Here is a 52,885-nt window from a genome sequence, read left to right on the forward strand (position 1 = left end):
CATTTTGAGCTATATTTGAAAGAATGCGAATGGCGTTTTAATCACAGTGACTTAAAATCTCAAATATTCCTTTTAAAACAATTGGTTAAAGGGGGTTTAGGTTAGTTATCTAGGACAGCCCCAAACCAAATAACAAGCGGTCAAAATCGGTTAAAAATTTGTCCATTATCCCCTAAATTAAGGAAATATGACCGCTTGTTTTTATTTAGCCCTACCGTAATTCAGTTCTAATTTTCTCAAAAGCAGAGTCTAAATCGCTACTAAAATGAATTTGTTGAATTTCATTTACTGTTTTTTGTGAGCGAACCAACATTCGCATCGGTTGAAATTGTACGTTGCAAAGATGCAGATTTTGATGTGGCAACATATGTTGTACAAAACGGGTTAAGGCGTGAATGCCCCCTGTATCCAATACTGTTACTGCATCACATTGTAAAATAATATGCTTGATTTCGTGATCAGTATGAACCGTTTTCTCGTGTAAATCGGCAAATAGATTATCTGCCGCAGCAAAGAACAGAGGGCCGCTAATACGATAAACTAATACATCATCTAAATCACTTGGGTGAGCCATTTCAAAAGATTTTGTCATTTCCGCAATAGTTCGAATAAAAAGTAGGCTTGCCAGTAATACGCCCACAGTGATGGCAATGACCATATCAAATAATATGGTTAAGGTAATGCAAGTGAGTAATACGGCAATCTCATTTTTACCTGAACGGCGAGTTAATTGAATGATTTGCAGCAGATCTGCCATATTCCAAGCAACAACAAGCAATAACGCTGCCATTGAAGAAAGAGGTAAATAAGAGAGTGCTTTGGCAAAAAAGAGTAATGCAAAAAGCACGAGTAATGCGTGAACGACACTAGAAATAGGGGAAACAGCACCCGAACGTACATTCGCTGCTGAACGAGCAATCGCAGCTGTTGCGGTAATCCCTCCTAAAAATGGTGAGGCAATATTACCTAAGCCTTGGGCTAATAGTTCGTTGTTAGAGTGGTGCTTGGTATCTGTCATATTATCGCACACTACCGCACATAATAACGATTCGATAGCCCCGAGCATTGCCATTGAAAAGGCGGCCGGTAATAAGGCTTGAATGGTGGTTAAGTTCCAATCTATCCGATTCCCCTCTGCATTCGGGAGATTCCAAGGTAACACAAATTCAGGTAATACGCTTGGAATACCATACCCTATGGTGCCGTCAGAGAGTGTGTAGTGGAATGCTGAGCCGATGGTAGCAACGTTTTGTCCGAAATGAATCAGAAATAATGATAACAGCGTGCCGATAAAGACAGCGGGTAAATGCCCGGGAATGGGTAGTCGTAGCTTATGCCAACGGGTTAAAACCAACAATGTTACGATACCCACTAAGGTGTCTGCCCAACTTATAGTAGTAGGCAGTGCTGAGAAAATAGCTTCTAGCTTGCCAAGATAGTGTTCGGGCATTTTTTCAATGCTTAAACCCAGAAAATCTTTGATTTGCAAGGTGGCAATCACGATGCCGATACCACAGGTAAAACCCAGTGTGACAGGTAGTGGAATATACTCAATTAACCGCCCTAATCGGAGTAACGCCATCAATACTAAGATTACCCCGGAAAGCACTGTTGCGATTATTAATCCGCTTAATCCAAATTGCTGCGTGACGGGGTATAAAATCACCACAAAGGCGGCTGTTGGGCCTGAAATGTTAAATCTTGAACCGCCTGTAAGGGCAATCACAATCCCGGCAACAATCGCCGTATATAAACCGTGTTGTGGCGGCACACCGCTGGCAATCGCCAATGCCATAGATAACGGAATAGCGATAACCCCAACTGTTAAGCCTGAAATGATATCCCTGATTAAATGTTGTTTGCCATAACCTGCATTAAATGCATCTTTTAATGCACTAAAAGGTTTGACCGCAAGGAAAGCATTTTTAGTTAAAAACCATTTATTTAACATAGTATGTTTGAGAGAAGAAAGTTTTTCGCTTATTTTACTGCAATGAATAAAATTAAATTTGAGCTAACGCAATAAAAAGCAGGAAAGGGTAAATATATTAGATACAAGCGGTTGTTTTAGGTGAAAAATTTGCAAATGTAAATAATTAGCTGATTTTATCTTTAAAATAGCGTAAAATGCCACTTTAATTTGTACTACTATAGTAGTGCATTTGTTGTGATTTCATTAACTATACTAAACAAATGGACAGTCTTATTCATTTTTTAAGTTCCTTTTTAACCAATATCACTTGGATTGGGGCATTAGAGCTAGGTTTAATTTATGCCCTTGTCGCACTTGGTGTATTAATTTCTTACAAAATTCTAGATTTCCCTGATTTAACGGCAGACGGTAGCTTTCCACTCGGTGGGGCAGTTTGTGTGATTAGCATTTTAAATCAAGTTGATCCTTGGCTGGCAACTTTATATGGCACGCTTGCCGGAGCGGTAGCCGGTATGGTTACAGCAAGCCTGCATATCGGTTTCAAAATTGAGAAATTACTGGCAAGTATCTTAATGATGATCGCCCTCTATTCCATTAATTTACGTATTATGGGAATGCCGAACATTGCAATTCTAGGCGAAACGACAATTTATGATGTAATGCCTATCGAAAGTGATCTGCAATTAGCCTTAGTTCGCCTTGTAATGGCATTGCTGGTGGTTGTGATTGTGAAGTGCTTATTTGATCTGTTTTTTGCAACCGAAACAGGCTTAGCCATTCGAGCAACAGGCACAAATAGCCGTATGGCGAAAGCACAAGGTATCGCAATTAATAAAATGACTATTTTAGGTATGGCGATTTCTAACGCTCTTATTGCGTTAGGTGGTGCATTGTATGTGCAAAGTAACGGTGGGGTGGATATTTCCATCGGCGTGGGAACGATAGTGATCGGCTTGGCAGCGGTGATTATTGGTGAGGCTATTTTCTCAGTTAAACGCATTATTTGGCTGACTTTTGCGGTGATTATTGGCTCGGTGCTTTACCGTTTCTTCATTGCCCTTGCATTGAATAACGACACATTAAACGGCATTGGCTTTGGGCCGCAAGATCTGAATTTAATTACCGCCTTATTGGTTGTGATTGTGTTAGCTGTACCAAGAATTAAGCAAAAATTGGCAGGTAAAAGAGGTTAAGATGATTGAATTAAATAACTTATTCATTACCTTCAATAAAGGCACGGCGATTGAAAACCCGGTGTTACGAGGCTTATCGCTTAAAGTAGAGCAAGGCGAATTTGTGTCTGTGATTGGCAGTAACGGAGCAGGGAAGTCCACAATGCTTAATGCGATTAGTGGAGATTGCTTGGTTGATAGTGGTGAGATTATCATTCAAGGTAATAAAGTTAATAACACTACAACGTGGCAGCGAGCTAACCAAGTGGCTCGTGTATTCCAAGACCCAATGGCAGGCACTTGTGAAAGTTTAACCATTGAAGAAAATATGGCGTTGGCTTATCAACGTGGCGGTAAACGTGGTTTAGGCTTTGCGATTAAACGCCAAATGCGAGAGTTATTCAAAGAAAAGCTATCTCTTTTAGGACTGGGTTTAGAAAATCGTTTAACCGACCAAATGGGGCGATTATCGGGCGGACAACGCCAAGCCGTTAGCCTTTTAATGGCATCGCTTAAGCCATCTAACATTTTATTACTCGATGAACATACCGCAGCCCTTGATCCGAAAACTACCGATTTTGTAATGGAACTCACAAATAAAATTGTTCGAGAGCAAAAATTAACTACGCTAATGGTCACGCACTCAATGCGACAAGCCCTAGATTATGGCGATAGAACCGTAATGCTTCATCAAGGGCAAGTAGCGTTTGATGTTTCGGGCGAGCAACGGCAAAAAATGGACGTGCCAGATTTACTGCGACTGTTCCAACAAAATCGCCACGAACAACTAAGCGATGATGGACTACTATTAGGCAATTAATTTTTCGACACAGATCGAAAAAATGAAATTCTCTTTTTGTGAAATAGATTGAAATCTTCAATAATATTCTCAAAAGGAGCATTTTTATGCTAAGTATATTTAAAACCCCAGTGGAAAAAGAAACTTTAGATGATTGGACGAAGATCTCGATTGATGTGGCTAAAGTTGTGATTTTGGCAATTCCTGTTATACTCTTTGGAAAAGAACCGACGTTAGCTAAGTTAATTAATTCTACATTATTAGTATTAAGCATTTACGTTTTTCTAACGCTCGGCAGAAAGTTACGACAACTAAAGGAGATTTTGTGATGGAATTAGGCTGGAATTTAACGATAGGCTTACTAATCTTAAATCTATTTGCATTTAGTTGGCTCTATGTAATTAATAAAATATCGAAAGAACAATTATCTAAAAAGCCCTAATTTTTTACTTTTACAAGCGGTTGAATTTACAAAAAAATTTGCAAATTCAACCGCTTACTCATTTCTAAATGACAAAATACGACGATAAAATTATCCACGCTTTTAGCGATGATGGTTTACTCAGCCAAAATATCAACGGCTTTCGCCCACGCAAAGCTCAGCTTGAAATGGCACAAGCGATCGGAAAAGCGGTAAAATTTGCAACCCCTGTAGTGGTGGAGGCGGGAACGGGAACGGGTAAAACCTTTGCCTATTTAGTGCCTGCATTGCTTTCAGGTAAGAAAACCATTGTTTCTACTGGCTCGAAAAATCTGCAAGATCAGCTCTTTAATCGAGATCTTCCCACCATTCAAAAAGCCCTTAAATACAAAGGCAAAATTGCCTTACTTAAAGGCAGGGCAAACTATCTCTGTTTAGATAGATTAGATCAAGTTACCGCAATGGGCGTATTGGGCGATAAATCGGTGTTGGCGGATTTGAAAAAAATCAGCAAATGGCAAAATTCCACTAAAACAGGGGATTTAAGCGAATGTATTACCATCGCTGAAGATAGCCCGATTTTACCGCAGCTGGTGAGTACCACCGAAAGTTGTTTAGGTTCAGATTGTCCACATTTCAAAGATTGCTATGTGGTACAGGCTCGCCGTAAAGCGATGGAAGCGGATCTGGTGGTGGTTAATCATCACTTATTTTGTGCCGATATGGCAGTAAAAGAAACGGGTTTTGGGGAGCTGATCCCAGAGGCAGAATTGGTGATCTTCGATGAGGCACATCAACTCCCCGATACTGCCAGCCAATACTTCGGGCAATCGCTCTCTTCTCGTCAATTATTCGATATCTGTAAAGATACCAACATCGTTTACCGTACTGAATTAAAAGATGTAGCTCAATTAGGCAAAGCCTCTGATCATCTAATGAAAGTGGTGCAAGATTTTCGCTTATTAATGGGCGGAGAAGGGCAGATTCGAGGCAATTTGCGAGATCTATTTCGGGATAAAAAAGTGGTTGATGGCTTGGTAAAAGTGGCTGAAAATATCGACTTTTTAAGTGAAGTAGTGAAAAAATCGCTGGGTCGGTCTGAAACCTTAGACAAAATTTTTGAGCGATTGGCAGAAGTGAAAGTTCGCCTTAAAAAGTTGATGGATACCACCGTAACAGGTTATTGCTATTGGTATGAAGCGAATGGGCGATCTTTTGGGTTGCATATTACGCCTCTCACTGTCGCCGATAAATTTGGCGAGCAGTTGAAAAATCAGCAAATTGGCTGGGTGTTTACCTCTGCCACCCTTGAAGTGGGCGGCACTTTTGACCATTTTTGCCAGCGGCTAGGCATTGAAAATGCCGAGCAATTGGTGTTGCAAAGCCCTTTTGATTACCAAAACCAATCGTTACTTTGTGTGCCTCGCTATTTGCCTGATACCAATAAAGCTCACACGCTTACCGCATTAGGGCAGCTATTAAAACCTGTGATTGAAGCAAACAAAGGACGTTGTTTTTTACTTTGCACTTCCTATTATATGATGCGGGGCTTGGCTGATTTTTTACGGGAACATAGCTCGCTTAATGTGTTATTACAAGGCGAAACCAGCAAAGGCCGTTTGTTGGAAAAATTTGTAAAAGAAGAAAATTCCGTGCTGGTGGCAACCCAAAGTTTCTGGGAGGGAATAGATGTACGAGGCGATGATCTTTCCCTTGTGATTATTGATAAACTGCCCTTTACCTCGCCTGATGAACCGCTGCTCAAAGCCCGAATGGAAGATTGTCGATTGCAAGGAGGTGATCCGTTTAATGATATTCAGATCCCCGAAGCGGTGATTACCTTAAAACAAGGTGCTGGGCGTTTAATTCGAGATGTAACAGACAGAGGGGTAGTGATTATCTGCGATTCCCGTTTGGTAATGAGGAATTATGGACAAACCTTCTTGAAAAGTTTACCGCCCTCGAAGCGAACCAGAGATTTGAACGCTGTTATTCAATTTTTAAACGCATAGTTAGAGATACAAGCGGTCATATTTTCCTATAATTTTGCAAATTATAGATAAAAAAGAACCGCTTGTTTGGAGCAATATGTTTATACAGATCTTTCGTATGCTAGCCTCTTTTGCCTTACTTTTTGTAATGTTCTATTTAGGCAAGCTAATTACTTCATTTTTCCCAATCGGCATTCCCGATAGCATTTTAGGGATGTTGCTTTTATTTGGTTGCTTGGTGCTTGGTATTATCAAAATAGAATGGGTTACACCCAGTGCTAAGTCTTTAACCCGTTATATGACGCTCTTTTTTCTACCGATTTGTGCAGGCTTAATGGAGCATTTTGATTTACTCCATCAAAACTTGAATACCTTTGTGCTGGCAACGGCATTAAGCACCTTAGTTTCCATTATACTGATTGGTATTTTTGCTCAATGGCTTTTCCATCGCAAAAGGGGGTAAAGTGATCTATTTATATTCTATTTTGACCGTATTGATGTTCTTTTTAGGGCTAAAAATCAGCCAAAAGCTGAATATTAGTTTGCTAAATCCTTTCCTCATTGCACTCTCTTTAATCATTGGGGTGCTAGTCGTTTTTGATATTCCTTACCAAGACTATTATCAAGGTAATGCGGTATTGAATAATTTGTTAGGTGTATCGGTTGTGGCATTGGCTTATCCGTTTTACGAGCAACTGCCTTATATCCGCAAAAAATGGCGTCAGATCTCGGTAGTTCTGCTCTTTAGTACAATAGTAACAATGCTAACAGGTATTGGTTTTGGGCTATTGTTTGGCGCAAACCAAGAGATGTTAGCAGCAGCCCTGCCTAAATCAGTTTCAATGCCGATGGCAATTATTATTACCAATGAAATTAACGGCAATGTCGCAATAGCTGCCGTGGGGGTGATGATTGCAGGTGTGGTCGGATCTATTTTAGGATTTATGCTACTGCGATTTGCCAGAGTAAGAAATATTATGGCGATAGGATTAAGTATGGGAGCGGCTTCACACGCATTAGGTACAGGTCGGTGCTTAGAACATAGTATGAAAGCAGGGAGTTATAGCTCTATTGCCTTAGTTGCCTGCGGTGTACTTTCTTCAATATTTGCACCGCTCGTATTTAAAGTTGTAGTGGTGTTATGCTACTAGTGTTGATTAAATGTTAATCAGAAATCAAACCAATTTGGTTAGACCTAAAAATCAAGGTACAATAGCGCGATTTTTCAATAAAAAGAACGAATTATGAAAGAACAAATTAATTCAGAAAAAGATCTTTCAACGATAAAGACTTTTAAACGGTTATGGCCAACGATTAGCCCTTTTAAAGCAGGCTTGATTGCAGGGGCTATTGCGTTGGTACTCAATGCGTTGGTTGATTCCGGCCTTATTTATTTACTTAAACCCCTGTTAGATGAAGGCTTTGGGCAAGCTAATCACGATTTTCTTAAGCTAATGGCTGTGCTTGTTGTGGTCTTTATTTTAGTGCGTGGCATAACTAACTATATTGCGAGCTATTGCCTAGCGTGGGTATCAGGCAAGGTGGTAATGAACTTACGCCGTCAAATTTTCCAACATTTAATGTATATGCCTGTCAGTTATTTTGATAATAACCCGACAGGGCGTTTGCTTTCTCGTGTTACCTATGACACAGAAATGGTGGCAAGTTCCGCTTCACATTCATTAGTGACTATTGTGCGTGAAGGGGCGTATTTGATCTCCTTATTCGTTGTGATGATCTATACCAGCTGGCAACTTTCGATTGTGCTATTTATTATGGCACCGATTATCGGTATGCTGATTGGCTTTGTTTCCAAATATTTCCGCAAATTAAGCCGTAATATTCAAAACTCAATGGGAGAGCTGACCATTACCACCGAGCAAATGCTCAAAGGGCATAAAGAGGTACTTTCCTTTGGTGGGCATAAAGTAGAGAAAGATCGCTTTGAACGTGTGAGTAATGATATGCGTCGCAAAGGAATGAAAGTAGTTTCGGCTGATGGTATTTCTGATGGCGTGGTGCAGCTTATTGCTTCCTTTGCTCTTTCAGCCGTGCTTTATGTGGCAACTTTCCCAGAGGTAATGAGCGAAAATCTTACTGCAGGTTCATTTACCGTTGTATTTTCTTCTATGATGGCAATGTTACGTCCGTTAAAATCTTTAACGAATGTGAACTCACAGTTCCAACGTGGTATGGCAGCGTGCCAAACATTATTTGAATTTTTAGATTTAAAAACCGAGAAAGATAACGGCTCGGTGCGAGTGGAAAAAGCTGAAGGTAATGTTGAATTTAAAAATGTCAGTTTTACTTATGTGAGCAAAGAGGAAAAAGCCTTGAACAATATTTCGTTTGAGATCCCTAAAGGTAAAACAGTTGCTTTAGTTGGGCGTTCAGGTTCGGGCAAATCAACCATTGCGAATTTATTAACTCGTTTTTATGATGTTGATGATGGTGAGATCTTACTGGATGGCATCAATATTCAAGATTACACCTTGAAGAATTTGCGTGAACAATGTTCGGTGGTTTCACAACAAGTTCACTTATTTAACGATACGATTGCCAATAACATTGCTTATGCCGCAACGGATAAATACAGCCGAGAAGAAATCATTGCTTCTGCAAAAGCAGCTCACGCAATGGAGTTTATTGAAAAACTGGATAATGGACTAGATACCGTGATTGGCGAAAATGGAGCGAGTTTATCGGGCGGGCAACGCCAGCGTTTAGCGATTGCTCGTGCCTTGTTACGAAACTCGCCTGTCTTAGTGCTTGATGAAGCCACTTCAGCACTAGATACGGAATCAGAAAGAGCTATTCAGTCAGCACTTGAAGTATTGCAAAAAGATCGCACCGTGCTGGTTATTGCTCATCGCTTATCCACGATTGAAAAAGCTGATGAAATTTTGGTGGTCGATCACGGAAATATCATTGAACGAGGGAGTCATACAGAACTTCTGGCTCAAGGTGGGGCTTATAAACAGCTGCATAGTTTACAATTTGGAGCGTAACAAGCGGTTGATTTTGGCTGAAAATTTGCAAAATCATTTCCATATTATTTGTGGGGCGGAAAATTTTCGTTCCATAACAATTTAAGAGTATTATGAAAAAACTGACAAAACTTTTATCACTTGGGGCGTTAATCGTCCTAACTGGTTGTAACTCGGTGTTAAATGCACCAACCGAAGTGCAAAAGCCAACGGTAGAAATTCCACATAACGATCCGCAATGGCAGCAGCATTTGGCTCAATTAGCTAAAATTCAGGGCTATAAAGCAACAGGGCAATTTGGTTATATTTCACCAGAAGAGCGTTTTTCTTCTCATTTCAACTGGCAATACAATACGCCAACGAATTTTGGTTTAGAACTTTCTTCTAATCTTTCCTTAAAATCACTTAAATTAGTGCGTAATCAACGAGGTTTGACGGTGTCGGATAGCGAGGGTAATTCTCGTTCTGATCGTGATGTGAATGCGTTGATGGAAGAGATTATTGGGGTTTCATTCCCTATAGATCAATTTGCTTATTGGGTAAAAGGTCAGCCTGAAAAAGGCAGTAATTATGTTGTGAATGAAAAACGTCAGCTCTCACAATTTAGCTATCCGTTAAATGGAACGGTTTGGAAAGCGAGCTATGTGGAATACCACGAAGATCTTGTACCGAACTTACCCAAATTAATTGTGCTCGAGAACGGTACTCAAACATTGAAGATCCGTATTGATAGATGGACTTACTAATGGAAAAAGTCACTTTACCCAGCCCTGCTAAATTAAATCTGTTTTTGTATATTACCAATAAACGGGCAGATGGTTATCACGAGTTACAAACGCTCTTTCAATTTTTGGATTTTGGCGATGAAATTGAGATTGAAATCACAAATAGTCCTGAAATTGAGCTACTCAATCAAGTTGAAGGTGTAGCAGTTGAAGATAACTTAATTTATCGAGCTGCAAAACTTTTGCAAAAAACGACTGCTTGTAGCAAAGGAGCGAGAATTAGTATTACTAAAAATTTGCCGATGGGCGGTGGTGTTGGCGGTGGTTCATCAAATGCAGCAACGGTGTTGGTTGGGTTAAATCACTTATGGCAAACAGGACTTTCACTTGAGCAGTTAGCGGAATTAGGACTAAGTTTAGGGGCTGATGTTCCCATTTTTGTGAGAGGTGTTGCCGCCTTTGCTGAAGGGGTCGGGGAGGTTTTAACACCTTGTGAGCCAGAAGAAAAATGGTATGTAGTATTAAAGCCTGATGTTTCAATTTCAACAGCGGTGGTTTTTAACGATCCACATTTACCGAGAAACACACCAAAACGCACTTTATCAGAATTATTATCTTCAAAATGGGCAAACGATTGCGAAAAAGTTGTGCGAGAAAGGTATTCTGTAGTTGAAGATCTTATGCAAGAATTGTTACAATATGCAATGTTTAGGCTGACGGGTACAGGTGCTTGTATTTTCGCCGAATTTAATACCAAAGCGGAAGCCGAACAGGTTTTTGCACATAAGCCAAAAGAGACATTTGGCTTTGTGGCGAAAGGGAAAAATATTTCGCCATTACATCAAACATTATTCCAAACTAACCACCGATAACCAAAGGATCATTCGATGACTGATATTAAACTGTTTGCGGGCAACGCAACGCCAGAACTTGCTAATCGTATTGCAAAACAACTTTATACATCATTAGGTAATGCAACTGTTGGTCGTTTTAGTGATGGTGAAATTCAAGTGCAAATCAATGAAAATGTGCGTGGAGGCGATATTTTCATCGTGCAATCAACTTGTGCACCAACGAATGATAATCTAATGGAATTGATTGTTATGGTTGATGCGTTACGCCGTGCATCGGCAGGGCGTATTACCGCAGTTATCCCATATTTCGGTTATGCTCGCCAAGATAGACGTGTGCGTTCAGCTCGTGTGCCTATTACCGCAAAAGTGGTAGCAGACTTCCTTTCAAGCGTGGGGGTTGATAGAGTATTAACCTGTGACTTACACGCAGAGCAAATTCAAGGTTTCTTTGATGTACCTGTTGATAACGTATTTGGTTCGCCGGTGTTAATTGATGACATTTTGAAAAAATCAGATTTAGTCAATCCAATCGTGGTATCTCCAGATATTGGTGGGGTAGTTCGTGCAAGAGCAGTTGCTAAGTTATTAAATGATACCGATATGGCGATTATCGACAAACGCCGCCCTAAAGCAAATGTTTCTCAAGTAATGCACATTATCGGTGATGTTGCAGATCGTGATTGTATCTTGGTTGATGATATGATTGATACAGGTGGTACTTTAGTAAAAGCTGCGGAAGCATTAAAAGAGCGTGGTGCTCGCCGTGTATTTGCTTATGCAACACACGCCGTATTCTCTGGTTCTGCGGCTCAAAACTTAGCAAATCCTGCATTAGATGAAATTGTGGTAACAGATACTATTCCATTAAGCAATGAAATCAAAGCACTTAATAAAGTGCGTGTTTTAACTTTATCAGGAATGCTTGCTGAAGCGATTCGTCGCATTAGCAATGAAGAATCGATCTCTGCGATGTTTGATGCATAATTTATTTGAGATAAAAACCCAATCGAAAGATTGGGTTTTTTACATTTTGTATTTATTAAGATAATGACTATGTATTCCTTAATCCGTAAAGTTCTATTTTCTCTTGATGCAGAAAAAGCCCATCAGTTCTCTATCCAAAGTTTATCACTTATTGGTAAGCTGCCTTGTTCACTTTTGCCTATTCCTTATAATCCTACTGAAGTAATGGGGCTTAAATTTAAGAATCCTATTGGGCTAGCAGCAGGAGCGGATAAAAATGGTGAGGCTATCGATGGTTTTGGTAAATTAGGATTCGGTTTTATTGAAGTAGGAACTGTTACTCCATTAGCACAAGATGGTAATCCTAAGCCAAGGCAGTTTCGAGTGTTGGAAGCTGAAGGTATTATTAACCGCAATGGCTTTAACAATAAAGGAGTGGATGCTCTTATTGAGAATGTGAAAAAAGCGAAATATGATGGCATTCTAGGGATTAATATAGGAAAAAATGCCATCACACCGATTGAGCGTAGCCTAGATGATTATTTGATTTGCTTACGTAAAGTATATGAATATGCCGATTATGTAACAGTGAATATTTCATCACCCAATACTAAAAATTTGCGTAGCTTACAGTATGGTGAAGCCTTAGATGATTTACTGGCGAACCTTAAGCAAGAACAAGCACAACTTTTTCAAAAAATTGGCAAATATCGACCGCTTGTATTAAAAATAGCTCCTGATTTAACCGATGAAGAAATTGCTTCTGTTGCAGATAGCCTAGTTCGACATCAAATTGATGGTGTCATTGCCGGTAATACCACGCTTTCTCGTGAAAGTGTGGCGGGTTTAACGCACGCTGAACAGCAAGGGGGATTAAGCGGTAAGCCACTACATCAATTAAGTACTCGATTGATTTCAAGGCTATCTACAGAACTCAAAGGGCGTGTACCTATCATTGGAAGTGGGGGAATTCACTCGCTAGCAAGTGGACAAGAGAAAATTGATGCTGGTGCGAGTTTACTTCAGCTTTATTCTGCGATGATTTATCAAGGTCCATCTCTTATTCAAAATGTGGCGAAAGTTTGCTTAAATCAAAATAGTGTGTAACGTTGCTTTATTTTGCACAAAGTGAGGTGTAAGCCTACCCCTTGAAAATTGGACAAAATCAGCGATTTTTGCTATCTTGCACTACAAATTTATCTATAAAATTTAAACAAATTTTATAGTTTTTTATAAAAAGTGTTTAAAATCAAATAGATAATAGATTTACTTGTGGTTTTTAGTCTTAAATTTCAATGAAGAAGAAATTCAAAATAGCGATTTGAAATGAATTTTTTCAGTAAACATTGGTCTAAAAACCATCAAATAAGCAAAATTTGTTAAAATTTTGTTATTTATTACTTCAATCATTAATTTTAATAAGGAAGAATACTATGTCAGAGAACTTAAGAAATGACGTAGATCCAATCGAAACTCAAGATTGGTTAGCATCACTTGATTCGTTAATTCGTGAAGAAGGTTTAGAGCGTGCTCAATTTATTGTTGAACAGGTTATCAGCCAAGCCCGTGCTGGAGGCGTACCATTACCAACAGGGACAACAACAGATTATGTGAACACGATTCCTGTTTCTGAGCAACCAGCTTATCCGGGTGATCATAAAATCGAGCGTCGTATTCGTTCTGCGGTACGTTGGAATGCGATTGCAGCGGTTTTGCGTAGCCAGAAAAAAGATCTTGACTTAGGTGGACACATCTCAACATTCCAATCAGCAGCGACAATGTATGAAGTTTGCTATAATCATTTCTTTAAAGCGCCAACTGAGAAAAACGGTGGTGATTTAATCTTCTTCCAAGGGCACGCTGCGCCAGGTATGTATGGCCGTGCATTTTTAGAAGGTCGTATTACTGAAGAGCAAATGGATAACTTCCGCCAAGAAGCCTTTACTGATGGCTTGTCCTCTTATCCACATCCTAAATTAATGCCTGAGTTCTGGCAATTCTCAACCGTATCAATGGGTTTAGGTCCTGTTAATGCTATCTACCAAGCTCGTTTCTTAAAATATTTAGAACACCGTGGTTTAAAAGATACGGCTGATCAAAAAGTATATGCTTTCTTAGGTGATGGCGAGATGGATGAAATTGAGTCTAAAGGTGCATTATCATTCGCAGGCCGTGAGAAATTAAACAATTTAATCTTCACCGTTAGCTGTAACTTACAACGTTTAGATGGTCCGGTAAATGGTAACGGTAAAATCGTTCAAGAATTAGAGGGCGTATTTACCGGCGCAGGTTGGGAAGTCATTAAAGTATTATGGGGTAGCGAGTGGGATAAATTATTCGCAAAAGATACTTCAGGCAAACTAAGCCAATTAATGATGGAAGTAGTTGATGGTGACTACTTAACCTTCAAATCAAAAAACGGTGCTTACGTTCGTGAACATTTCTTCGGTCGTTACCCGGAAACTGCAGCATTAGTTGCTGATATGACAGATGATGAAATCTGGGCATTACGCCGTGGTGCACACGATTCTGAAAAATTGTATGCAGCTTACGCAAAAGCACAAAAATCAGACAAACCTGTTGTAATTTTAGCTCAACAAGTAAAAGGCTACCGCATTCCTGAAGCAGAAAGTAAAAATACTGCTCACCAATCGAAAAAAATGTCATTAGAGAGCTTAAAAGGCTTCCGTGATTATTTTGAATTGCCATTAACCGATGAGCAAGTTGAAAATTTAGACTACATCAAATTTGCTGAAGATTCAGAAGAGTACAATTACTTACACGGTAAACGTAAAGACTTAAACGGCTATGTTCCGGTTCGTAAACCGAAATTTACTGTTGAGTTTAAAGTGCCTGAATTATCAGAGTTCCAAGCTCTATTAGATGAGCAGCCGCGAGGTATTTCAACCACGATGGCATTTTCCCGTGTATTAAATACGTTATTAAAAGATAAAAATATCGGTAAGCAAATTGTACCAATCATTGCGGACGAAGCTCGTACTTTCGGTATGGAAGGCTTGTTCCGTCAAATTGGTATTTACAATCCATTCGGTCAAAACTATATACCATCAGACCGTGATTTAGTGGCTTACTATCGTGAAGCGAAAGATGGTCAAGTATTACAAGAAGGTATCAATGAGTTAGGTGCAACAGCATCTTGGGTTGCTGCAGCAACATCATACTCTGTAAGCAACTTACCGATGATTCCATTCTTCATTTACTACTCAATGTTCGGTTTCCAACGTGTAGGCGATATGATGTGGTTAGCTGGCGACCAATTAGCTCGTGGCTTTATGATCGGTGGTACATCAGGTCGTACAACATTAAACGGCGAAGGTTTACAACACGAAGATGGACATAGCCATATCCAAGCAGGTGTAATCCCGAACTGTGTAACTTACGACCCAGCATTTGCATTTGAAGTGGCAGTAATCGTTCAAGACGGTATTCGCCGTATGTATGGTGAAGATCAAGAAAATGTCTTCTACTACATCACAACTTTAAACGAAATTACAGACCAACCAGCGATGCCAGCAGGTGCTGAAGAAGGTATCCGTAAAGGCTTATATAAATTTGAAACCGTTGAAGGTAAAGGCAAAGGTCGTGTTCAATTATTAAGCTCGGGTGCAATTATGCGTCACGTTCGCTTAGCGGCACAAATTCTTGCAAATGACTATGGCGTAACAGCAGATGTATTCTCAGCGCCATCATTCAACGAATTAGGTCGTGATGGTGCAGATGCAGCTCGTTGGAATTTATTACACCCAACAGCAGAACAACGTGTTCCTTATGTAGCACAAGTGTTAGATGATGTTCCAACCGTTGCAGCAACTGACTATATGAAACTTTATGCAGAACAAATCCGTGCATATGTACCAAGCAAACACTATCACGTTTTAGGTACAGATGGTTTCGGTCGTTCAGACAGCCGTGCGAACTTACGTGAACACTTCGAAGTTGATGAGCGTTATGTGGTAGTTGCAGCACTTGCTCAATTAGCGAAAGAAGGCACAGTAGAAACTAAAGTGGTTGCTGATGCTATTGCTAAATTTGGCTTAAATGTGGATCGTATTAATCCATTATATGCGTAATTTCTAATACTCTCTCCCTTGATGGAAGAGAGACAGCTAAAAGTTTCGTTGAGAAACTTTTGGCAGAGAGAGGGTGTTAGGTTTATTTGCAAAAATGTTGAGAAAATTAACCGCTTGTATTCCCCTCTCCCTGATTTTTTTTCTGAACGAAGAAAAATCTGTCCCTCTCCTACAAGGGGAGAGGCGGTAACTCAAGAAGGATTTTAAAATGTCAAAACAAATTAATGTACCAGATATCGGTTCAGATGAAGTAAGCGTTACTGAAGTGATGGTAAAAGTTGGCGATACTATTTCGGTAGACCAATCAATTATTAACGTAGAAGGCGACAAGGCTTCTATGGAAGTACCAGCACCAGAAGCAGGTGTGGTAAAAGAAGTATTAGTAAAAGTAGGTGATGAAGTTTCAACTGGTTCTCCGATGTTAGTATTAGAATCAGCTGATGCAGCACCAGTGGCTGAAGCACCAAAAGCAGAATCTGCTCCTGCGGCAGCACCGGCAGCAGCGACATCTGCAGTTGTTGAAGTGAATGTGCCAGATATCGGTTCAGACGAAGTAAACGTCACTGAAATTATGGTTAAGGTAGGCGACAGCGTTGAAGTTGATCAATCAATTATTAACGTTGAAGGCGATAAGGCTTCAATGGAAGTGCCGGCACCAATTGCGGGTGTAGTAAAAGAGATTTTAATCAACGTGGGCGATAAAGTTTCAACGGGCAAATTAATTATGAAGTTTGAAACAGCATCAGCTGCTCCAGCACAATCAGTTCCTGATACAGCACCAGCTCAAGCATCAGCATCTGCAATTAAAGATGTGAATGTGCCAGATATCGGTGGCGATGAAGTAAACGTCACTGAAATTATGGTTAAAGTAGGCGATTCTGTATCAGAAGAGCAATCTTTAATTACTGTTGAAGGCGATAAAGCCTCAATGGAAGTACCAGCTCCATTTGCAGGTGTGGTAAAAGAAATTTTAGTGAAATCAGGCGATAAAGTTTCAACTGGTTCATTAATTATGAAATTTGAAGTAGCGGGTGCTGCACCAGCTCCAGCAGTAACTCAAACAGCTTCAGCACCAGCTCCACAAGCAGTAGCTCCTACGAAAACTGATGCAGCTCCTGCAGGTCAAAACCAATCTGGTTTAAACCAAGAGCAAGTGGTTTCTGCGGCAGGTTATGCACACGCAACACCAGTTATTCGCCGTTTAGCTCGTGAGTTTGGTGTAAACCTAGATAAAGTAAAAGGTACAGGTCGTAAAGGTCGTATTGTTAAAGAAGATATTCAAGCATACGTTAAAACGGCTGTTCAAGTATTTGAAAAACAAGGCGGAACAGCAGCGGCAGCAACTGGTGCGGCAAACGGTGCTGGTTTAGGTTTATTACCGTGGCCGAAAGTTGATTTCAGCAAGTTTGGTGAAGTTGAAGAAGTTGAATTAAGCCGTATCAATAAGATTTCTGGTGCGAACTTACACCGTAACTGGGTAATGATTCCTCACGTTACACACTTTGATCGTACAGACATCACAGAGTTAGAGAACTTCCGTAAAGAGCAAAACAAAGAAGCTGAAAAACGTAAGTTAGATGTGAAGATCACGCCAGTAGTATTCATTATGAAAGCGGTTGCAAGCGCATTAGAAGCGTTCCCTCGTTTCAACAGCTCAATTTCTGAAGATGCACAACGTTTAACATTGAAAAAATACATTAACATCGGCGTTGCGGTAGATACACCAAACGGCTTAGTTGTTCCAGTATTTAAAAATGTAAACAAAAAAGGGATTATCGAGCTTTCTCGTGAATTAATGGAAGTATCGAAAAAAGCGCGTGAAGGTAAATTAACGGCATCTGATATGCAAGGCGGCTGTTTCACGATTTCAAGCTTAGGTGGTATCGGTACAACCCACTTTACTCCGATTGTAAATGCCCCTGAAGTAGCAATTTTAGGCGTGTCTAAGTCTGAAATGCAGCCAATTTGGAATGGTAAAGAATTTGAACCTCGCTTAATGCTTCCGTTGTCATTATCATTCGACCACCGTGTAATAGATGGTGCAGATGGTGCGAGATTCTTATCTTATATCAATTCGGTATTAGCAGATATTCGTCGTTTAGTAATGTAATTTTAACAAGCGGTTGTTTTTACAAAATTTTTTGCAAAATCGACCGCTTGTATAGCAAATTGAGGCAAATATGAGTAAAGAAATTAAAACGCAAGTTGTGGTACTTGGTGCAGGTCCTGCAGGTTATTCTGCAGCATTCCGCTGTGCAGACTTAGGTTTAGAAACTGTAATCGTTGAACGCTATTCAACGTTAGGTGGTGTATGTTTAAACGTAGGTTGTATCCCATCTAAAGCATTATTACACGTTGCAAAAGTAATCGAAGAAGCAAAACACGCTGAACACAATGGTATTACTTTTGGTGAGCCAACTATTGATTTAGATAAAGTGCGTGCCGGTAAAGAAGCCGTTGTGTCAAAATTAACAGGCGGTTTGGCTGGTATGGCTAAAGCACGTAAAGTTACTGTAGTGGAAGGTTTAGCTGCATTCACTGGCCCGAATACATTAGTGGCTCGTGACCGTGATGGTAACCCAACAACAATTAACTTTGATAATGCGATTATTGCAGCAGGTTCACGCCCAATTCAATTACCATTCATTCCACACGAAGATCCACGTGTTTGGGATTCAACCGATGCACTTAAATTAAAAGAAGTACCTAAAAAACTATTAATTATGGGCGGTGGTATCATCGGATTAGAAATGGGGACAGTTTATAACGCTTTAGGCTCAGAAGTGGAAGTGGTTGAAATGTTTGACCAAGTGATTCCTGCTGCAGATAAAGATATTGTTGCGATTTACACCAAACAAATCGAGAAAAAATTCAAGTTAATGCTTGAAACTAAAGTAACTGCAGTTGAAGCAAAAGATGACGGTATCTATGTTTCAATGGAAGGCAAAGCGTGCAACGACACTAAGCGTTACGATGCGGTATTAGTAGCAATCGGCCGTGTACCAAACGGCAAGTTAATTGATGCAGGTAAAGCAGGCGTACATGTAGACGAGCGTGGTTTTATTCCAGTAGATAAACAACTTCGTACTAATGTGCCACATATCTTCGCAATCGGTGATATCGTTGGTCAGCCAATGCTAGCTCACAAAGGCGTACACGAAGGACACGTTGCGGCAGAAGTTATTGCTGGAATGAAACATTACTTCGACCCGAAAGTGATCCCATCTATCGCTTATACTGAGCCAGAAGTGGCTTGGGTAGGTAAAACAGAGAAAGAGTGTAAGCAAGAAGGCTTAAACTACGAAGTGGCTAAATTCCCTTGGGCTGCTTCAGGTCGTGCGATTGCGTCTGAATGTTCAGAAGGTATGACGAAGTTAATCTTCGATAAAGACACTCACCGTGTATTAGGTGGTGCGATTGTAGGTAGCAACGGTGGCGAATTATTAGGCGAAATCGGCTTAGCTATCGAAATGGGCTGTGATGCAGAAGACATCGCATTAACCATTCACGCTCACCCAACCCTACACGAATCAGTAGGTTTAGCAGCTGAAGTATTTGAAGGTTCTATTACAGACTTGCCAAATGCGAAAGCGAAAAAACGCTAATTGATAAGTTCTAGCAAGCGGTTGTTTTTGTAAATTTTTTGCAAAATTCAACCGCTTGATTATTTTTAAAACATTAATGAAGTTGAGTGAAGTTTTTTTCAGCATTTGGCAGCAGAAGTTTCATTTTGTCATTGACATAAAATCATAAATCCGTAAAATGCACATCGTTCTTTCACGGAACATTCAAATGCGGGAATAGCTCAGTTGGTAGAGCACGACCTTGCCAAGGTCGGGGTCGCGAGTTCGAGCCTCGTTTCCCGCTCCAATTTTTCAAATCTTGTGGCGTGTTAGCAAAGCGGTTATGCACTGGATTGCAAATCCATGTAGCTCGGTTCGACTCCGGGACACGCCTCCATTAAACTTCATCATTTCTCACTTTAATTCAATATTTTCTTGAAATATTCACATTGAACTTTATTTGCCTTTTTCTGCCTAAAACCCACGACTAAGGAGAAAAATATGTGGAAGAAAACTTTGCTTGCCCTGTTTTTAACGAGCCAATATACCTTTGCGGCAGGAGCTGGGCAAGAGCCATCAAAAAGTTATACTGAAACAGAATTAAAACAATTAAAAAATGATTGGTTAGCGATTTATCAGAAAGAGTTGCAGCACGCAGAAAATTTACGTTTAAAGCAGAGAGAAAATTTTCAGCAGATTAATTATTTAGTTGATGCGGCAGTCAGTCAGAAAAATTTATCGCCTACAACAGAGCAAGTTATCCAACGTTTATTGGCGACTTTATCGGGCTATCCGTTAGAAATGGAAGCCGAATGGAAGCTGCTGAATGCTAAAATGACATCGAAGCAAGCAACAGAGCAAGAAGTTAAAGCCTTTGTAGCAAAATATCCAGAATCTTTATATCAACGGCAGTTGCAGAATTTTCTGTTTGAGCTGCTTTATCGTGAGCAGAAATTTGAAGAATTGGTTGAATATGCAAAAGTCGTTAAGCCTATGCAGTTAGTGGATCAATGTCGTTTATTTTCAGCTCGTTATGAAATTGCAGCAAGCAAAGCTCAAATAAATCCGATGGTTGAGCAAAAAGTAGAAAATGCAGAATTATCCGCCTTAGTGAAAGAGTTTGATGATTTCTGGTTGGCTAATCCTAAATTAACGCCTGACTGTGCGAATTTAGAAAGTTTTTGGCGAGATCAGGGCTTAAAAACAGATGAAAAAGTACGTTTGAAAGCGGTTGAATTAGTCAAACAAAATGCAAATGCGGAAATTGCTAATCTAGCACTTAATGCAACTGATGAAAATCTGAAAACGTGGTTAAGTTCAGTTGAGAAAGTATCGGCTAATCCGAAAGAGTTGCAAAGTTTTATTGAAAATCAACCGCTTGATTCGGTATTTAAAACGGAAAATAAAGTAATTATTATGGAATTATTGCCAAAATATATCCGTACTCAGCCAGAGAAACTGGAGAATCCGACATTTGAACAATACCAATTATGGGCTGAGAAATATCAATTTAGTGAAGATGAGCTTAAAGCGTTAAAAATTGCATTTATCAGCCGACATTTTGATAATGAAGAGCCAACGTTCCAATTCTGGCGTGATGAGCAGATTAAAACCTTAGGGGCTGATAATCTATTAGAACGCAGATTGCGTATGGCAATTTGGCAACGCTCAGATTTAAATGAGTGGTTAAATCTTCTGTCAAATGAGGCTAAAAATAAGGCGGAATGGCGTTATTGGTCGGCAAAAATTGAAAAGAATGAAGCTAAACGTAAATCCGCATTTGAGGAATTAGTCAAAGAGCGAGGTTTCTATCCAATGCTGGCGGCACAACAATTAGGTATGGCTTATCAATTACCTGTTATCGAAGTGGCGGATTTAACTCGACCACAACGTGAATTATATGAAAAGCAATTTGAGCGTATTCAAGAATTACGTGAGATAGGGCAAGCTGATCAGGCTAAGCGAGCTTGGATTAATTTAATCAATAATGTGAAACCTGAAACAGGAGAAAATTCGCCTGTTAAAACGCAACTTGCTATTATTAAATATGCAAAAGAGCAAAATTGGTATGATTTAGCGGTGGAAGGTACAATTCAGATAAAAGCCTTTGATCATATTGATTTACGCTTGCCAAATGCCTATTCAGATTGGTTTGAGCTCAACTTGCAAGGTAAAAATGTGAGCAAATCATTTGCCCAAGCTATTGCACGCCAAGAGAGTGCTTGGAATCCACAAGCTCAATCACACGCTAATGCGAGAGGGCTAATGCAGATGTTGCCCGCTACTGCAGAAAAAACGGCAAAAGATAACGGATTACCTTTTAGAGGCGAGCGAGATTTATTTAGACCATTCAACAATATTATGCTTGGCACAACGCATTTAATGGAGCTTAATGAAAAATATCCAAATAACCGTATTTTGATTTCATCGGCGTATAATGCAGGTGCTGGGCGTGTAGAGCAGTGGCTCAAACGCAGTAATGGCACTTTAGTAATGGATGAATTTATCGCAAGTATTCCGTTTTATGAAACGAGAGGTTATGTGCAGAATGTGTTGGCTTATGACTACTATTACCAAACATTGTATGGTGATATAAAAGCAAAAGATGGATTAAAAATGTTCTATCAAGCGGAATTAGAGCGAAAATATTAAAAAAGGCTTGCATTTTTACATTAAAAGCCTATAATAAGACCCATCAGACGCGGGGTGGAGCAGCTTGGTAGCTCGTCGGGCTCATAACCCGAAGGTCGTTGGTTCAAATCCGGCCCCCGCAACCAGTTTTAAGCTCACAGCTTTGGTTAAAGTTGTGAGTTTTGTTTTATATGATGTTTTAAAATTAATTTTGCAAAAAATTAGTAAAAAATGACCGCTTGTGGTTGTTACATCATAAAACAAACCGCTTAAAGCCCCACGGTTTCCCGTCTGGGGTTTTTTTACGGAAATTGGTACAGGAATTAACGTATCAAAGCTGGTGTTATCCAGCTTTTTTATTTTGGAGATTAACTTGGCAACCTTAGAACAAAAATTAGAAGAGCTTGTGCTGGATTCTATTGAAGCATTAGGCTTTGAATTAGTCGGCATTGAATGCCAACGTGCGGGGCGTTTTTTAACGGTTCGCTTATATATTGATAAAGAAGGCGGTGTAACCATTGATGATTGCAGTGATGTGAGTCGTCAAGTGAGTGCGATTTTTGATGTTGAAGATCCGATTGCAGATAAATATAACCTAGAAGTTTCTTCGCCGGGTTTAGATAGACCGCTCTTTACCATTGCTCACTATGAGCGTTTTATCGGTCGTGATGTGGTTATTCATTTGCGTATTCCAATGTTCGATCGCCGTAAATGGCAAGGTCAAATCAAAGCAGTTGAGGGTGATTTTATTACCCTAACCGTAGATAACGAAGATCGTCAATTCGCATTTGGTAACATTCAAAAAGCAAATTTAGTTCCCGTTTTTAATTTTTAAGATGAAGGCAAACTGACAAAATGAGTAAAGAGATTTTATTAGCTGCAGAAGCAGTATCAAACGAAAAGCAATTACCAAAAGAAGCGATTTTTGAAGCGTTAGAAACCGCTTTAACCATTGCAACGAAGAAAAGCCGTGATTTAGATATTGATGTGCGTGTGGTCGTTGATCGCAAAACGGGCGATTTCCAAACTTTCCGCCGTTGGGCAGTTGTTGAGAGCGTGAGCAATATGACGCGTGAAATCAGCTTAGAAGCGGCTCAATTTGAAGATCCAAACGTACAACTAGGCGATTTCATCGAAGATGAAGTGGAGTCTATTGAGTTTGGTCGTGTGGCTATTCAAACTTTCGGTCAAGTCGTGAAAACGAAAATCCGTGAAGCAGAGAAAACCAAAATTATTGATGAATTCCGTTCTGATTTAGGCAAGATTATTATCGCAACGGTTAAGAAAGTAACTCGTGATAATATTTTCCTTGAGTTAGCTGGCAAAACTGAAGACATCAAAGGCGAAGCGGTTATTGTGCGTGAAGATATGATTCCTCGTGAAAACTTCCGTCCGGGCGACCGTGTGCGTGGTGTGTTATATGAAATCAAACCTGAATCAAAAGGCCCTCAGCTTTTCGTTACTCGTGCAAAACCAGTAATGCTTGAGGAGTTATTTAAACTTGAAGTACCTGAAATTGGCGAAGGTGTCATTGAAATCAAAGGTTCAGCTCGTGATGCAGGTTCTCGTGCGAAAATTGCGGTGAAAACGCACGATAAACGTATTGATCCAGTAGGTGCATGCGTGGGTATGCGTGGTGCTCGTGTTCAAGCTATTAGCAATGAACTTGGTGGCGAGCGTGTTGATATTGTTTTATGGGACGAAAACCCGGCTCAATTCGTGATTAATGCAATGGCTCCAGCAGATGTAAGCTCTATTGTGATTAACGATGACGCTCACTCAATGGATATTGCGGTTGAAGCGAAAAATTTAGCTCAAGCTATTGGTCGTAACGGTCAAAACGTGCGTTTAGCAACCCAATTAACAGGTTGGGCGTTAAATGTGATGACAAACGAAGAATTAACTCAGAAAAATGCAGAAGAAGACGGTAAAATTATCAACTTATTAACCTCTGCATTGGAAATTGATGAAGAGTTTGCTCAAGTTTTAATTGAAGAAGGCTTTACTTCATTAGAAGCGATTGCCTATGTACCAGTTGATACCTTAACGGCGATTGATGGTTTAGAAGATGAAGATTTAGTTGAAGAGCTTCAATCTCGTGCGAAGAATGCGATTACGAAAAAAGCGTTAGAAGAAGAGCAATTATTAAAATCAGCTCAAATTGAAGATAAATTATTAACGCTTGAAGGTATGGATCGTCATATCGCATTCAAATTAGCGGAAAAACAGATCACGACACTTGAAGAACTTGCAGAGCAAGGTATTGATGATTTAGCCGATATTGAAGAGCTTTCAGAAGAGAAAGCGGGCGAGTTAATTATGGCTGCACGTCAAATTTGTTGGTTCAACTAAGCTAAGCAAAGAGGATAAAAAATGACTGAAGAGAAAAAAACACTTTCGCTTGGCGGTGCTCGCAAAGCAAGTAAAGTGAATACAACAACCACGAGCGGTAAAGTAAAAGCGGTTGAAGTAATCGAGAAAAAACCAAAAATTGATGCAAAAGCATTGCAAGAGAGAGCGGCTAAAGAAGCGGCTGCTGCAAAAGCGAAAGCAGAAAAAGAGGCAGCTGAGAGATTAGCTTGTGAAAAAGCAGAAGCGGAAGCCAAAGAAAAAGCGGCTAAAGAAGCAGCTGCAAAAAAAGCGACAGAACAGACCACTAGTAAAACACCAGCTGCCCCTGTAATGCCAAACAGCAAAGCAAAAGAAGAAAAACCAAAAGCTCCAGCTCAAGTGAAGCAAGAAAAAGCCCTTGATCCTGAAAAAGAAGCGAAGCGTAAAGAAGAAGCAGAATTACGCCGTAAGCAAGAAGAGCTTGCACAGCAAAAAGCGGAAATGGAAGCGAAACGTGCAGCAGAAAATGCCCGCCGTTTAGCTGAAATTGCGCGTGAAGAAGCAGAAGATAACGGTAGCGAAGATTTTGACGATGAACGTTTTACCTCTTCTTACGCCCGTGAAGCTGATCGTGATAATGATCGCCGTAGCGAAAATAGTCGTGGTCGCAATAATAAAGGTGCAGTGGCTAAAGCGAAGAAAGGCGGGCGTGAAGATGATAAAAACGAACGCAGTGCAGATCGCCGTAACCAAAAAGAAGTGAAAGGTAAACGCAAACACGGTAAGAAAGGTGCTGCGTTGCAACAAGCATTCACTAAACCTGCTCAAGTAGTGAAGGCTGATGTTGTGATTGGCGAAACCATTACTGTGGCTGAACTTGCGAATAAAATGGCGGTTAAAGCGACAGAAATCATCAGAATGATGATGAAAATGGGCGAAATGGTAACCATCAACCAAGTTATCGATCAAGAAACAGCACAATTAGTGGCGGAAGAGTTAGGTCATAAAGTTATTCTGCGTAAAGAAAATGAGTTAGAAGAAGCGGTTTTAGAAGATCGTGATACTAATGCAGAAAAAGTAACTCGTGCACCGGTAGTAACCATTATGGGACACGTTGACCACGGTAAAACCTCATTGCTTGACTACATTCGTAAAGCAAAAGTGGCAGCAGGTGAAGCAGGTGGTATTACTCAGCACATCGGTGCATACCACGTTGAAACTGATGACGGTAAAATGATTACCTTCTTAGACACACCGGGGCACGCAGCATTTACCTCAATGCGTGCTCGTGGTGCGAAAGCAACGGATATCGTAGTACTTGTAGTTGCCGCTGATGATGGTGTGATGCCTCAAACAATCGAAGCTATCCAACACGCAAAAGCAGCAGGTGCACCATTAGTGGTTGCGGTAAACAAAATCGATAAGCCGGAAGCAAATCCAGATCGTGTTGAGCAAGAGCTACTACAACACGAGGTTATTTCTGAGAAATTTGGTGGTGATGTACAATTCGTACCTGTTTCGGCGAAAAAAGGTATGGGGATCGATGACTTATTAGAAGCTATTATTCTTCAATCTGAAGTGCTTGAATTAACCGCTGTGAAAGACGGTATGGCAAGCGGTGTGGTAATCGAATCTTACTTAGATAAAGGTCGTGGACCTGTTGCAACTATCCTTGTTCAATCAGGTACGTTAAACAAAGGTGATATCGTACTTTGTGGTTTTGAATACGGACGTGTGCGTGCAATGCGTGATGAAAATGGTAAAGACATTGAATCCGCAGGCCCATCAATTCCGGTTGAGGTGTTAGGTCTTTCAGGCGTACCGGCAGCAGGTGATGAAGCGACCGTTGTGCGTGATGAGAAGAAAGCTCGTGAAGTGGCATTATATCGTCAAGGTAAATTCCGTGAAGTGAAACTTGCTCGTCAGCAAAAAGCGAAACTGGAAAATATGTTCAGCAATATGGCAGCAGGCGATGTGGCAGAGTTGAACATCATTGTAAAAGCAGACGTACAAGGTTCTGTAGAGGCTATCAGCCAATCATTAATGGAGCTTTCAACAGACGAAGTGAAAGTGAAAATTATCGGTTCGGGCGTGGGTGGTATCACAGAAACGGATGCAACCTTAGCTGCGGCTTCTAATGCGATTATGGTTGGCTTTAACGTGCGTGCAGATGCGTCAGCTCGCCGTGTGATTGAAGCAGAAAACATCGATTTACGTTACTACTCAATCATTTATGAACTATTAAATGACGTGAAAGCGGCTATGAGCGGTATGTTACAGCCTGAATTCAAACAAGAAATTATCGGCCTGGCAGAAGTGCGTGATGTATTCCGCCACCCGAAATTTGGTGCAATCGCAGGTTGTATGGTAACTGAAGGTGTGGTTAAACGTAACAATCCAATCCGTGTATTGCGTGATAACGTTGTAATCTTTGAAGGCGAACTAGAATCTCTACGTCGTTTCAAAGATGACGTATCTGAGGTGCGTAACGGTATGGAATGTGGTATCGGCGTTAAAAACTACAACGACGTAAAAGTTGGCGATCAAATCGAAGTGTTTGAAATCGTTGAAGTGAAACGCTCAATCTAACCTAATTTTGAGTAGGGGCGTATTGCATACGCCCTTTGTATTTTTAGGGCGTGAGCATCACGCCCCTACAAAAGGGGAAAATATGTCCAGAGAATTTAAACGTAGCGACCGTGTAGCTCAAGAGTTACAAAAAGAGGTGGCAGTGATTTTACAACGAGAAGTGAAAGATCCTCGTATCGGTATGGTAACGGTGTCTGATGTGGAAGTGTCTAGAGATTTAGCCTATGCGAAAATCTTTGTTACTTTCTTATTTGATAATGATCGTGAAGCTATTGCACAAGGAATGAAAGGCTTAGAAAAAGCCAGCCCATATATCCGCACTCTATTAGGCAAAGCAATGCGTTTACGCATTGTGCCTGAATTGCGTTTTATCTATGATGAATCATTAGTAGAAGGTATGCGTATGTCTAACCTTGTATCTAGTGTGATCAAAAATGACGAAGAAAAGCATAAAGAGGACTAATTGTGTCTAGACCTCGTAAGCGTGGCCGTGATATTCACGGCGTTTTCTTATTAGATAAACCACAAGGAATGTCTTCAAACGATATTCTGCAAAAGGTAAAACGGATTTTCCAAGCAAATAAAGCAGGGCATACAGGAGCGTTAGATCCACTTGCTACAGGTATGTTGCCGATTTGTTTGGGCGAAGCAACGAAATTTTCCCAGTTTTTATTGGACTCAGATAAACGTTATCTGGTTACTGCGAAACTAGGAGAAAGAACCGATACTTCTGATGCTGAAGGGGAAGTGGTTGGAACTCGAGACGTGAATGTAACAGAAGCAGATATTTTAGCGAATTTACACCAATTTCGAGGCGATATTCTGCAAGTGCCAACAATGTTTTCCGCATTAAAACATAACGGAAAACCGTTATATGAATATGCCAGAGCAGGGATTACGGTAGAGCGTGAAGCTCGCCCGATTACGATTTTTGAGCTGAATTTTATTGAGTACAACGCACCATTTCTAACCTTAGAAGTGCATTGTTCAAAAGGGACTTACATTCGTACCCTTATTGATGATTTAGGCGAAGTGCTGGGCTGTGGTGCTCACGTTACTATGTTACGCCGCACTGCGGTGGCTAATTACCCTATTGAAAAAATGATGAGCTATACTGATTTGCAAAATTTAGCAGAAAATCAACCGCTTGTAGAGCTAGATAAGCATTTATTAGCAATGGATACTGCTGTTTCTTCATTGCCAAAAATAAATTTAACCGAACAGCAAACTAAAGCGGTTGGCTTTGGTCAAAGAGTTAGGTTTGACAATCTTAATCACATTTATGGTTTAGTGCGTTTATACTCCGATAATGCACAATTTTTAGGTGTGGCAGAAATTACAATAGATAACGTAATTCGCCCAAATAGAATGGTTAATTTGATAGACATAGAATGAAAAAGAAAATTTTTATCTTACCTTTAACAATTATTACCTTAGCTCTGGCAGGTTGCTCAAGCGATAATTCTGAACATTATTCTCGCTTAAACTTAGATGCTCAATATACGAAATCACGCTCAGTGAGCAATTTTAATGACTATGTGCATTTTTTGAAGCAGAAAGCAGCCGGTGCAGGTGTTTCTGCAAAAACATTAAATGAGCAGAAATTCATTAATTATAATGCGAGAGCAGTGCAATTAGACCAGCAGCAAGCGGCTCGTAAGCGTGATCCAAACACTCCGCCTCCACCGCCAAATCGAAATGGTGTAACGAATTACTTGAATAAAGTATTAAATCAAACCAAAGTCAATCAAGCGGTGGAACGTTGGTATGAATATAGTGCAGATTTAACTCGTGCGAGCCAAAAATATGGTGTGCAAAAAGAGTATATTTTAGCCCTTTGGGGAATGGAGAGCAGCTTCGGGCGTAATCAAGGCGATTTTGATGTACTTTCCGTATTAGCCACACTTGCGTTTGATGGTCGCCGTGAGAAATTGTTCACGCAAGAATTCGTTAATGCAATGAAAATGCTTGATAATGGCACAATTAGACGCTATGAATTGTTGGGTTCTTGGGCTGGGGCAATGGGACAAACCCAATTTATACCAACTTCCTATTTAACCTATGCGGCTGATGGCAACAATGATGGTAAAAAAGATATTTGGGATAATGAAGCTGATGCTTTTGCTTCTATTGCAAATTATCTCTCAACCGTGGGCTGGGATAACCAATTACCTTGGGGCGTTGAGGTAAAATTATCTGCTCCGATGGATTTAAGTTTCTCCGGCATTGAAGCTAACAAAGCAAGAACGCTGGCAGAATGGCAGTCATTAGGTGTCTATTTAGCTTATCCGAATGACCAGGAAGTAGCGAAAATGGCTCGCTTAAATGGGAAAAAAGTTTGGTTAATTCGCCCAGATCAAGAAGCAGGTAGAGCATTTTTAGTGTCTAGCAATTTCCGCACATTGATGGATTGGAACAGATCAAATAACTTTGGTATTAGTATCGGCAAATTTGCGGATAGAATTTTAGCTTCAGTTAGTCAATAAGTTAAAAAGCATAGCAGAGCGCTCTACTATGCTTTTTTTTGAGCTTTATGTTCTTCACGTCTTCGTTTAAAGAAATCGCTGATTTTTTGGCTACACGCCTTTCCTAATATATTACCTTGTATTTCTAAAAAATGGTTCATTTTATAATCTTCAAACAGATGATAACGTGAACCTACTGCCCCTGTTTTATAATCGCCCGCTCCAAACACTAAGCGGCTAATCCGGCTATGTAAAATAGCTCCCGCACACATCGGGCAAGGCTCAAGTGTTACATAGAGCGTGCAATCTAATAAGCGATAATTACCAATGGTTTGCCCTGCTTGTCGGATTGCTTGCATTTCAGCGTGGGCGGATGGGTCAGATAATTGGATGGTTTGATTCCAACCTTTGCCAATAATATTTTGATTTTTATCGACTAATACCGCACCCACAGGAATTTCACCTTTTGCTTCAGCTAAATCAGCTAAATCTAGAGCATATTGCATAAAGGCAATATCTTGTTCGGAAGTTATGGTTGAGCAAGAAATTTGGTTAGGTTTGATAAACATAGTTGTAAAAAATATAAGAAAAAGACCGCTTGTAAGTAGTGTAATATGAAAAATGCCCTATTGACTAGGGCATTTTGTTAATTAATCACGGCGACCACGTTTTTCGCTGAAACGCTTTTCTTTAAAGCCGCCTTTACGGTCTTTATTAAAACCACCATCACGGCGGCCGCCTCTATCGTTACGATCACGGCGATTACCTCTGCCACGACCTTCAAACGGATTCGCATTACTTGCTGCATTTGCAGGGCCTAACAAGCTCATTTGCATCGGCTTGCTTAATACACGTGCTTTGCTAGCAAAATGCTGCACTAAATGTTTTGGCATACCTTGAGGCAATTCAATCGTTGAGTAGGTGTCGTGTAATTTGATATGTCCGATATAACGGCTGCTGATATCACCTTCATTTGCAATTGCTCCCACGATATGACGTACTTCCACGCCATCTTCACGGCCAAGCTCAATGCGATATAAGTCCATTGCAATACTATTATTTTCACGCTGTTCACGGTTGTTACGGCGGTCATTTCTATCATTACGATCACGACCACGTTCTGAACGAGTGGAACGAATAACAGGATCTGGCGGAAGAATTAATTTTTGTTTTTCTTGTAATAACATCATCATCGCAGCCGCTAACTCTTCGTGGTCTTGGTCTGCGGTAAATAAATCTTCCAGTAACTCACGATATTTCTCTAAATCGTGATGTTCTAATTGCTTAGAAATACGGGCTTTGAATTTCTCACGGCGTTTTTCCATTAATACTTCGTGGTTTGGAATTGCCACTTCATTAATTGGTTTTTTGATCAAGTTTTCAATATTGCGTAATAAGCGGCGTTCACGAGGCTCAACAAATAATAAGGCACGACCTGAACGACCTGCACGCCCTGTACGACCGATACGGTGTACATAAGATTCTTCTTCAAGTGGAATATCGTAGTTCACCACAAGGCTGATTCGTTCAATATCAATACCACGAGCAGCAACATCGGTTGCAACTAAAATATCTAAACGACCTGAGCGCAGTTTTTCTAATGTTTGCTCACGAGCTTGTTGAGTCATATCGCCATTTAATGCAGCGGTACGGTAGCCGTTACGTTCACACAGTTCGGTAATATCAATAGTGCCAGTTTTGGTGCGAGTAAAGATAATTGCAGCATCAAATTCTTCAACTTCTAAGAAACGCAATAATGCATCATTTTTACGGAAACCGTTTACTAACCAATAGCTTTGTTCAATATCCGGCGCAGAATGTTCAGTCGCTTTAATTTTGACCTCTTGCGGATCTTTCATAAAGCGGCGGGTAATACGGCGAATTGGCTCTGGCATTGTTGCAGAGAAAAGAGCAGTTTGATGATCTTCAGGTAATTCAGCCATTACGGTTTCAACATCATCAATAAAGCCCATACGAAGCATTTCATCAGCTTCATCTAATACGATAAATTTCAATTCAGATAAATCTAAAGTACCACGACGAATATGGTCAAGAATACGACCTGGCGTTCCTACCACAACTTGTGAACCTTGTTTTAAAGCACGGAGTTGAATATCGTAACGCTGTCCACCGTAAATAGTAACAACACGAGTACCCTTAAGATTTTTCGCAAATTGTTCACAGGCATCTGCCACTTGAATTGCTAACTCACGAGTAGGAGCCATTACTAACATTTGTGGATGGCGTTGCGTTGGATCGATTTGAGCTAATAGGGGCAGAGAGAACGCTGCTGTTTTTCCACTTCCTGTTTGTGCCATACCTAGCACATCTTGACCAGCTAATAAATGAGGAATACATTCTTGTTGTATTGGCGATGGCTTTACAAAGCCCATATCGTTTACAGCATCAAGAATAGATTGAGGTAAGCCTAAGTCGGCAAAAGTTAAAGATTCAGTTGTCATAAAAAACCATAGTTTGAGGAATGATTAAACAGAATAAAAGCTAATCATTCAATGAAAATTATATTGTTGAAATGTAGGTAGAAAAGATGAAATAAAAAAGCGTAATGCTCTAAAAATCCCCTGAGTATAAGCGGTCGGTTTTTATAAAAAATTTACAAAATTTGACCGCTTGTCTGTCCTAATTTTCCCTATTCTTTATCAACAATGGGAGATGTTTGAGTCATACCACGAATTTGTGAAAGTTCAAACAGGGCAAAACGATACTCAACGAAGTTAAACACTTGATTTGCTAAAGCAAGGCGGAAGAGGCTGATTGCCTCATCTTTACGATCTAATTTGAGTTGTTGTTTTGCTAAGTAGAAATACGTTTCTGTCAGTATTTCAGCATATTGTGAGCTATTTTCTTTAGCTTCATTATCTATTATAGCACGAAGTTCGGCTAAATTTAGCTTGCCTAAAAAATAATTTACGATATTAGTCCCCCAATAATCGGGCGAAAGAGCATTGGCTCTTTGTTGTAAATTATTTTTAGCCTCCGAAGGTGTAAATTCTAGTTCATTAAAATAGAGCCATAACACACGATAAGGGTCTTTTTTATCCTCCTCGTAAAAATGCAATAAATCACGCTGAGCTTCAGAATAGCGACCACTATAGTAAAATGCTAAACCACGATTTAGATAAGTATAGCTATATTCGTTATCTAGCTCCAATACAGCATTAAAGGCATCAATTGAGCTATCATAATCGCCTTCTAGTAGAAGGTATAATCCCATATAGTTATAAGCCGCTGCCATTCGCTGATTAATCGAAATCGCTTGAGCAAAATCATAACGAGCTAAAGACCAAAGCCCTAAACTATCGTAAATGACCCCTCTTCCAAAATAGAGATCTGCTTGTTCAGAAGGCGTTAATGGTGCTTCTTCCAATACTTGGCTCAGCCTTACCATCATTGCCTCTTGTTCAAAACGAAGTTGAGGATTAAGTTCTGCTAATGCTAAATTCTTAATAGAAACGAGGTCAGAGTAACGCCCTGTACAACCCATTAGCACAAGAACAGAAATTAAACTAAGTAAAAAGAAACGAATTCGAAACAACTTAAACAGTTGTGCCATTTTTACATTGCCTTTAATTATAGACATAAAAACGGAATAGCAGGCGTTTAATACCTGACTATTCCCCTTTACTTTTAGAACTAGATATTTTCTTGTTCTACAGTAATAACTTCTTCAGCTTCAGCTACAGCTACAGTTTCTGTATCTTCTACGGAATTGGTGTTATTAAGATCTTTCATCGTTAAGCGGATACGACCTTGTCGATCGATTTCTACCACTTTCACTTGTACTTCTTGACCTACTTGTAGGTAATCAGCCACACGTTCTACACGCTCGTTAGTAATTTGCGAAATGTGAACTAAGCCTTCTTTACCACCTAAGATTGATACGAATGCACCGAAATCTACCACACGAGTTACTTTACCATTATAGATTTGGTTTACTTCTACTTCAGCCACGATTTCTTCGATACGAGCCATTACTGCTTTCGTTGCATTACCGTCAGTTGCAGCAATTTTCACTGTGCCGTCATCATCGATGTCGATTGAAGTATTGGTCTCTTCGGTTAAGGCACGAATAGTTGCACCGCCTTTACCAATCACATCTTTGATTTTCTTCGGATCAATCTTCATTGTGTGAATGCGTGGAGCGTAGTCAGAAATATCTGAACGAGGTGCAGGAATTGCTTGCTCCATCACGCTTAAAATATGCATACGAGCACCTTTTGCTTGGTTTAACGCAATACGCATAATTTCTGGTGTGATACCTTCAATTTTGATATCCATTTGAAGAGCGGTAACACCGGTACGAGTACCTGCTACTTTAAAGTCCATATCACCTAAGTGATCTTCATCGCCTAAGATGTCTGAAAGTACCACGAATTTCTCGTCTTCTTTCACTAAGCCCATTGCAATACCCGCAACCGCTGCTTTAATTGGCACGCCAGCGTCCATTAACGCTAATGAGGCACCACATACAGACGCCATTGAAGAAGAACCGTTAGATTCTGTGATTTCAGATACCACACGCACCACATACGGGAACTCTTCGGCGGTTGGCATTACCGCTAATACGCCCCGTTTTGCTAAACGACCGTGACCAATTTCACGACGTTTTGGCGAGCCGATACGACCTGTTTCGCCTACAGAATATGGAGGGAAGTTGTAGTGGAATAAGAAGCGATCTGATTTCTCGCCGGTTAATTCATCAATGATTTGTGCATCACGCTCAGTACCTAAAGTTGCCACCGCTAATGCTTGGGTTTCACCACGGGTGAATAGTGCAGAACCGTGAGTTCTTGGTAATACACCAGTGCAGATATCTAACGCACGCACGGTATCTACAGTACGACCATCAATACGAGGCTCGCCTGCAATAATACGGCTACGCACGATTTGGCTTTCTAATGCGGTGATGATGTCGATGATAGCACCTTCTGAAACGGTTTCATCTTCGCCGGTGATTTGAGCAATCACTTCTGCTTTGATCGCATCAATTTGCTCATAGCGAACTTGTTTTTCAACGATACGGTACGCATCACCTAAACGAGCTTCTGCTAACGCTTTTACTTTGTTGATTAAATCGGTATTTGGCTCTGGAGCAACCCAATCCCAACGAGGTTTGCCTGCCTCTTTCACGAACTCTTTGATGTTTTCAATCACAACTTGTTGTTGCTCGTGACCGAACACCACCGCAGCTAACATTTGCTCTTCGGTTAAGATGTCCGCTTCGGATTCCACCATCAATACCGCTTTATCCGTACCGGCAACCACTAAGTCTAAACGGCTGATTTTTTGCTCGCTGGTGGTTGGGTTTAAAACGAATTGATCGTTGATGAAGCCAACACGAGCCGCACCGATTGGGCCGTTAAACGGCACGCCTGATAAAGAAAGTGCCGCAGATGCACCGATCATCGCAACCAAATCAGGGCTGATTTGTGGGTTTACAGATACCACAGTTGCAATCACTTGAATTTCGTTGAAGAAACCTTCAGGGAATAATGGACGAACAGGGCGGTCAATCAGGCGAGCGATTAAAGTTTCACCCTCAGACGGACGACCTTCTCGTTTGAAGAAACCACCTGGAATACGACCAGCTGCGTAAGTACGCTCTTGGTAATCAACAGTTAATGGGAAGAAATCTTGACCTTCTTTCACATCTTTCTTAGCAACTACTGTCACGAAAACGGTCGTATCGTCCATACTTGCCATTACTGCCGCCGTTGCTTGGCGTGCAATAGCACCAGTTTCTAAAGTTACGGTATGCTGACCGTATTTAAATTGTTTAACAATTGGATTCATCATTTTTAAGTCCTCTAATAAAATGTAAGTTGAGGTTCTATTTCCTAAACATTGCGACTAGCAAAAAGGTTCTAAACCGCCCCCACAGAACCTTTTTGATAGCCGCCTCTAAAACACGGAAATAAAACCGTGCCATTATAGCCCATAACCATATAAAAATCGCTGATTATTTGTTTTTTGCAAAAAATTTCTTCTTTTTGCCCGCTTGTAAAAAGCCCCGAATCAAATTCAGGGCTACTCTTTAAAAGCGACAGCAGTTCAAACGGTCATTTCCCAACACCAATTGCTGATTGTGAAACGCCTGTAAAGTACAACGATGTCCGACACTAATCAGAATACTCTGCGGCAAAGCAGATTTTACCGCCTGATAGAGTTTTGCCTCTGTCGGCTCATCTAAGGCTGAGATCGTTTCATCAAGGAAAATCAACGCCGGTTTGCTGAGCAAAATCCGCACGAAAGCCACTTTTTGTAATTCACCGGGGGAAAGCACCGCTTGCCAATCGTGTTCCCACGCAAGGGCATACTGATATTTCTCTAATCCGCAAATCTGCATTGCGGCTTGTATTTGCTCATCATCGGCTTGAATCTACGGGTAGCAGATTGCCTGTTTCAACGAGCCTTGCGGTACATAAGGGCGTTGTGGCAAAAACAGTGGATTTTCGACACATACCCGCTCTGCCTGCCCAATTGTCTCAAACGGGTAGATCCCGCTAAGGCTTTCAGTAGTGTGGTTTTCCCTGTGCCTGATGTCCCTTGAATTAACAACGCATCACCAGCATTGAGTGTGATGTTAATTTGATCAAACAAAATCTCGCCTTGTGCATCTTTTACCACAAAATTTCGTAGGAAAAAGCCGCTACTACACGCATAGGGCTGATGGATCGAGCGGGCTTCCAATTTATCTAAGGTCGTCATAAAGCCGTAGAGACGGTTTAAGCGGGCTTGATACAGGGTGAAATCATCATAAAACAGGCGAAAGAACGACAATGCCCGCATTAAGCGGTTAAACGATTGCACGGTTTGGTGCATATCCCCCAGCGTGACTTGCCCCGAGAAAAAGCGTTGTGATTGCAACATCAGTGGTAAAATCATTGCAATTTGGGTCACGCCGGTATTAAAGCCGTCCAGCCCTAACATTTTTCGGACAATCCGCCAACGGTTGTCGATTAAGGCTTGAAATTTTTGTTGTAGATTGTCCCGTTCCTGTTTTTCGCTGGAATAGAAGGCGATACTCTCCGCATTATCCCGCACCCGAATAAGCGAATAGCGGTAGTCGCCTTGAAATTTCTCTTTATTAAAGTTCAGTGCGACCAACGGTTTGCCGATCCAGACCGATAGCACTGTCGCCACAATAATAAACAGATAGATAAAGAACACCACACCTTTCGGGATTTCCAGCCCGAACAGAGCCAAAATCCCTGACAGCCCCCACAAAATAAGGGTAAACTCGATGATCGACACAACCGCATTGATCACCCCTCGCACCGCATCAAGCGTACCGTGAATAAACTCCACCGCATCTTGTTCGATCCTCTGATCGATATTATCCGGCAGACTTTTCTCATATTTCAGCAGGTAGTAATTTTTATTGGACAGCCAGCGTGTCACCAACTCGGCGTTTAACTTTTCCAACCAGCGGATTTCAAACACCTGTTGCAAGAAATAGTTGATAATCGAATGGATAGTTTTCACCAAGACCAACATTAGGTTAATCAAGGCAAAAAACCAGAATGCGTCCACCTCTTTTTTCTGCATTGAGGAGTACAACCCGTTGTAGAAAAAGGTATTCAGCACACTGATCCGCACTTCCATCAGCACCAGCAGTAACAGTAATAATATCAAGCCAAGCGTTTTCAGCTTGTTGGTCTGTTGCCAAACCGGACGGGTGATATGCCAAAATTTCAGCACCAAAAGAGGTGCGGCCAATCAATAACGCACAGAGATATAGCCCGATAGAGACACAGACTAAGGCGAGTAACAGCCACGACAGGCTGTTATTTAATTCAGTTTGCCAATTCATTTTTTAATCGATTTAGAGAGAATATCCCGATATTCAAACGCAAACAAGCGGGGCAAATTGGCAAAAAATTTGCAAAATGCCGCCGCTTGGATTGAGATTAATTAGAAAGAAAATTCAGCTTTCGTCCAGTAAGTTCTTGGCATACCGAACACCGCAAAGCTACGATCATACTGCCCTCGTTGCACTTGCCAGTAGTGCTTGTTAAACAGGTTTTCCACACCGGCACGCAGGGTCAGGCTCTGTTTATCAGCCCATTTCAAGGTATATTTCGCCCCTAAATCGACAGTGGTATAAGACGGTAATTTATATTGTGCGGCAGTATCTTGATAGGATTTGCCATAATGCTGAATACCTGCGTTGAGCGTTAAATTCGGCACGAAAGCTGCCGCAACCATCGGGCTGAACCGGTCAGCCTTCAAACGGGTTGAGGTGGTACGATTTAACTGCTCAATCCATTGGAAACGGCCGCCGAGAGTCAAACGAATGTTATCTTCCCATATGCCCAGTGTATCGGATAACGCCACGCTTTGAGCGGTAAATTGATTATCGGCAGCTTGCACAATACCTCGATGGTTCGGTGCTTCACTAAAATTCGGGTGATAGAAATTGGTCGTATATCTACCGGCACGGGCATTTGTCGGATTGCTGTCGTGATCCCGCTGACGCTGAACCCGATCATACGCCACACTCCAATAGTGGTTAATCACGCCGGTTTCAAACTGACCTTGCAATTTTAAGTTACTGCTGGTGGCACGGGAGCCGAAATCCATTGCCGTACTGTTTTCGGCACTGTATTTGCCCTGAGTATCCAACGCTTTGAGCTGGGTAAACGAACCGTAGTATTTTGATTCCATATGCCCGATTCCGCCCGATAACATCATTGTGGCCGGCAAGTCGTATTCAAAGGTCAGCATTGCCGTTTCATCATCGGTCGTCTGTTTCGACAACTCAGGCACAAGGTTGATTTTGCCGTTAGGTGCAAGCGGGAGATTAAAGACTAAATTTTGCAAATCCTGTAACCTTGCCCGACCGCCGTTAGCAGCCCGCTTGGTTTGGAAATAGTCCAGCCCAACCCGCAATTTATCACCACGATAGTCCGCCCCAACCGCAATCTCTTTTGCCAGCTCCGAATAGCCGTGACGAGGCGTATTGCCGTCACGGTATAAACCGCTTACCCGAATGCCCCATTCATTATTCGCACCAAAACGGCGGGCAAGATCAAATGACGGTTGTAAACGGTTATTGCCGAACCACGCCAAGCCGATTTTATTGATCGGTTCATCTCTTGCCCGTTTGGTTTCAATGTTCACCGATGCACCGGCAGAACCTTCCGGATCCATACCAACGGTTGCCGTTGAAGCCCCTTTAATCACCTGTGCCGATAAAAGAGGGGTAGTCATAAAGAGAGCAAGATAGAAAGGGGGGTGTTTGAATTTCATTTTATAATTCCATTTGTAGTTGAAAATTATTCTCAATTATAACAATGTGTCTTTCAAAAGCAGGCTAAAGCGTTTTAGTTATGTAAAATAGTAAGCAAAAATGACCGCTTGCGTTTCGAGCTAGACTAAAATCGCTAAATCGTAGAAAATAACGCTCATTTTTCCCATAAGAATAAAATAGAAATGACCACAGAAATCAATTATGAAGGCATTGAACAAATGCCGATTAAGCGTTTTACCGAAGACGCTTACCTCAACTATTCAATGTATGTGATTATGGACAGGGCATTGCCGTTTATTGGCGATGGCTTAAAACCTGTGCAACGTCGTATTATTTATGCGATGTCTGAACTGGGCTTAAATGCCTCTGCAAAATATAAAAAATCGGCTCGTACGGTGGGTGATGTGCTAGGTAAATTCCACCCGCACGGCGATAGTGCCTGTTATGAAGCAATGGTGTTAATGGCTCAGCCGTTTTCTTACCGCTATCCACTCGTTGATGGACAAGGAAACTGGGGAGCACCCGATGATCCGAAATCCTTCGCTGCAATGCGTTATACCGAATCTAAACTTTCTAAAATTGCTGAGGTGCTATTAGGCGAGTTAGGGCAAGGCACAGTTGATTATCAACCAAACTTTGATGGTTCACTCGAAGAGCCAAAATACTTACCAGCCCGTTTACCACATATTTTATTAAACGGCACAATGGGGATTGCGGTGGGTATGGCGACCGATATTCCTCCTCATAACATTAACGAGTTGGCTGATGCCAGCGTGATGTTATTGGATAATCCTAAAGCGACTTTAGACGATATTCTGACCGTCGTGCAAGGCCCTGATTACCCAACGGAAGCAGAGATTATCACGCCAAAAGCGGAAATTGCCAAAATGTATGAGCAAGGGCGTGGTTCGATAAAAATGCGTGCGGTGTGGAAAAAAGAAGAGGGCGAAATTGTGATTTCAGCTTTGCCACATCAAGCATCGCCGTCAAAAATTATTGAGCAAATCGCCACTCAAATGCGAAATAAAAAATTGCCGATGGTGGACGATATTCGTGATGAATCTGACCACGAAAACCCAATTCGCATTGTGATTGTGCCTCGCTCGAATCGTATTGATTTTGATGCTTTGATGGATCACTTGTTTGCAACGACAGATCTGGAAAAAAGTTATCGTGTAAATATGAATATGATTGGTTTAGATGGCAAACCAGCGGTAAAAAATCTACTTACGATTTTAACCGAATGGCTGACATTCCGCCGTACGACAGTAACTCGCCGTTTAAATTACCGATTAGACAAAATTTTAAACCGCTTGCATATTTTAGACGGTTTGATGATTGCTTTCTTAAACATCGATGAAGTGATTGAGATCATTCGTAACGAAGACGATCCAAAAGCAGAGTTAATGGCTCGTTTCAATTTAAGCGAACTACAAGCCGAAGCTATTCTGAACTTACGTTTACGCCACTTGGCAAAATTAGAAGAGCATCAATTACAGGCGGAAAAATCAGATCTTGAAAATGAGCGTGATGAATTACAGCTTATTTTAGGTTCGGAACGCCGTTTAAACACATTAATTAAGAAAGAAATTCAAGCAGACGCTAAAACCTTTGCCAGCCCACGCCGTTCGCCATTGGTGGAGCGTGCAGAGTCTAAAGCGATTGCAGAAAGTGACTTAACGCCAACGGAAGATGTAACCGTTATCCTGTCTGAAAAGGGCTGGGTACGCTGTGCAAAAGGGCACGATATTGATGTACAAGCACTAAGCTACCGAGCAGGCGATGGCTACTTTGCCCACGCACGAGGTAGAAGCAATCAACCGGTGGTGTTCTTAGATAGCACAGGGCGAGCTTATGCCTTAGAGCCAACTTCACTCCCTTCAGCCCGCTCTCAAGGCGAACCGCTTACAGGGAAAATTACTTTACCTGAAGGGGCAACGGTGCAACAGGTATTAATGGCAAATTCAGACACTAAAGTGTTAATGGCGTCTGATTCAGGCTATGGCTTTATTTGTACCTTTGAAGACTTGGTTTCACGCAACAAAGCAGGGAAAGCGGTCATTTCTTTAACAGAAAATGCAAAAGTGCTACCGCCGCAACTACTTGAAAATGATGAAAATTTATCACTTGTCGCAATGAGTAATGTTGGCAGAATGCTTGTTTTCCCAGTAAGCGAACTTCCTGAATTATCTAAAGGAAAAGGCAATAAAATCATTAACATTTCTGCAGCCGCAGCAAAATCAGGTGATGAATATCTCGCCCGTTTATTGGTCATCAAACCAACGAACTCTCTCGTGTTTGTTTCGGGCAAACGTAAGATTACGTTAAAACCGACTGACATCGACAACTACCGAGGCGAGCGTGCTAGAAAAGGTTCACAACTTGTAAGAGGGTTGAGTATTAATTCGACTGTGGAGATTGTGGAATAAGTCTGTATATGAATATCAAAAGTGGCTTAAAACTACATAATAAGAATTTAAGCCACTTTATAAGTAAAATTAGAACTTAATCACATCACCGTTTTTCGGCACAGTAACACGGTTTAACTGCTGTTTTTCCACAAAGGCTTTCATCTGATCGCTGCTGATGCTGGTTTGTGGTAGTGCGTCCATATGCACGGTTAAAATTTTCGCTTGCGGGGCGATAGTGTGGGCTTTTTCCACATCGTCCTGACACATAATCGGGCTGCCTTCAAAATTCGGCAGTTTGGCACAGCCGGCATTCAGCACCACAAAATCCGGTTTATAGGTGTTGAATGAATACTCTACTTCGTGATTCCAGATGGTATCGCCGACCAAATAAACAGTCGGATTGCCTTCGGCTTTCATCACTACGCCCATCGCATCGCCGACCATTTCCGCTACTTTCTGGTTCGCATACATCGCATCGGTGCCGTGCTGACCCCGTGTGCGGGTTAAGGTAACACCTTCAAACGGCGTATCTTTACCGACCACACGCACATCGGTAAAGCCTTGTGAGCGGATTAAACGGGCATCACCGGCGTTCTGCACGAAAATCGGCAGATTTTTCGGCACTCGCTGTTGTGCCACTTCGTCCCAGTGGTCGGCGTGGGTGTGGGTGACGATCACCGCATCAACGCCTTTCAGCACTTCTTCAATGCTTTGATTCATCTCTACGGTCGGGTTACGCTTTTGAGCATTTGGCGGTAGGTAGCGATCTTTCTCGGCAAGGTACGGATCGACCAAAAAGGTTTTGCCCGCATACTCAATTTTAGCGGTCGCATTGCGAATATGTTGATATTGGTTATCGGCAGCTTGAGCGACACTAGCGGCAAACAGTGCCGCTGCGATCAGACCTAATGTGGTTTTTTTCATAAAATAGGATTTCCTGTGTTGAAAAGATGGCTAGGCCATCGTGTTATCGCACTTTTCAGCGGAAAAATGCGGGCTATTCTCTCAAAAGTTGAGAATTTTATGCAGCAACAAGCGGTGAATTTTGCAGAAAATGTTGCAAAATCCACCGCTTGCCCTGCCGTTAAATCATTTTTTCGACCTTCGCCGGTATGCCGTTGCGTACCGCCGAGCCGCAGACCCAATCAATCCACGGGGATTTGACGGCTTTGGTGTGGTCGATAATGCCAAGATCGTTGAGGTTAATCCCTTTGGCGATCATCGGGTTGCCTTGCACTTCCACACCGTCAATGGTGTAGGAGCTTGCCCCGAGCTGTTTGTGGCCGTAGCCGTGCTCAATCCCAATCGTGCCTCGTGCGATGCCGTCCAGCACCATTATTTGTACGCTGAGGCTGGCGGTTAGGGTGCTGAGTTTTACGAGTTCGCCGTGTTTAATTCCTCGCTCTTCGGCATCAAGGCGGTTCATTGCGACAATGCCTTCGGGCTTGATCGAGAGCAGGCGTAACAGCGGGGCAGTGATACTGCTCATAATGTTCGATTTAAACGAAATCAGTTTAAAGTCCCATTCCGCTTGCGGGTAGTGCTGTTCAAGCGTTGAGCCGTCCGCAAAACGAGGCGACATATAGCTCGGACAGCCCCAATAGTGTTCGCCGTTGCTGTGGTGTTGGGCTTTATACACGGTTTCATTCCAAATTTGCAGGCAGTTTTTCCACTGGAACGCCATATTATCGCCTTTCCAAGCACTCTCGTGTGGGGCGAATCGCCCGCCCTTGCAATAGATATTCGCCGCTTTCAGGCGTTCTTCCGCTTTGAGTGTCTGCTCGATTTTCGGCATAATCCGTTGCACGCCAGTGAGCAGTAGATCTTGCTCGTTTGCATCAGGAGCCGGTTTTTCGCCGACAAAAGCGATGTTTGCCGCCGCTCGTAGAAAGTAATCTTCCGAACGGTTGAGCGGATAGCTGTTGCCCTCCAAATCGGCAATCGCATTCTCACCAAAGCCCGGCAAGCCCATTTTCTTGGCAACGGCAATCACAAAGGCCTCCATACAGATTGTGTCGCCCTCCGCCGTTTTCGCATTCAGTGAGGCGACAATCGGGTGGCGAGCGGTGCTGGCACGGGTCGGCACGCCTGCCCACGGGCTTGAAAAGCCCCAGCTCTCGAAATTGTGCGTATCCGGCACGATGTAATCCGCCAGAGCGGTGGTTTCGTTCATAAAGGCATCAACGGCGATAAAGAGCGGTAAGATGGTCGGATCTTTGAGTTTCTCCAACGCAATCGGGTTCATCGCCGTCAAGCCGTAAATCGGGTTGCTCATATGGCTGATCCACGCCTTCGCAAAGTAGGGGTAGCCCTGCACCATTGAGGTGATCATCTCGGTGGTCTGCCCGCCGGTGAACGGATACCACGCCCCCTGTGCAGGGTACGGATTTTCGCCCTTCGCCACTTTCTGCTTGAACTCGCTCGAATTTTGGTACGCCTTTTTACTGCGGGCGAGGTTCGTGCCTTTCGGCTTCACTTGGTTCGGGAAATTGGCTAAATCATATCTCGGGCCATCGCCGAAATCCTTAAATTTGCCGGGACTGACCGACATTCCGCCTTTTTTATTGAGGTTGCCGACCATCGCATTTAACAGCAAAATTGCCCAAGCAGTGTAGAAGCCCGTGCTGTGCATGGTGCCGCCGTGCGTAATGGCATTGGCTTTATGCCCGTGAGAGGTGAATTTTTTCGCCAAGTTTTCAATGGTTTGCACCGGCACACCACAAATCTTGCTGTATTCTGCCAGTGTTTTTTGTTGGGCGGACTCTTTGAGCAACTGCATTGAAGATTTGACCAGTACTTCCGAACCATCGAGCAATTTTGCAACTTGTTCCACAAAAATGACCGCTTGTTCGCACTGTTTAGCGGCAATCAGCTCACCCGTTGCCTGATCTTTGACCACGATCACATTCTCTTCCACTTTCTCTTCTGGGTCGAGTACCACCGCTTGAATATCGCTAATCCGCAATGCCTGACCGAATTTCGGGTGGTTCGGCTCACAGATAATCAGGTGAGAGGCGTTGGCATAGCTCACATTGCCCGCTTTCTCCATCGCAAACAGGCTCGGGCGGGAGAGATAATCGGCGTTGAAACGGTTGTTTTCGATAATCCAACGCAACATTCCCATCACCAGAGCCAAATCGCCTTCGGGCTTAATCGGCACCCAGTGGTTATTCTGCGTGGCAAGGGACGAAGTCATCTCCAAGCGGGGCGAAACCACCACATAGCTGAAATTGTCATCAGGACGGCGTTTGGCAAGCTGACGGGCTTGGCGTTTGAACGGGTTGCCCGATTGAGCCGGTGAAGTGCCGATAAACAGGATAAATTCAGCGTGATCCCAGTCCGGCTTGGCGTGTTGGTTATTGTCGAAATCCTTCATAAACGCCCCCGAACCGGCACGGTAAGATGCCCCGCAGTACGCCCCATGTTGGGAAAAGTTGATCGTGCCGAAACTCTTCTGAGCAAAGCGTTGCAACAACGGCTGACGACCTTCGGGGCCAGCAAAAGTCACAAGGAGCTGGTTAGCTTTCACGCCTAAATCGGGCTGTTTCGGGTTGATCGGATCTTGTAGGTTGCGTATTGCCTTCAAGCCCTCCACTTCGCCCTCACCGAACAGATTACCGCCATTCACCACCTCTTCCACCAACTGCTCAAAACTGATGGTCTGCCACTTGCCTTCGCCCCGCTTGCCAACCCGTTTTAATGGTTGAGTAATGCGGTAGGGGCTGTTCACGCCTTCTAAAAATGCCGCACCTCTGGCACAGGCGGTAGAGCGGTTTTCAATTCCACTTTCGCCCGCTAGTAACACCTCCGCTTTGGCAATCGGCATACCGAACGGCAGAGTTTTATCGGAAGAGAGCGGGTGGTAGGGGTTGCCCGCAATGCGAATGACCTTGTTGCTTTGCAGATCGACCCTTGCCCGAATACCACACTGCGTCCAACAACCCATACACTGCGTGTTGCAAACCATCTGATTTGGGTTCGTCAGCAGTTTGCCACCTTTCACTTGATACTCCGGCGACAGCGAATTGCCGTGAATCGGATCGGTGGTTTTCACCCCCGAAGTACCGTGTATCACCCCTTTGGCAATCTCCGACACCTTCGGCGCATACCCCGCCCCAAACGCCGCCGCCCCACCGAGCGCAAGACCACCTTTTAATAAATTCCGCCGTTTGTTATTCATTTTATTCCCCACAAGCAAAGCTAAAATTCAATGCAGTCATTGTAAAAACGGGCGGATTAGGTGGGTATTGTGGTTTTCCACATATCGGGGGGAAGTTTGATTTGGGTCAAGGGGGAGGGAACAAGCGGTCAAAATGCGGTGGGAGTTTGCAAAGTTTTGAGGGGATTTGACCGCTTGCAAGTCAAATAAGAATTTTTTCTTAAATTAAATCTATTCTGAAATTAATGTGAATATATATTTTATAGGATTATTTACTCCCTAATTTTTCTTTTAAAAGAAAAATTTCATTTTTTAGGTTTTCAATAATATCATCCTTTAACTTAATAATTTCATCTTTATGATTGAGCATTATAGTCAATTTCTCTACATCATTATTCCCTAAAAATATATTTGAACTTGCATTGCTATTGTTATTTCCTGTTGTAATAATAATTTTACCATCTTCACCATAAGTTAATAATTCATAAATATCAGTATTTAGAACACCTAAAATTTGTTCTAGCCTTTCAAAATTAACTCTTGTCTCACCGCGTTCAATTTTTGCATAACCTTTAGTAGACATCTTTAATTTCTCAGCCATATCTTCTTGTGAAAGCTGATTATCTTCACGGAATAAACGGATTTTTTCATTAATATTCATAATAGAACCTTACTTATCACATCAGAACTTTTTAGGGGGGTAATGAGAATTTTTTGTGGATTGTAGCATAAACAGGCAGTTTGTAGAATAGTATAAATTTTTATTGCGAAAGGTACAACTTTTTATGACATTTATAGCACAGATGGGCAAGTTTTTATTTGGCTCTAATATCAAGCCAAATACTGGTGATCAACATACAGATAAGGTTTCTCATCAAGTTTATGAGCAAGGTGTAATAAAGCTATCACAAGGCAACTATGCGGAAGCTCTAAGTCATTTTAAAAAAGCAGCTTCTTTTGGACATGTCTCAGCTAAATATAACCTTGCATTAATGACTTTTAATGGGTTAGGTGATTATCCTGATTTTGAGTTTGCTCGAAAATTATTTCAAGAAGCAAAAAATGCTGGGCATCTTCGTTGTGATGAGTTTCTAACATTTATGCAAGAAGTTGATGAGATATTTTCTGAAGATGTAATGTTTATGTCTTTAGCATTCAATCAATCGTTCATTAAAAATTCAGAGTTTGCCATTGTTAAATTCGGAGCTAGACCTGAAATGCAAGCAGGAGAAATTATCTATCTTATTTCTCGCTATTTTATTTCTAAATTAAAAAATAACCCTAACTCAGTAAAAATATTTTTAGCATACCACGAAGAATTTCTTGATGAAGATTTTATCAACTTAGAAGAGCTTGAAAGAAAAGGTCTTTACCAATCTAATTTAGATATTTCTCCTTTTAACCAGCCTTTTTTAAATGATGTAACCAGTGCTGTTGATGATATAATTTGGGAAAATATTAAAGATAACTACCATTTAGAGGATTATGAATTATACGAAGCAAAATTTAGAATTGTGAGAGAAGTGATTAAAAGTATTCACCGTTTATAAATGAATATTCTCATAAAAATCAATAATCCAGATTAAACCTGAATATAAAAAACATTTCTTTATATTAAAGAATCACAGAGAAAAACAGAATTATAGGAGTTAATTTACTATGGGGTTTCTAGATATTTTTAGATTTGGAAAGAAAAATGAAATAACCGAATCAGTAAAATCAAGTATTTCTACAACTAACAAATTACTATCTCAAGCTGAAACAGGAGTTTCTGATAGTGGAAAAGAAGCCTATGATTTAGGTATGAGATATTTAAATGAATATCCAATCAACTTTGATCTTGCAAGAGAAAACTTTAAAAAGGCAGTAAATTTAGGGTATGCAAAAGCTAGAGATGCTGCTTATGTAATTGGTTTAGAAACCCCTAATAAGATTGGGGTAGATAACGCCACGGAGATAATGTTAAAAGCAGTAAATAATTATAAAAACAATCAGCAACACATTGGGGATCTTGTTTATTTTATTACCTACGATCTTAAATACAACATCTTTAATACAAGCTCAGATCCAGTGTATTACGCATCAAGATTTATTGATTACGAAGTTTATTGTATGCGTGAGTATGGCAATGATGTTGTATATAGATTTCATAATAAATCATCATTAAAAAACTGGAAAATTAAATATACTGATGATTGGGAAAGCGGAGAAATACCTAGACATTCTGAATACCTAAATGAAAAGTCATTTCCAATGATTTCTGCATTAAGTGGAATTTCTATGATGAATGGAGACATGGCTGTTTTAAGGGCTGCTGTCGTAGTGGATATTTTGGATAATTATTTATCAAATGATGAAAATGAAAATATCTCCAAAAAAGAATTAACTCAAAGTAAAGAAAATTTAGAAAGCTTAAGAAAAGAGTTTTGGGATAATTTATCTCCTATGTGGAAACGGATATTAGGTGGTAATCTTCGATGCCAAGAAATGATAAAGTCATATGGAGGAATTATGAACACCTCAGGTTCCCTAGCTGAAGATATTTATATTTTTGGAAGGAAATTTGAAACATCTTCTGAATATCCTGATGGATTGTTTGATATAACAGAAATAAAATATCCATATAAAGGAAAAAAAACCATACATTCTTTTGGTGCTTCTATAGAATTAGGTGGACTAATAGAGATACCATTTATTTCTGAATTACCAGATTTTAGCTTATTCCCTAATCTAGAAGAGCTTGTTATTTATCAGGATAAAATCAATGCTTACTTTAATCTAAGCACAATAAAATCATTAACTAAATTAACGCTATCATTTCCAAATGGAACAAGTTCTAATATATTATCTAATTTACCATCTAGCGTTAAAGAACTAACTTTTGCTTATTTGAAAATTGATAACATAGATCTATTTTCAGGTTTACATTTAGATAGAATTATTTTAGCTGGGTGTTATACTAAAAATGGGTTATTAGTTAATCCTGACAATCTTGATAAAGAACTAATTAAGCAGTTATTACCAAATACAGAATTAATTATTCGTAATTATTTGTAGAATGTATTAATGCAAACCGAAGCCCTTTTCTCTAACATTGCTGATCGTATCAGTCAAGAGCTTTCCCAAGCGGAAAGCTCTATTTATATTGCTGTGGCTTGGCTAACTAACCTAGATTTATTTGAAATCTTGGTAAAAAAAGCCAAGTCCGGAATAACCGTACAGCTTTTACTTTCTAATGATGAAATCAATCAAAATAGTTATTTGGATTTTTCTCGCTTAAAAATGGGTGATTCTGTTGCTTATCTCATTGGCGATGGAAAAACTGATCTAATGCACAATAAATTCTGCATTATTGATCGCAGAATTGTTATTACCGGATCTTATAATTGGAGTTATAAAGCCGAAAAAAATAATCACGAAAATATTGTGATTACAACTGATGACTTTGAACTTGCCGATCAATTCATTACTCAATTTAAACAAATTCGAGATAGTTACTTCTCCCATCAAGAATATCTAGAATTTCCGGTAGCAAAAATTATTAAACGCTTGGAAATTCTGAAAAATTATGTGATTTTAGAAGATCAAGAGGATATTGAGCGAGAAAGCCGTAAATTATCGGCTTACCAATTTCAACAAGAGATTGCTCAAATTATTGAAGCATTATCAAAAAATTATTTTTCACAAGCAGTTGAATTAATTGAAGAATTTGTAAAACGCCATCACCAAATTATTATTTATGATGAAGTAGATATAGCTGCTCTTAAATTGGAAATTCGTCATTTAGAACATCAACTAAATGCTTATGATGATGAAAAAACGGAATTGGAGAAAACTCTCGCTTTATTTCAACATCGTCATACCAAAGAGCTTGGAAAATATATCTCTCGGTTATTACACTTGCGCAAGTTAAAATTTATTTGGGACGATGAAAAATTTGCCGAAGCAGAGCAAGATGAACGCAAATATCATCAACAGCTTGAAGAAGAAAATGAAAAAGAAATTCAACAATTAAACGAGGAAGAGCAAAAGGCTTTAAAACGAGCCTACAAAAAAGCAAGTATCCTTTGCCACCCGGATAAAGTTGCAGAAGAAATGAAAGCCGAAGCGACTGAAACCTTTACTAAACTAAAACAAGCCTATGAGGAAAATAATTTAGAATTGGTACAGGAAATTCTAACTCATTTAGAACAAGGTAAATTCTTTAAATCTCGTGCTGATTCAATTAGTGAGAAAGAAAAACTCAAACTTGAAATTCAACGTTTGCGTAAAAAAATTCAGCAACTAGAAGTGGAAATTTATGCGATAAAAGAAAGTGAAGAATATCAAACCATTTCTGAAATTGAGAATTGGGACGAGTATTTTGCAGATACTCGCGAGAAGCTGATTGCGGAGATTGAGAGAATTGAACGAGAAATTTAGAATTTCTTGATGCATATTATATAATTTTCAGTGTGGCCAAAATCCGCAAAATTCTGACCGCACTTGACCGCTTGTTATCACTACTTTTTATGGGTATAAGCCTAAACACTTGGTGAATTTAATATGTTTTTATGGTTATACCCAGAAAAATTGCAAAATTAGGTAAATCTGACCGCTTGCAAGCCCGCTTCTTTTTATTCATTTGAAAAAATGTACTAATTACATGCTTTTTCGTTGGAAAAAATGTGTTATCACTTTTCTTTATGAATGCTCAGACACACAACCTGCCACACTACGATACTCACCAACATCGCCAACCCCCAAATCGACAAAATCCCCAATCCACCATCGACAGCGGTCCAATCAAAATGATATGGATTTTGCAAGGCATTGGTTTTAGCGATAGTTTGGACTTGGATCACCAGCACCCAGCGGAGTAGCCAGCCGAAGGCGATGAGGGCAAGCACGCCGAGCCATTGCAAGCGGTGGTTTTTGGCGGAAAAATTGCAAATGAGGGCAATTAGCCAGAAAATGCCGACAAGGTAGGCGGTGATTGAGCCGTTGAACAGTAGGGCGAAATTCCGTTGGGTGTCGGCGTTGTGGAAAGTCAAGCCGAGGACGGAAAGTGCGGTTACAATCAACAAGATTTGTAGGGGCGTACGGTGTACGCCCTGATTTTGCCCCTTGGGCGTATGACATACGCCCCCACATTTTTCAGCAATGAATTGGGTTAAGCCAAATGCCACTGCCCACGCCGAGAAGAGCATAATAGGTAGTAGCCAGCCGTTGTGCCACAAAGCTCTTGTGCCGGTTTGGTAGGTTTCCAGCACGGTGTAGCCGATAATCCCGACCGCCGTGAGTAACGACAACAGGCGGAATGCCCAGAGCAAGGTTTGATTGCGTAGGATTGGCAAATTCAGCCAAGCCAACCATTTCGGCATATTCGGTTGCGAATGTTGAGCTAGCACAAGCACAAAATAGCCTGCAACCGCCACGCTAAACAGTGGCAGAATAATCGCCCCCCACGCCATCGGCGACCACCACGCAAAATCGGTGTAGAAATGCAGAATGCGGCTTGGTTGGTGCAGGTCGGCGGTTAAAGCAACAGGGGCGACAATCGAGCCGATAAACGCCACTGTAACCGCAGCCAATTCACAAGCGGTCGGTTTCTGAGATTTTTTTGCAAACAGCACCGCCGTGAAAACCGCCGTTGCCGCCACGCCGACAAAGAAGAAATAATTGACAATCCACGGCAACCAGACGATATGTTGTGGTTCTACTAAAATTTCATTGATTACTGCATTTTCCATCTTACGCCTCCCCTGTCCAAAGCATCGGCTGACCTTCGACTTTGCTCACAAACGCCTCGTCTAAGCCTAAATAGAACACATACGGCACCGTGCCAGCCTCCAGTTTTAATACTTTAAGTTCATCTTTATGTGATTGATAAAGCTGAGAAATTTGGCTGTTTGGGTCGTTTAAATCGCCAATTACCCTCGCACCGCCTACACAGCTTTCCACGCACGCCGGTAGCAAACCCGCTTCCAAACGATGGGTGCAGAAGGTGCATTTATCGGCAGTTTTGGTCTCTTCATTGATAAAACGGGCGTCGTACGGACAGGCCTGCACGCAGTAGCCGCGGCCGATGCACTGCTCATTATTGATTACCACCACGCCGTCTTTGCGTTGGAAAGTCGCCTGCACAGGGCAAACCGGCACGCACGGCGGCTGGTCGCAGTGGTTACATAAGCGAGGCAGCACCACATTGTTCGCCACTTGCTGACCGTTGGTAACCTCATACTGGCGAACGGTGGTGCGGAAACTATGCAACGGCGTAGAATTCTCCACCGAACAGCTCACCGTGCAAGCCTGACAGCCGATACATTTGCGTAGATCAATCAACATTCCATAGCGTTTCGCTTCGTCTCCCTCACGGCGATCAGGCATAAACCTCTTCGCCTGAGCCAACGGAACCGCTGACGCTCCCACCGTTAAAGCAGAAAATTCTTTTAAAAACAAGCGTCTGGATAATTCCATACTTCCCCCACAATTATTTTAATGAATGGTGGTATTGTAGGTTTGTGGTGATAGAGATGGGTATTGTGGTTTTCCACATATCGGTGGGGAAGTTGATTGAGATCAAGGGGCAAGCGGTCAAAGTGCAGAGGGGATTTGCAAAGTTTTTGGGGAATTTGACCGCTTTTAAAAGATTCCAGAATCAACTTTAGTGGCTCAATCTGCTGCTTCAGATTTAGCAGATAATATACCTTTTGTCCACCGTCAGGGAAATTATACTCGAGCGGAACACGCTAAACAGTATCAGCCTAATTCATATTTTGTAGATAAGTTACCCTATACTGAATTTTTAGATGAACAAAAAATGTTACTGCTCGAAGATGGTCGTTCAGTTGGAGTAGTCTATGAATTAACAATGATCCCAACAGAAGGCCGTTCTTCTGACTATTTAGGAGAACTTCGCACACAGGTAACAGATGCGTTACAGGATAACTTTAAACAACTTACTAAGGCTCAAATTCAACTCATTACTTCTGTTCGGAAAGAAAACCGTAAATATACTGAGGGTGTGCTGCTATCAAGTAAACAAGAAACCTTATTCCGTGTTGTACCGCCGAGCATTTACCTTGCTCTTGCAATGGCAGAGCCAGAAGAAAAAGCAGAGCGTGCAGAATTAATGCGGAAATATAATATTTCTGAACTCTATGCCGCACTAAAAGTAGCACAGGTGTAGTGCAGCATATCGCTAAACGTTATTATCGGGTTGTAAATACTAATTATATAAAAATTCACTTCGATGGCGAGCGTAATCAAGAAAATGGTTTGCCTCCATTTTGTTTAACGGTCTCATTATCTGGTTTTAACGATATTCCAAATACAGAGGGGAATTCAGGTTTTTTAACTATCAGTGGGGTGGATTGTGTTGATGTACATTGGTTAGTTGGAATGCTGCAGAAGATCAGGCTTGATCTGACAATTCACTCTAAAAAGTGAGAGTTTCCCGTTTAGAATATGAGTGTCAAAAATCAATCTAAACAAAAAGGAAACTCTCATGTTTTATTACTTACAACCCTCTCATTAAACACAAG

At 41.2% G+C, this 52,885-nt stretch carries 37 protein-coding genes, 3 tRNA genes and 2 pseudogenes; 30 read left to right on the plus strand and 12 right to left on the minus strand.

Annotated elements, in window-relative coordinates:
• Window positions 1-105: pseudogene (locus ACERCF_RS06775) on the plus strand (IS1595 family transposase); the annotation flags it as partial.
• A 106-nt stretch (window positions 106-211) separates the two neighbouring features.
• Here ACERCF_RS06775 and dauA read toward each other — a convergent pair.
• On the minus strand, window positions 212-1,951 hold the full coding sequence (gene dauA, locus ACERCF_RS06780) for a C4-dicarboxylic acid transporter DauA (protein ID WP_373625079.1): 1,740 nt from the start codon (window positions 1,949-1,951) through the stop codon (window positions 212-214).
• A 242-nt stretch (window positions 1,952-2,193) separates the two neighbouring features.
• Between dauA and ACERCF_RS06785 the strand changes: the two genes are divergently transcribed.
• The 24 genes from ACERCF_RS06785 (at window position 2,194) to ACERCF_RS06900 (ending at window position 29,536) form a co-directional block, all read left to right on the plus strand.
• Window positions 2,194-3,126 (plus strand): ABC transporter permease, encoded by a 933-nt coding sequence (locus tag ACERCF_RS06785; protein ID WP_373625080.1) that lies wholly within the window; start codon window positions 2,194-2,196, stop codon window positions 3,124-3,126.
• Between the two features lies 1 nt (window position 3,127).
• Window positions 3,128-3,925, plus strand: a complete 798-nt coding sequence (locus ACERCF_RS06790) for an ABC transporter ATP-binding protein (RefSeq protein ID WP_373610965.1) — start codon at window positions 3,128-3,130, stop codon at window positions 3,923-3,925.
• 86 nt (window positions 3,926-4,011) lie between these two features.
• Window positions 4,012-4,233 carry a hypothetical protein gene (locus ACERCF_RS06795; RefSeq protein ID WP_373625081.1) on the plus strand — a complete coding sequence of 74 codons (222 nt, stop codon included), beginning with the start codon at window positions 4,012-4,014 and terminating at the stop codon, window positions 4,231-4,233.
• 181 nt (window positions 4,234-4,414) lie between these two features.
• Window positions 4,415-6,337, plus strand: coding sequence for an ATP-dependent DNA helicase (locus tag ACERCF_RS06800; RefSeq protein ID WP_373625082.1), 1,923 nt, complete (start codon window positions 4,415-4,417; stop codon window positions 6,335-6,337).
• 76 nt (window positions 6,338-6,413) lie between these two features.
• On the plus strand, window positions 6,414-6,779 hold the full coding sequence (locus ACERCF_RS06805) for a CidA/LrgA family protein (protein ID WP_373625083.1): 366 nt from the start codon (window positions 6,414-6,416) through the stop codon (window positions 6,777-6,779).
• Between the two features lies 1 nt (window position 6,780).
• Window positions 6,781-7,467, plus strand: a complete 687-nt coding sequence (locus ACERCF_RS06810; protein WP_373625084.1) for an LrgB family protein — start codon at window positions 6,781-6,783, stop codon at window positions 7,465-7,467.
• 93 nt (window positions 7,468-7,560) lie between these two features.
• Window positions 7,561-9,324 (plus strand): lipid A ABC transporter ATP-binding protein/permease MsbA, encoded by a 1,764-nt coding sequence (msbA, locus tag ACERCF_RS06815; RefSeq protein ID WP_373625085.1) that lies wholly within the window; start codon window positions 7,561-7,563, stop codon window positions 9,322-9,324.
• A 92-nt stretch (window positions 9,325-9,416) separates the two neighbouring features.
• Window positions 9,417-10,049, plus strand: a complete 633-nt coding sequence (lolB, locus tag ACERCF_RS06820) for a lipoprotein insertase outer membrane protein LolB (RefSeq protein WP_373625086.1) — start codon at window positions 9,417-9,419, stop codon at window positions 10,047-10,049.
• Entirely contained in the window at window positions 10,037-10,900 is an 864-nt protein-coding gene (gene ispE / locus ACERCF_RS06825) for a 4-(cytidine 5'-diphospho)-2-C-methyl-D-erythritol kinase (RefSeq protein WP_373610958.1), read from the plus strand. The genes lolB and ispE overlap by 13 nt, the downstream gene beginning before the upstream one ends.
• A 15-nt stretch (window positions 10,901-10,915) precedes the next feature.
• Window positions 10,916-11,866: a ribose-phosphate pyrophosphokinase gene (locus ACERCF_RS06830; RefSeq protein ID WP_373610957.1), complete on the plus strand. Its 951-nt coding sequence runs from the start codon at window positions 10,916-10,918 to the stop codon at window positions 11,864-11,866.
• A gap of 69 nt (window positions 11,867-11,935) precedes the next feature.
• Entirely contained in the window at window positions 11,936-12,952 is a 1,017-nt protein-coding gene (gene pyrD / locus ACERCF_RS06835) for a quinone-dependent dihydroorotate dehydrogenase (protein ID WP_373625087.1), read from the plus strand.
• A gap of 326 nt (window positions 12,953-13,278) precedes the next feature.
• A complete protein-coding gene (aceE, locus tag ACERCF_RS06840) occupies window positions 13,279-15,936 on the plus strand; it encodes a pyruvate dehydrogenase (acetyl-transferring), homodimeric type (protein WP_373625088.1) in 2,658 nt (885 codons plus the stop codon).
• 208 nt (window positions 15,937-16,144) lie between these two features.
• Complete coding sequence (gene aceF / locus ACERCF_RS06845; protein ID WP_373625089.1) at window positions 16,145-18,046, plus strand: pyruvate dehydrogenase complex dihydrolipoyllysine-residue acetyltransferase; 1,902 nt, start codon at window positions 16,145-16,147, stop codon at window positions 18,044-18,046.
• Window positions 18,047-18,116: 70 nt separating this feature from the next.
• Window positions 18,117-19,541: a dihydrolipoyl dehydrogenase gene (lpdA, locus tag ACERCF_RS06850; RefSeq protein ID WP_373610953.1), complete on the plus strand. Its 1,425-nt coding sequence runs from the start codon at window positions 18,117-18,119 to the stop codon at window positions 19,539-19,541.
• Between the two features lie 189 nt (window positions 19,542-19,730).
• Window positions 19,731-19,806, plus strand: a tRNA-Gly gene (locus ACERCF_RS06855).
• Window positions 19,807-19,822: 16 nt separating this feature from the next.
• A tRNA-Cys gene (locus ACERCF_RS06860) sits at window positions 19,823-19,896 on the plus strand.
• A gap of 104 nt (window positions 19,897-20,000) precedes the next feature.
• The gene (locus ACERCF_RS06865; protein WP_373625090.1) at window positions 20,001-22,151 is read left to right on the plus strand and encodes a transglycosylase SLT domain-containing protein; all 2,151 of its coding nucleotides are present in this window, start codon (window positions 20,001-20,003) and stop codon (window positions 22,149-22,151) included.
• Window positions 22,152-22,199: 48 nt separating this feature from the next.
• A tRNA-Met gene (locus ACERCF_RS06870) sits at window positions 22,200-22,276 on the plus strand.
• Between the two features lie 227 nt (window positions 22,277-22,503).
• Entirely contained in the window at window positions 22,504-22,965 is a 462-nt protein-coding gene (gene rimP, locus ACERCF_RS06875; protein ID WP_025236139.1) for a ribosome maturation factor RimP, read from the plus strand.
• A 20-nt stretch (window positions 22,966-22,985) separates the two neighbouring features.
• A complete protein-coding gene (gene nusA, locus ACERCF_RS06880) occupies window positions 22,986-24,482 on the plus strand; it encodes a transcription termination factor NusA (RefSeq protein WP_373610951.1) in 1,497 nt (498 codons plus the stop codon).
• Window positions 24,483-24,503: 21 nt separating this feature from the next.
• Entirely contained in the window at window positions 24,504-27,050 is a 2,547-nt protein-coding gene (gene infB / locus ACERCF_RS06885) for a translation initiation factor IF-2 (RefSeq protein WP_373610950.1), read from the plus strand.
• 82 nt (window positions 27,051-27,132) lie between these two features.
• Entirely contained in the window at window positions 27,133-27,513 is a 381-nt protein-coding gene (gene rbfA, locus ACERCF_RS06890; protein ID WP_373610949.1) for a 30S ribosome-binding factor RbfA, read from the plus strand.
• 2 nt (window positions 27,514-27,515) lie between these two features.
• Window positions 27,516-28,445, plus strand: coding sequence for a tRNA pseudouridine(55) synthase TruB (gene truB, locus ACERCF_RS06895; protein WP_373610948.1), 930 nt, complete (start codon window positions 27,516-27,518; stop codon window positions 28,443-28,445).
• On the plus strand, window positions 28,442-29,536 hold the full coding sequence (locus ACERCF_RS06900; protein WP_373610947.1) for a lytic murein transglycosylase: 1,095 nt from the start codon (window positions 28,442-28,444) through the stop codon (window positions 29,534-29,536). Before truB ends, ACERCF_RS06900 begins: the two co-directional genes overlap by 4 nt.
• 26 nt (window positions 29,537-29,562) lie before the next feature.
• Here the strand turns inward: ACERCF_RS06900 and tadA are convergent, their stop codons facing one another.
• The 6 genes and pseudogenes from tadA to ACERCF_RS06930 all read right to left on the minus strand — a co-directional run bounded on the left by tadA (window position 29,563) and on the right by ACERCF_RS06930 (window position 38,788).
• Window positions 29,563-30,084, minus strand: coding sequence for a tRNA adenosine(34) deaminase TadA (tadA, locus tag ACERCF_RS06905; RefSeq protein ID WP_373610946.1), 522 nt, complete (start codon window positions 30,082-30,084; stop codon window positions 29,563-29,565).
• Between the two features lie 81 nt (window positions 30,085-30,165).
• Window positions 30,166-31,977, minus strand: coding sequence for a DEAD/DEAH box helicase (locus ACERCF_RS06910; protein WP_373625091.1), 1,812 nt, complete (start codon window positions 31,975-31,977; stop codon window positions 30,166-30,168).
• A 188-nt stretch (window positions 31,978-32,165) separates the two neighbouring features.
• Complete coding sequence (gene nlpI, locus ACERCF_RS06915) at window positions 32,166-33,089, minus strand: lipoprotein NlpI (RefSeq protein WP_373625092.1); 924 nt, start codon at window positions 33,087-33,089, stop codon at window positions 32,166-32,168.
• 80 nt (window positions 33,090-33,169) lie between these two features.
• On the minus strand, window positions 33,170-35,329 hold the full coding sequence (gene pnp, locus ACERCF_RS06920) for a polyribonucleotide nucleotidyltransferase (protein ID WP_373625104.1): 2,160 nt from the start codon (window positions 35,327-35,329) through the stop codon (window positions 33,170-33,172).
• 241 nt (window positions 35,330-35,570) lie between these two features.
• Window positions 35,571-37,349: pseudogene (locus tag ACERCF_RS06925) on the minus strand (ABC transporter ATP-binding protein/permease).
• Window positions 37,350-37,450: 101 nt separating this feature from the next.
• Entirely contained in the window at window positions 37,451-38,788 is a 1,338-nt protein-coding gene (locus tag ACERCF_RS06930) for a TonB-dependent receptor domain-containing protein (RefSeq protein WP_373625093.1), read from the minus strand.
• Between the two features lie 183 nt (window positions 38,789-38,971).
• On the opposite strand from ACERCF_RS06930, the gene parC reads away from it, so the two are divergent.
• The gene (parC, locus tag ACERCF_RS06935) at window positions 38,972-41,218 is read left to right on the plus strand and encodes a DNA topoisomerase IV subunit A (RefSeq protein WP_373625094.1); all 2,247 of its coding nucleotides are present in this window, start codon (window positions 38,972-38,974) and stop codon (window positions 41,216-41,218) included.
• A 69-nt stretch (window positions 41,219-41,287) separates the two neighbouring features.
• Here the strand turns inward: parC and ACERCF_RS06940 are convergent, their stop codons facing one another.
• From ACERCF_RS06940 to ACERCF_RS06950, 3 genes are all read right to left on the minus strand, one after another.
• The gene (locus ACERCF_RS06940) at window positions 41,288-42,124 is read right to left on the minus strand and encodes an MBL fold metallo-hydrolase (protein WP_373625095.1); all 837 of its coding nucleotides are present in this window, start codon (window positions 42,122-42,124) and stop codon (window positions 41,288-41,290) included.
• A gap of 160 nt (window positions 42,125-42,284) precedes the next feature.
• Entirely contained in the window at window positions 42,285-45,380 is a 3,096-nt protein-coding gene (locus ACERCF_RS06945; protein WP_373625096.1) for a tetrathionate reductase subunit A, read from the minus strand.
• 247 nt (window positions 45,381-45,627) lie between these two features.
• Window positions 45,628-46,020 carry a helix-turn-helix domain-containing protein gene (locus tag ACERCF_RS06950; protein WP_373625097.1) on the minus strand — a complete coding sequence of 131 codons (393 nt, stop codon included), beginning with the start codon at window positions 46,018-46,020 and terminating at the stop codon, window positions 45,628-45,630.
• A gap of 124 nt (window positions 46,021-46,144) precedes the next feature.
• On the opposite strand from ACERCF_RS06950, the gene ACERCF_RS06955 reads away from it, so the two are divergent.
• The 3 genes from ACERCF_RS06955 to ACERCF_RS06965 all read left to right on the plus strand — a co-directional run bounded on the left by ACERCF_RS06955 (window position 46,145) and on the right by ACERCF_RS06965 (window position 49,781).
• Window positions 46,145-46,909: a tetratricopeptide repeat protein gene (locus tag ACERCF_RS06955; protein ID WP_373625098.1), complete on the plus strand. Its 765-nt coding sequence runs from the start codon at window positions 46,145-46,147 to the stop codon at window positions 46,907-46,909.
• 109 nt (window positions 46,910-47,018) lie between these two features.
• Window positions 47,019-48,416 carry a hypothetical protein gene (locus tag ACERCF_RS06960; protein ID WP_373625099.1) on the plus strand — a complete coding sequence of 466 codons (1,398 nt, stop codon included), beginning with the start codon at window positions 47,019-47,021 and terminating at the stop codon, window positions 48,414-48,416.
• 9 nt (window positions 48,417-48,425) lie between these two features.
• Window positions 48,426-49,781, plus strand: a complete 1,356-nt coding sequence (locus ACERCF_RS06965; protein WP_373625100.1) for a phospholipase D-like domain-containing protein — start codon at window positions 48,426-48,428, stop codon at window positions 49,779-49,781.
• A gap of 251 nt (window positions 49,782-50,032) precedes the next feature.
• Here the strand turns inward: ACERCF_RS06965 and nrfD are convergent, their stop codons facing one another.
• Window positions 50,033-51,091 carry an NrfD/PsrC family molybdoenzyme membrane anchor subunit gene (gene nrfD, locus ACERCF_RS06970; protein ID WP_373625101.1) on the minus strand — a complete coding sequence of 353 codons (1,059 nt, stop codon included), beginning with the start codon at window positions 51,089-51,091 and terminating at the stop codon, window positions 50,033-50,035.
• A gap of 1 nt (window position 51,092) precedes the next feature.
• Entirely contained in the window at window positions 51,093-51,818 is a 726-nt protein-coding gene (ttrB, locus tag ACERCF_RS06975) for a tetrathionate reductase subunit TtrB (protein ID WP_373625102.1), read from the minus strand.
• 190 nt (window positions 51,819-52,008) lie between these two features.
• Between ttrB and ACERCF_RS06980 the strand changes: the two genes are divergently transcribed.
• Window positions 52,009-52,530: a TraC family protein gene (locus ACERCF_RS06980; RefSeq protein ID WP_373625103.1), complete on the plus strand. Its 522-nt coding sequence runs from the start codon at window positions 52,009-52,011 to the stop codon at window positions 52,528-52,530.
• Window positions 52,531-52,885: the final 355 nt, after the last annotated feature.

This window comes from Mannheimia kashgarensis (assembly GCF_041807705.1).
Lineage (GTDB): Bacteria > Pseudomonadota > Gammaproteobacteria > Enterobacterales > Pasteurellaceae > Mannheimia.

Excerpts from the sequence above, each read along its gene's own strand:
- ACERCF_RS06940 (WP_373625095.1), bottom strand. The coding sequence starts at position 42,124 with ATGAAAAAAACCACATTAGGTCTGATCGCAGCGGCACTGTTTGCCGCT.
- ACERCF_RS06805 (WP_373625083.1), top strand. The coding sequence starts at position 6,414 with ATGTTTATACAGATCTTTCGTATGCTAGCCTCTTTTGCCTTACTTTTT.
- pnp (WP_373625104.1), bottom strand. The coding sequence starts at position 35,329 with ATGAATCCAATTGTTAAACAATTTAAATACGGTCAGCATACCGTAACT.
- ACERCF_RS06790 (WP_373610965.1), top strand. The coding sequence starts at position 3,128 with ATGATTGAATTAAATAACTTATTCATTACCTTCAATAAAGGCACGGCG.
- ACERCF_RS06900 (WP_373610947.1), top strand. The coding sequence starts at position 28,442 with ATGAAAAAGAAAATTTTTATCTTACCTTTAACAATTATTACCTTAGCT.
- ACERCF_RS06785 (WP_373625080.1), top strand. The coding sequence starts at position 2,194 with ATGGACAGTCTTATTCATTTTTTAAGTTCCTTTTTAACCAATATCACT.
- ACERCF_RS06800 (WP_373625082.1), top strand. The coding sequence starts at position 4,415 with ATGACAAAATACGACGATAAAATTATCCACGCTTTTAGCGATGATGGT.
- ACERCF_RS06930 (WP_373625093.1), bottom strand. The coding sequence starts at position 38,788 with ATGAAATTCAAACACCCCCCTTTCTATCTTGCTCTCTTTATGACTACC.
- ACERCF_RS06910 (WP_373625091.1), bottom strand. The coding sequence starts at position 31,977 with ATGACAACTGAATCTTTAACTTTTGCCGACTTAGGCTTACCTCAATCT.
- infB (WP_373610950.1), top strand. The coding sequence starts at position 24,504 with ATGACTGAAGAGAAAAAAACACTTTCGCTTGGCGGTGCTCGCAAAGCA.
- parC (WP_373625094.1), top strand. The coding sequence starts at position 38,972 with ATGACCACAGAAATCAATTATGAAGGCATTGAACAAATGCCGATTAAG.
- nrfD (WP_373625101.1), bottom strand. The coding sequence starts at position 51,091 with ATGGAAAATGCAGTAATCAATGAAATTTTAGTAGAACCACAACATATC.
- rbfA (WP_373610949.1), top strand. The coding sequence starts at position 27,133 with ATGTCCAGAGAATTTAAACGTAGCGACCGTGTAGCTCAAGAGTTACAA.
- ACERCF_RS06960 (WP_373625099.1), top strand. The coding sequence starts at position 47,019 with ATGGGGTTTCTAGATATTTTTAGATTTGGAAAGAAAAATGAAATAACC.
- ACERCF_RS06795 (WP_373625081.1), top strand. The coding sequence starts at position 4,012 with ATGCTAAGTATATTTAAAACCCCAGTGGAAAAAGAAACTTTAGATGAT.
- dauA (WP_373625079.1), bottom strand. The coding sequence starts at position 1,951 with ATGTTAAATAAATGGTTTTTAACTAAAAATGCTTTCCTTGCGGTCAAA.
- ACERCF_RS06950 (WP_373625097.1), bottom strand. The coding sequence starts at position 46,020 with ATGAATATTAATGAAAAAATCCGTTTATTCCGTGAAGATAATCAGCTT.
- pyrD (WP_373625087.1), top strand. The coding sequence starts at position 11,936 with ATGTATTCCTTAATCCGTAAAGTTCTATTTTCTCTTGATGCAGAAAAA.
- ACERCF_RS06955 (WP_373625098.1), top strand. The coding sequence starts at position 46,145 with ATGACATTTATAGCACAGATGGGCAAGTTTTTATTTGGCTCTAATATC.
- ACERCF_RS06965 (WP_373625100.1), top strand. The coding sequence starts at position 48,426 with ATGCAAACCGAAGCCCTTTTCTCTAACATTGCTGATCGTATCAGTCAA.
- nusA (WP_373610951.1), top strand. The coding sequence starts at position 22,986 with ATGAGTAAAGAGATTTTATTAGCTGCAGAAGCAGTATCAAACGAAAAG.
- tadA (WP_373610946.1), bottom strand. The coding sequence starts at position 30,084 with ATGTTTATCAAACCTAACCAAATTTCTTGCTCAACCATAACTTCCGAA.
- ACERCF_RS06865 (WP_373625090.1), top strand. The coding sequence starts at position 20,001 with ATGTGGAAGAAAACTTTGCTTGCCCTGTTTTTAACGAGCCAATATACC.
- nlpI (WP_373625092.1), bottom strand. The coding sequence starts at position 33,089 with ATGGCACAACTGTTTAAGTTGTTTCGAATTCGTTTCTTTTTACTTAGT.
- ACERCF_RS06830 (WP_373610957.1), top strand. The coding sequence starts at position 10,916 with ATGACTGATATTAAACTGTTTGCGGGCAACGCAACGCCAGAACTTGCT.
- ispE (WP_373610958.1), top strand. The coding sequence starts at position 10,037 with ATGGACTTACTAATGGAAAAAGTCACTTTACCCAGCCCTGCTAAATTA.
- lpdA (WP_373610953.1), top strand. The coding sequence starts at position 18,117 with ATGAGTAAAGAAATTAAAACGCAAGTTGTGGTACTTGGTGCAGGTCCT.
- aceF (WP_373625089.1), top strand. The coding sequence starts at position 16,145 with ATGTCAAAACAAATTAATGTACCAGATATCGGTTCAGATGAAGTAAGC.
- ACERCF_RS06945 (WP_373625096.1), bottom strand. The coding sequence starts at position 45,380 with ATGAATAACAAACGGCGGAATTTATTAAAAGGTGGTCTTGCGCTCGGT.
- lolB (WP_373625086.1), top strand. The coding sequence starts at position 9,417 with ATGAAAAAACTGACAAAACTTTTATCACTTGGGGCGTTAATCGTCCTA.
- msbA (WP_373625085.1), top strand. The coding sequence starts at position 7,561 with ATGAAAGAACAAATTAATTCAGAAAAAGATCTTTCAACGATAAAGACT.
- ttrB (WP_373625102.1), bottom strand. The coding sequence starts at position 51,818 with ATGGAATTATCCAGACGCTTGTTTTTAAAAGAATTTTCTGCTTTAACG.
- aceE (WP_373625088.1), top strand. The coding sequence starts at position 13,279 with ATGTCAGAGAACTTAAGAAATGACGTAGATCCAATCGAAACTCAAGAT.